At 69.0% G+C, this 57142-nt stretch carries 52 protein-coding genes, 1 tRNA gene and 1 pseudogene (2 of these 54 running past the window's edge); 34 read left to right on the top strand and 20 right to left on the bottom strand.

Going from position 1 to position 57142, the window contains the following annotated elements; translation table 11 throughout:
- Together HBK84_RS01790 and HBK84_RS01800 are read left to right on the top strand one after the other, a co-directional pair.
- Positions 1–266 carry the 3' portion of an acylphosphatase gene (locus HBK84_RS01790; protein WP_167318039.1) on the top strand. The gene continues 73 nt to the left of window position 1, outside the view, so the window shows 266 of its 339 coding nt (coding positions 74–339); its start codon lies beyond the left edge, outside the window; its stop codon occupies positions 264–266.
- Between the two features lie 38 nt (positions 267–304).
- Positions 305–1468, top strand: a complete 1164-nt coding sequence (locus HBK84_RS01800) for a hypothetical protein (protein WP_240919059.1) — start codon at positions 305–307, stop codon at positions 1466–1468.
- A gap of 204 nt (positions 1469–1672) precedes the next feature.
- Here HBK84_RS01800 and purB read toward each other — a convergent pair whose 3' ends face one another.
- Positions 1673–3106 carry an adenylosuccinate lyase gene (purB, locus tag HBK84_RS01805; protein WP_370520570.1) on the bottom strand — a complete coding sequence of 478 codons (1434 nt, stop codon included), beginning with the start codon at positions 3104–3106 and terminating at the stop codon, positions 1673–1675.
- 182 nt (positions 3107–3288) lie between these two features.
- Here purB and HBK84_RS01810 point away from each other — a divergent pair, with 182 nt between their 5' ends.
- The 6 genes from HBK84_RS01810 (at position 3289) to HBK84_RS01835 (ending at position 11002) form a co-directional block, all read left to right on the top strand.
- On the top strand, positions 3289–3708 hold the full coding sequence (locus tag HBK84_RS01810; protein ID WP_167318041.1) for a hypothetical protein: 420 nt from the start codon (positions 3289–3291) through the stop codon (positions 3706–3708).
- Positions 3709–3887: 179 nt separating this feature from the next.
- On the top strand, positions 3888–5921 hold the full coding sequence (locus HBK84_RS01815; RefSeq protein ID WP_167319091.1) for a hypothetical protein: 2034 nt from the start codon (positions 3888–3890) through the stop codon (positions 5919–5921).
- Between the two features lie 44 nt (positions 5922–5965).
- Positions 5966–7126 (top strand): histidinol-phosphate transaminase, encoded by a 1161-nt coding sequence (locus tag HBK84_RS01820; RefSeq protein ID WP_167318042.1) that lies wholly within the window; start codon positions 5966–5968, stop codon positions 7124–7126.
- 94 nt (positions 7127–7220) lie between these two features.
- Positions 7221–8402 carry a thiamine pyrophosphate-dependent enzyme gene (locus HBK84_RS01825; RefSeq protein WP_085106117.1) on the top strand — a complete coding sequence of 394 codons (1182 nt, stop codon included), beginning with the start codon at positions 7221–7223 and terminating at the stop codon, positions 8400–8402.
- Complete coding sequence (locus HBK84_RS01830; RefSeq protein WP_167318043.1) at positions 8399–9373, top strand: alpha-ketoacid dehydrogenase subunit beta; 975 nt, start codon at positions 8399–8401, stop codon at positions 9371–9373. Before HBK84_RS01825 ends, HBK84_RS01830 begins: the two co-directional genes overlap by 4 nt.
- Before the next feature lie 54 nt (positions 9374–9427).
- On the top strand, positions 9428–11002 hold the full coding sequence (locus HBK84_RS01835; RefSeq protein ID WP_167318044.1) for a dihydrolipoamide acetyltransferase family protein: 1575 nt from the start codon (positions 9428–9430) through the stop codon (positions 11000–11002).
- 3 nt (positions 11003–11005) lie between these two features.
- Here HBK84_RS01835 and HBK84_RS01840 read toward each other — a convergent pair whose 3' ends face one another.
- Positions 11006–11671 carry a DNA-3-methyladenine glycosylase I gene (locus HBK84_RS01840; RefSeq protein WP_167318045.1) on the bottom strand — a complete coding sequence of 222 codons (666 nt, stop codon included), beginning with the start codon at positions 11669–11671 and terminating at the stop codon, positions 11006–11008.
- Positions 11672–11891: 220 nt separating this feature from the next.
- Here HBK84_RS01840 and HBK84_RS01845 point away from each other — a divergent pair, with 220 nt between their 5' ends.
- A complete protein-coding gene (locus tag HBK84_RS01845) occupies positions 11892–12530 on the top strand; it encodes a hypothetical protein (RefSeq protein WP_167318046.1) in 639 nt (212 codons plus the stop codon).
- A 58-nt stretch (positions 12531–12588) separates the two neighbouring features.
- On the opposite strand, the gene HBK84_RS01850 is transcribed toward HBK84_RS01845, so the two are convergent.
- The 4 genes from HBK84_RS01850 to HBK84_RS13030 all read right to left on the bottom strand — a co-directional run bounded on the left by HBK84_RS01850 (position 12589) and on the right by HBK84_RS13030 (position 16683).
- The gene (locus tag HBK84_RS01850; RefSeq protein WP_167318047.1) at positions 12589–13614 is read right to left on the bottom strand and encodes a hypothetical protein; all 1026 of its coding nucleotides are present in this window, start codon (positions 13612–13614) and stop codon (positions 12589–12591) included.
- Entirely contained in the window at positions 13611–14918 is a 1308-nt protein-coding gene (locus tag HBK84_RS01855; RefSeq protein WP_240919060.1) for a sensor histidine kinase, read from the bottom strand. Before HBK84_RS01855 ends, HBK84_RS01850 begins: the two co-directional genes overlap by 4 nt.
- A 19-nt stretch (positions 14919–14937) precedes the next feature.
- Complete coding sequence (locus tag HBK84_RS01860; protein ID WP_085106122.1) at positions 14938–15654, bottom strand: response regulator transcription factor; 717 nt, start codon at positions 15652–15654, stop codon at positions 14938–14940.
- Between the two features lie 63 nt (positions 15655–15717).
- Positions 15718–16683 (bottom strand): TIGR04086 family membrane protein, encoded by a 966-nt coding sequence (locus HBK84_RS13030; RefSeq protein ID WP_167318048.1) that lies wholly within the window; start codon positions 16681–16683, stop codon positions 15718–15720.
- A gap of 156 nt (positions 16684–16839) precedes the next feature.
- On the opposite strand from HBK84_RS13030, the gene HBK84_RS01870 reads away from it, so the two are divergent.
- From HBK84_RS01870 to HBK84_RS01895, 6 genes and pseudogenes are all read left to right on the top strand, one after another.
- Positions 16840–18549 carry a long-chain-fatty-acid--CoA ligase gene (locus HBK84_RS01870; protein WP_167318049.1) on the top strand — a complete coding sequence of 570 codons (1710 nt, stop codon included), beginning with the start codon at positions 16840–16842 and terminating at the stop codon, positions 18547–18549.
- Between the two features lie 78 nt (positions 18550–18627).
- The gene (locus HBK84_RS01875) at positions 18628–19029 is read left to right on the top strand and encodes an AMP-binding protein (protein ID WP_035964034.1); all 402 of its coding nucleotides are present in this window, start codon (positions 18628–18630) and stop codon (positions 19027–19029) included.
- A gap of 163 nt (positions 19030–19192) precedes the next feature.
- Complete coding sequence (locus HBK84_RS01880; RefSeq protein WP_035964035.1) at positions 19193–19537, top strand: hypothetical protein; 345 nt, start codon at positions 19193–19195, stop codon at positions 19535–19537.
- Positions 19538–19591: 54 nt separating this feature from the next.
- Positions 19592–19966 (top strand): annotated as a pseudogene (locus tag HBK84_RS01885) (MFS transporter); the annotation flags it as partial.
- 116 nt (positions 19967–20082) lie between these two features.
- Positions 20083–20964: a LysR family transcriptional regulator gene (locus HBK84_RS01890; protein ID WP_144997197.1), complete on the top strand. Its 882-nt coding sequence runs from the start codon at positions 20083–20085 to the stop codon at positions 20962–20964.
- A gap of 31 nt (positions 20965–20995) precedes the next feature.
- Positions 20996–22096 carry a mandelate racemase/muconate lactonizing enzyme family protein gene (locus tag HBK84_RS01895; protein WP_035964038.1) on the top strand — a complete coding sequence of 367 codons (1101 nt, stop codon included), beginning with the start codon at positions 20996–20998 and terminating at the stop codon, positions 22094–22096.
- A 705-nt stretch (positions 22097–22801) separates the two neighbouring features.
- Here HBK84_RS01895 and HBK84_RS13055 read toward each other — a convergent pair.
- Together HBK84_RS13055 and HBK84_RS13060 are read right to left on the bottom strand one after the other, a co-directional pair.
- The gene (locus HBK84_RS13055; RefSeq protein ID WP_305047377.1) at positions 22802–23410 is read right to left on the bottom strand and encodes a Rieske 2Fe-2S domain-containing protein; all 609 of its coding nucleotides are present in this window, start codon (positions 23408–23410) and stop codon (positions 22802–22804) included.
- Entirely contained in the window at positions 23407–23649 is a 243-nt protein-coding gene (locus tag HBK84_RS13060) for a hypothetical protein (RefSeq protein WP_305047378.1), read from the bottom strand. The genes HBK84_RS13055 and HBK84_RS13060 overlap by 4 nt, the downstream gene beginning before the upstream one ends.
- Before the next feature lie 390 nt (positions 23650–24039).
- On the opposite strand from HBK84_RS13060, the gene catA reads away from it, so the two are divergent.
- Positions 24040–24924 (top strand): catechol 1,2-dioxygenase, encoded by an 885-nt coding sequence (catA, locus tag HBK84_RS01905; RefSeq protein ID WP_206398661.1) that lies wholly within the window; start codon positions 24040–24042, stop codon positions 24922–24924.
- Positions 24925–25497: 573 nt separating this feature from the next.
- Here catA and HBK84_RS01910 read toward each other — a convergent pair.
- Together HBK84_RS01910 and HBK84_RS12615 are read right to left on the bottom strand one after the other, a co-directional pair.
- Positions 25498–25983 (bottom strand): MarR family winged helix-turn-helix transcriptional regulator, encoded by a 486-nt coding sequence (locus HBK84_RS01910; RefSeq protein WP_167318052.1) that lies wholly within the window; start codon positions 25981–25983, stop codon positions 25498–25500.
- A 56-nt stretch (positions 25984–26039) separates the two neighbouring features.
- The gene (locus HBK84_RS12615) at positions 26040–26915 is read right to left on the bottom strand and encodes a hypothetical protein (RefSeq protein WP_206069179.1); all 876 of its coding nucleotides are present in this window, start codon (positions 26913–26915) and stop codon (positions 26040–26042) included.
- Between the two features lie 162 nt (positions 26916–27077).
- Between HBK84_RS12615 and HBK84_RS01920 the strand changes: the two genes are divergently transcribed.
- The gene (locus tag HBK84_RS01920) at positions 27078–28175 is read left to right on the top strand and encodes a glutathione S-transferase family protein (protein ID WP_064847409.1); all 1098 of its coding nucleotides are present in this window, start codon (positions 27078–27080) and stop codon (positions 28173–28175) included.
- Positions 28176–28602: 427 nt separating this feature from the next.
- Positions 28603–29448: a CoA ester lyase gene (locus tag HBK84_RS01925; protein ID WP_167318053.1), complete on the top strand. Its 846-nt coding sequence runs from the start codon at positions 28603–28605 to the stop codon at positions 29446–29448.
- Between the two features lie 47 nt (positions 29449–29495).
- On the opposite strand, the gene HBK84_RS01930 is transcribed toward HBK84_RS01925, so the two are convergent.
- Positions 29496–30206 carry an HAD family phosphatase gene (locus HBK84_RS01930; RefSeq protein WP_167318054.1) on the bottom strand — a complete coding sequence of 237 codons (711 nt, stop codon included), beginning with the start codon at positions 30204–30206 and terminating at the stop codon, positions 29496–29498.
- A 118-nt stretch (positions 30207–30324) separates the two neighbouring features.
- Here HBK84_RS01930 and malQ point away from each other — a divergent pair, with 118 nt between their 5' ends.
- The 11 genes from malQ to HBK84_RS01985 all read left to right on the top strand — a co-directional run bounded on the left by malQ (position 30325) and on the right by HBK84_RS01985 (position 42541).
- A complete protein-coding gene (gene malQ / locus HBK84_RS01935; RefSeq protein ID WP_167318055.1) occupies positions 30325–32556 on the top strand; it encodes a 4-alpha-glucanotransferase in 2232 nt (743 codons plus the stop codon).
- 585 nt (positions 32557–33141) lie between these two features.
- Positions 33142–33378 carry a 50S ribosomal protein L28 gene (rpmB, locus tag HBK84_RS01940; protein ID WP_012397434.1) on the top strand — a complete coding sequence of 79 codons (237 nt, stop codon included), beginning with the start codon at positions 33142–33144 and terminating at the stop codon, positions 33376–33378.
- Position 33379: 1 nt separating this feature from the next.
- Complete coding sequence (gene rpmG, locus HBK84_RS01945) at positions 33380–33547, top strand: 50S ribosomal protein L33 (RefSeq protein WP_012397435.1); 168 nt, start codon at positions 33380–33382, stop codon at positions 33545–33547.
- A 3-nt stretch (positions 33548–33550) separates the two neighbouring features.
- Entirely contained in the window at positions 33551–33856 is a 306-nt protein-coding gene (gene rpsN, locus HBK84_RS01950; protein WP_167318056.1) for a 30S ribosomal protein S14, read from the top strand.
- 76 nt (positions 33857–33932) lie between these two features.
- Positions 33933–34217 (top strand): HU family DNA-binding protein, encoded by a 285-nt coding sequence (locus HBK84_RS01955; RefSeq protein WP_064847404.1) that lies wholly within the window; start codon positions 33933–33935, stop codon positions 34215–34217.
- Between the two features lie 179 nt (positions 34218–34396).
- Positions 34397–34990, top strand: a complete 594-nt coding sequence (locus HBK84_RS01960) for a hypothetical protein (protein ID WP_167318057.1) — start codon at positions 34397–34399, stop codon at positions 34988–34990.
- Between the two features lie 107 nt (positions 34991–35097).
- Entirely contained in the window at positions 35098–35784 is a 687-nt protein-coding gene (locus tag HBK84_RS01965; RefSeq protein WP_167318058.1) for a copper resistance CopC family protein, read from the top strand.
- A 412-nt stretch (positions 35785–36196) separates the two neighbouring features.
- Positions 36197–36904: a copper chaperone PCu(A)C gene (locus HBK84_RS01970; protein ID WP_167318059.1), complete on the top strand. Its 708-nt coding sequence runs from the start codon at positions 36197–36199 to the stop codon at positions 36902–36904.
- On the top strand, positions 36894–38165 hold the full coding sequence (locus HBK84_RS01975) for a Dyp-type peroxidase (protein ID WP_167318060.1): 1272 nt from the start codon (positions 36894–36896) through the stop codon (positions 38163–38165). The genes HBK84_RS01970 and HBK84_RS01975 overlap by 11 nt, the downstream gene beginning before the upstream one ends.
- Positions 38166–38220: 55 nt before the next feature.
- The gene (locus tag HBK84_RS01980) at positions 38221–40482 is read left to right on the top strand and encodes a cytochrome c oxidase assembly protein (RefSeq protein ID WP_240919061.1); all 2262 of its coding nucleotides are present in this window, start codon (positions 38221–38223) and stop codon (positions 40480–40482) included.
- A 169-nt stretch (positions 40483–40651) separates the two neighbouring features.
- Positions 40652–42541 carry an NHL domain-containing thioredoxin family protein gene (locus HBK84_RS01985; RefSeq protein ID WP_167319094.1) on the top strand — a complete coding sequence of 630 codons (1890 nt, stop codon included), beginning with the start codon at positions 40652–40654 and terminating at the stop codon, positions 42539–42541.
- Positions 42542–42659: 118 nt separating this feature from the next.
- Here HBK84_RS01985 and HBK84_RS01990 read toward each other — a convergent pair whose 3' ends face one another.
- A complete protein-coding gene (locus HBK84_RS01990; RefSeq protein ID WP_167318061.1) occupies positions 42660–43640 on the bottom strand; it encodes a hypothetical protein in 981 nt (326 codons plus the stop codon).
- A 171-nt stretch (positions 43641–43811) separates the two neighbouring features.
- Between HBK84_RS01990 and HBK84_RS01995 the strand changes: the two genes are divergently transcribed.
- Positions 43812–44462 (top strand): hypothetical protein, encoded by a 651-nt coding sequence (locus HBK84_RS01995; protein ID WP_167318062.1) that lies wholly within the window; start codon positions 43812–43814, stop codon positions 44460–44462.
- 328 nt (positions 44463–44790) lie between these two features.
- Here the strand turns inward: HBK84_RS01995 and HBK84_RS02000 are convergent, their stop codons facing one another.
- From HBK84_RS02000 to HBK84_RS02030, 7 genes are all read right to left on the bottom strand, one after another.
- The gene (locus HBK84_RS02000; RefSeq protein WP_240919062.1) at positions 44791–46113 is read right to left on the bottom strand and encodes a sn-glycerol-3-phosphate ABC transporter ATP-binding protein UgpC; all 1323 of its coding nucleotides are present in this window, start codon (positions 46111–46113) and stop codon (positions 44791–44793) included.
- Positions 46114–46159: 46 nt separating this feature from the next.
- Positions 46160–46996 carry a carbohydrate ABC transporter permease gene (locus tag HBK84_RS02005; protein ID WP_064847496.1) on the bottom strand — a complete coding sequence of 279 codons (837 nt, stop codon included), beginning with the start codon at positions 46994–46996 and terminating at the stop codon, positions 46160–46162.
- Positions 46997–47001: 5 nt separating this feature from the next.
- Positions 47002–47970, bottom strand: coding sequence for a carbohydrate ABC transporter permease (locus tag HBK84_RS02010; protein ID WP_131332297.1), 969 nt, complete (start codon positions 47968–47970; stop codon positions 47002–47004).
- A complete protein-coding gene (locus HBK84_RS02015) occupies positions 47967–49283 on the bottom strand; it encodes an extracellular solute-binding protein (RefSeq protein ID WP_240919063.1) in 1317 nt (438 codons plus the stop codon). The genes HBK84_RS02010 and HBK84_RS02015 overlap by 4 nt, the downstream gene beginning before the upstream one ends.
- 158 nt (positions 49284–49441) lie before the next feature.
- The gene (locus HBK84_RS02020; protein ID WP_167318064.1) at positions 49442–50362 is read right to left on the bottom strand and encodes an AEC family transporter; all 921 of its coding nucleotides are present in this window, start codon (positions 50360–50362) and stop codon (positions 49442–49444) included.
- Between the two features lie 60 nt (positions 50363–50422).
- Positions 50423–50875 (bottom strand): aspartate 1-decarboxylase, encoded by a 453-nt coding sequence (panD, locus tag HBK84_RS02025; RefSeq protein WP_085106147.1) that lies wholly within the window; start codon positions 50873–50875, stop codon positions 50423–50425.
- Between the two features lie 148 nt (positions 50876–51023).
- Positions 51024–51094, bottom strand: a tRNA-Gly gene (locus tag HBK84_RS02030).
- Between the two features lie 125 nt (positions 51095–51219).
- On the opposite strand from HBK84_RS02030, the gene dcd reads away from it, so the two are divergent.
- Positions 51220–51798 (top strand): dCTP deaminase, encoded by a 579-nt coding sequence (dcd, locus tag HBK84_RS02035; protein WP_085106262.1) that lies wholly within the window; start codon positions 51220–51222, stop codon positions 51796–51798.
- Positions 51799–51834: 36 nt separating this feature from the next.
- Here the strand turns inward: dcd and HBK84_RS02040 are convergent, their stop codons facing one another.
- Entirely contained in the window at positions 51835–53202 is a 1368-nt protein-coding gene (locus tag HBK84_RS02040; RefSeq protein WP_167318065.1) for an MFS transporter, read from the bottom strand.
- Between the two features lie 218 nt (positions 53203–53420).
- Here HBK84_RS02040 and HBK84_RS02045 point away from each other — a divergent pair, with 218 nt between their 5' ends.
- The 3 genes in view from HBK84_RS02045 to HBK84_RS02055 are tightly spaced (each overlapping or abutting the next) and all read left to right on the top strand, a layout consistent with a single transcriptional unit that may run on beyond the window.
- Positions 53421–56522, top strand: a complete 3102-nt coding sequence (locus HBK84_RS02045; RefSeq protein ID WP_167318066.1) for a Na+/H+ antiporter subunit A — start codon at positions 53421–53423, stop codon at positions 56520–56522.
- Entirely contained in the window at positions 56519–57049 is a 531-nt protein-coding gene (locus HBK84_RS02050) for a Na(+)/H(+) antiporter subunit C (protein ID WP_085106150.1), read from the top strand. The genes HBK84_RS02045 and HBK84_RS02050 overlap by 4 nt, the downstream gene beginning before the upstream one ends.
- Positions 57039–57142, top strand: the beginning of a protein-coding gene (locus HBK84_RS02055; RefSeq protein ID WP_167318067.1) for a Na+/H+ antiporter subunit D. Its footprint extends 1531 nt past the window's final position; the window shows 104 of its 1635 coding nt (coding positions 1–104); its start codon is at positions 57039–57041; its stop codon lies off the right edge, out of view. Before HBK84_RS02050 ends, HBK84_RS02055 begins: the two co-directional genes overlap by 11 nt.

The raw sequence follows: 57142 nt of genomic DNA on the forward strand, positions 1-57142 counted from the left end.
TCGCGCTCACCGCCGTGGTGCACGGGACCGTGCAGGGCGTGGGGTTCCGCTACTGGTGCTGGCGCCAGGCCGAGAAACTGGGACTCGTGGGAAGTGCCACCAACAACCCGGACGGCACCGTGACCGTCGTGGTCGAGGGTCCGCGCTGGGCCGTGGGTGAGCTGCTGCAGGTGCTCATCTCCCGGGACACCCCCGGTGCGGTGATCACCGTGGACGAGCACTTCGGCCCGCCCACGGGGGCGTTCACCGACTTCAGCACGCACTGACCCGCGGGCGGAGTTCACCTGCCGTTGATCTGCGCTTCGTGGCGCGGCACGCGGACATCGTGAACATGTCCTTCGTGCGCAGTGCGGACGATGTCGCGGATCTGCTGGAACAGCTGTCCGAGCTCGATGCCACGTCCATGGACGTGACCCTGAAGATCGAGACGGTGGGCGGTTTCGAGCAGCTGCCCATGATGTTGCTCGCGGCCATGCGGTGGCAGGACTCCGGGGTGAGCCGCGCGTGGGACGGGGCCGTGGCGGCGTCGTCGGCCGCGCGCATGATATGCGCCGGGGGTCGGGCACACCGAAAGCGCTGCGCGCTGTGGAATAGTAGTGCTGATGTGTTCGGCGGTACCCGCCGAACACCCCCAACCCGTTTCGAGGAGTGGTCGTTGATGGACTTGAACCCCCTGAACAAGGCGTTCGACGAGAACGGCAAACCCAAGCCCGGTGTCAACAAGTTCCTGGACCATGTGCTGCGCATCCAACAGCCGTGGGTGGTCAAGGCGCTCAAGCGGGAGCGTGCGCAGCACCCCAAGGAGACGCCCGCCCAGATCGCCAAGCGCGCCGAGAAGCTCTACCTGCGCTCCGTGACCGTGGGCGGCGGCGCCGTGGGTGCTACCGCGGCGGTCCCCGGGATCGGCACCATCGCGTCCCTCGGGCTGTCCTCCGCCGCCGTGGCGGGTTACCTGGAGGCTACGGCCCTGTACGCGCAGGCCATGGCCGAACTGCACGGGGTGGAGCCCAAGGACGAGCAGCAGAACCGGACCATGATCATGGCGCTCATGCTCGGCGAGGACGGGAGCGCGCTCATGGGCCAGTTGCTGTCCAGCTCGTCCGCGAGCAAGAGCCTCACGAGCAAGTGGGGCCTGATGCTCGGCAAGTCCCCGGACAGCTCCCAGCGCTTCGACGTGGGCCGCTCGATCCGCAACATGTTCGTCAAGCGGTTCCTGGCCCGCCAGTCCGGCGCGGTGCTGGGCCGCGCGCTGCCGTTCGGTCTGGGGGCCGTGGTGGGGGGCGGCGCCAACCTGGCCATGGCCCGCCAGGTCATCAAGGCCTCACGCGAGGCCTTCGGGGATTTCCCGGACGAGTTCCCGCCCAACCTTGCCCTGGGTGAGCGCGCGGAGAAGTTCGAGGACGGTTCCCCCGACGGTGATCGGAAGGAACTGGAGTCCGACGCGAAGGGCCGGAAGAAGCGCAAGTAGGGCGCGCAACCCCGGGAGGGGTCATGCGGTGCCCGGCGGCGCTCGTGAGTTCCGCCGGGCCTCCCGAATACATCTGTGTCCCGGAACAGCACGTGATCACGCGTGGAGCGTGCTGTTCCGGGACACAGGTGTTTGGTGCTGCCTCGGCCCTGCCCGGAGCCGCTCCGGGGGCGGGACCGGGCGGCGTCGGGCCGGGCCGGCGGCTCAGTCCAGGTAACGGTCCACGAGCTGCTCGGCCAGGCCCGTGTACTGCCCGGGGCCCAGCTCGCTCAAGCGCCGGGCGGTGTCCTCGGAGAGGCCGAGGCCCGCGATGAACTCGCGCATCCGGTCGGCGTCCACGCGGTGGCCGCGGGTGAGTTCTTTGAGCCGCTCGTAGGGGTTGTCCATGCCCTCGCGGCCCGCAATGGCCTCGGCGCGCATGGCGGTCTGCACGGCCTCGCCCAGGACCTCCCAGTTCTGGTCCAAGTCCTCGGCGAGCACCTCCTGTGCCACGTCCAGGCGGTCGAGGCCCTTGAGCACGTTGGACACCGCCAGCAACGAGTGACCGAACGCCACCCCGATGTTGCGCTGGGACGAGGAGTCCGTGAGGTCCCGCTGCCACCGCGAGGTTACGAGGGTTGCGGCGAGCGCGTCCAGCAGCGAACACGAGATCTCCGCGTTGGCCTCCGCGTTCTCGAAGCGGATGGGGTTGACCTTGTGCGGCATGGTCGAGGAGCCCGTGGCACCCTCCACCGGGATCTGGTGGAAGTAACCGATCGAGATGTAGGACCACACGTCCGTGCAGAGGTTGTGCAGGATCCGGTTGAACCGGGCCATGTCCGCGTACAGCTCGGCCTGCCAGTCATGGGACTCGATCTGGGTGGTCAGCGGGTTCCACGTGAGCCCCAGGTGGCTCACGAAGGACCGGGAGGTCTCGGGCCAGTCCGTGTCCGGGGCCGCGGCGGTGTGCGCTGCGAACGTCCCGGTGGCGCCGTTGAGCTTGCCCAGGAACTCGGTGTCCGCCACGCGCTGCACCTGGCGGCCCAGGCGGTGCGCGAACACTGCGAGTTCCTTGCCCAGGGTCGTGGGCGTGGCCGGCTGGCCGTGGGTGTGAGACAGCATGGGGGTGGCCTTCGCGTCCCGCGCCATCGTGGCCACCGCCGCGACCAGTTCGCGCGCCGCGGGCAACCACACGTGGTTGATCGCATCGCGGATGCCGAGCGCGTAGGAGAGGTTGTTGATGTCCTCGGACGTGCACGCGAAGTGCACGAGCGGCGTCAGGTGCTCGAGGCCGAGCCCCGGCAGCCTGCGCCCGATGTAGTACTCCACCGCCTTGACGTCGTGCACCGTGACGGCCTCGATCTCAGCCAGTTCCGCGACCGACGCGGCGTCGAAGTCCGCGACGATCGCGCGCAAACCGCTCTTTTGCTCATCCGAGAGGGGTTCCAGACCCGTGAGCGCTCGCTGCTCGCACAGGTGGATGAACCACTCGACCTCCACGTGCACCCGTTCGCGGTTCAGCGCCGCTTCCGAGAGGTAGTCCACCAGCACGGCGGTCTGGGGGCGGTAACGGCCGTCCAGCGGTCCCAGCGCGATGGCGGGTGACTGCTGGCTCAGGGCCACACGTCCGGAGGGGAGGGTCTGCGCGGTGTTCGACATGGCCCTCATTCTTTCACGCGCCGGGGCGCCCCTCCCCGCGGTGAACGTCCTGCACCGCGGTCCTCGGGATGGCCGAGCAGGGCGTGGATACACATGCTTCCGGGGCCGCCCGAGCACAGGATCGCCGTTCCCTAGCCTGGTCGCGTGGCGCCCGCGTGGTGGGGCGCGGGAAGGAACCGGTCATGTCACAACTCGCGAGCCCGGTGTTCCCGGGAACGTCCCCATCGGCGGTCTCGGCGCTGGTCCACGAACGGCTCTGCATCGTGGCACGTCATTACGACGACGCCGCGGAGCACCTCGCGGGGCTCGCCTCCCGGATCGCGTCCCTCGCGGAGACCCACGGTGCGTGGCAGGGCCCGGGTGCCAGGTCCTTCCGGGCCCGCGCCGATCGCCACGAGCAGGAACTGCGAGACGTTTCGCACCGCTGTCGTGAAACTGCTCAGCTCGTGCGGACGGGGGCGGCCGCGCTCGCGGAACGGGTCGCGGCTGTCGAGAGCATCGCCCAGATGGGAGCTCCCATGGCCGCGGCACTGAGCACGGTGCTGGGCGTGGGACTCGCGACGGGTCACGCTGCGAGCGCGTCGTGGGGCGGGTCGCCGTGACCGCGGCGGCGCGGACGGCGCTGGGCTCGAGCACCGGATCTTCGGAGGACGCAGCTGTGCCGGCCGCGGGTGAGGAACAGGCCGGGAGGTCGGCCGTGCCGGTGGCGGGAGGTGGCCCCGCCGCCGTGCCGGTTGCGGAAGATGCGGCCGCCTCGTCTCCGCGGGACACTGCCGTGAGCATGGAACACGGCGTGACCGAGGTCCACGGGCGGGCCGAGGACCTCCAGAGCGAACTGTTCACCCCTGGTTCCGGGGAACGCCCCGCGCCGGACGGCCACGCGGACCCGGAACGGGTCGCAGCCGCCGTCGAGGGCGCGAGAACCAGCATGGAGGTCTCGGGTGGCGTCCCGGGCGGCACCGCGGTCATGGTGGACACGGACGTCATCTCGGGGATCGAGGGCTCGCTCACCGCGGTGGTCGAGACCGTGGGCGGCGTCCTCGCCGGGCTCGTCCCGGTCACCGCCGAACTGCACCTGTGGTCCCTCACGGGGCAGCCGTCCCTGGCGGGTGCGGGGGCGCTCGCCGATCTCGTGAGCCGCGACCTGCTCGCGCAGATCGCCGCACTGGAGGCCTCTGCCGCGCGACTGGTTCTCGCGCGGCAGAACTACGAGACCGTGGAGAGGGCATTGACGTCCCTCCTGGCGGGGCGGGTGTGGGGTTTGCCCCTGTACGGTGTGACCCGCCCTCTGGCCCGGGATGGCGGTCGGACCCTGGAAGACCTGGACGTCGCACTGGCTCGCGCTGGGATCGACTCACCGCACGAGTTCCTCGAGCGGGTCCAGCCGTGGCAGTACGGACTCCTCATCCGGGGAGGTGGTCCGCGCGGGACCGACGCCCTCATCCGCGGGCCTGGCCTGGACGATCTCATGGATGGGCTGCTTCAGTACCCCGTCGTGCCCGGCGGGAGTGCCTCCGGGTCCCACACCGTTCCGGGAGCCGGTGCAGGCACCCCGGGAGCCGGTGCGGACGCACCAGGGCCCGGCGTCGTCGCGGCGAAGCCGGACGGGAGAACCGGCGGTGCGGCGTCGTCGGCGCCGAGGCCCTTAACGCTGGGCCAGCACGCGCGAGCGCTGGCCGTGGGGTGGCTCACCGCGTACGGCAGGTCCGAGAAGACCACTGGGGGCGCGGGCGACCCGTGGCGGGATGCAGCGGGGGAGGAACCCGGGGTGCTCGGGGCCATGCTCGCGCCCGCCTCGGCCGCCGTGCTGTCGGTTTCTCTGGCGGGCATCGCGTGGTACACGCCGTATCGCAAGGGGCGCCGGTTGACCCCGGCAGAGGCCTTCGACCGCGGTGTGCCGGCTGCTCTGCGACCGGTACTCGCCCCGCGCGCGTTACGTGAGGCACGCCGGGAGGTGTTCACCGGGGTGGCCGCCGCGAACGCGGCCCGCCACCACATGACGGGCATGCCCGAGCGACCGCTTCCGGCCGGGGTGCGGCACGCGGGAGCCGTGCCCACCACGATCGCGGGGACCGCCGCGGCGCTCAAGGACGCCAAGAACATCGTCTCGGGCGCGGGCCCGGACGGGGCGCAGGTCGAGAACAGCACGGTCATGGTGCAGAAGGCCACGGACGGGAACGGGAGGACGGCGTACTCCGTGGTGCTGACCGGGACCGAGAAGTGGGAGGACAGTCCCGGCGTGCATGATCTGAAGGGGATCGGGCAGGGCATCACGGCGCAACCGGACGCTGCACTCACCGAGCTGCCCCAGGCGCAGCGCATGGCCGTGCAGGCGCTGCAGGACGCGGGCATCCGCTCCGGGGACACCGTGGTGCTCACGGGCCACAGCCTGGGCGGGATCGACGCCGCTGGGCTGGCTGCCAACCGTGCGTTCCGTGAGCGTTATGACGTCGCCGCGGTCACCACGTTCGGTTCGCCCGTGGGGGACTTCGAGATCCCCGAGGGCACGTCCGTGATGGCGGTGGAACACGTGGACGACGTCGTGCCCACCCTGGACGGCGTGCCCAACCCGGATGCCGACCACCGATCCACGGTGCGCGTGAACACCCCCTATCAGGATGCGCTGACCCTGAAGCAGGGGTTCAGGGGGATCGGGGCGCATGAGATGTACGTGTACACGGTGGGCGCCCAGGGGATCACCGATTCGCGGCACCCGGTCGTGGTGGCCCACGAGCAGCGGCTCGCGGACGCGGTGCCCCATGGGCCCGGGACGCGCACCGAAACGTACGTCTACCAGGGACGGGAGGAACACTGACGCACCGACGAAGTGGGGCGGTCCCTGGCGTTAGCATGGCAGCTATGGAAACTTCCACGCCCGCTTTCGGATCGCAGGGGTTACCGCAGCGGACCACGCGCGTTACGCCGCGGGCGGTACTCGGCAAGCTCCCCGCGTACGCCGCGGGCAAGTCGGCCGCCGAGATCCCCGGTCTCGTGGCCTACAAGTTGGCATCCAACGAGAACCCCTTCGGTCCCGTTCCGGCTGTCCGGGAGGCGCTCGCGTCCTTCGACGCCTACAACCGCTATCCGGATCCCGCCGCGAGCGCCCTGCGTGAGGCCCTGGCGCAGTACCTGGACGTCCCCGCGCAGGACGTCGTGGCCGGTGCGGGCAGCCTGGGCGCACTCAACCAACTGCTCGCGGCCTTCGCCGGTTCCGGGGAGGACGGTCGCCCGGACGAGGTGATCCACGCGTGGCGCTCGTTCGAGGCGTATCCGATCTCGGTGGGTCTGGCCGGCGCGCTCGGCGTGCAGTTGCCCAACCTCCCGGACGGCTCGCACGATCTTGACGCGATGGCCCGCGCCGTCACCGACCGCACGCGGGTCATCCTGCTGTGCACCCCCAACAACCCCACGGGCCCCAGCCTGCGCGACGACGCCGTGCGCGAGTTCCTGAAGCGGGTCCCGTCCCACGTGGTGGTCGTCGTGGACGAGGCGTACTGGGAGTTCCAGCGCGCCGAGGGCCTGGCCGACGGCATCGAGCTCTACCGTGATCACCCCAATGTGGTCTCCCTGCGCACGTTCTCCAAGGCCCACGGTCTGGCCGGGCTGCGGGTGGGTTACACCGTGGCCCAGCAAGAGGTCACGCAGTACCTGCGCCAGAGCGCGCCGGCGTTCAGTGTCACGGAGGTGGCCCAGCTCGCTGCGATCGCGTCCCTCACGAACATCGACCAGGTCGAGGAGCGGGTCCAGCGGGTCGTGGACGAACGGGAGCGCGTGCTGCGCGGACTCGACGACCTGGGGTGGCAGTACCCGCCCACCCAGGCGAACTTCGTGTGGCTGCCCCTCGGGGAGCACGGCGAAGCGTTCTCCCAGCTGTGCGATCAGCACGCCCTGTCCGTGCGGCGTTTCGGTGCGGAAGGGGTGCGCGTGAGTTTTGGGGAGCCCGAGGCGAACACCCGGTTCCTGGAACTGTGCGCCGCGTTCCCGCACCCCAGCACCATGCCCCTGCCTGGGCAGCCCTGAGACCGTTACGAGTACCGAGACCCCCGCGCACGCCCGGATCGCCGTGACGGTGGCGAGACGGCAGGCGAGGACAGCGGAAGGACCGACACCACCCATGGCATCACGCACCCACGCAGGCGCCGTGCCCAGCACGCTCCCGCGTCATCAGATCCTGGACGAACAGGGGGCGATCGCGGACGATGCCCTGTTGTCCCCGTACGTCGCGGACGTCACGGTCGAACAGTTGCAGCACCTCTACCGTTCCATGACCGGGGCGCGGCGCGTGGACGAGGAGGGTACCTCGCTGCAGCGTCAGGGCCAGCTCGTGCTGTGGGTGCCCCTGCGGGGTCAGGAGGCCGCCCAGGTCGGTTCTGTGTGGCCCACGCTGCCCACCGACCGGATCTTCCCGTCCTACCGCGAACACGCCGTGGCCTTAGAACGCGGTGTGGCGCCGTCCGATCTGATGCGGTTGTTTCGCGGCATCACGGCCGGGGGCTGGGACCCGGAGAAACACAACCTGAACCTCTACACCATGGTGCTCGCCTCCCAGGTCCCGCATGCGGTGGGTTACGCCATGGGAACCGCCCTGGACCGCAAGGCCGCCCAGGATGCGGGCACTCCGCCGGAAACCGCCCCGGAGGCCGTCATCGCGTACTTCGGGGACGGTGCGAGCACCGAGGGTGAGATCCACGAGTCCATGGTCTTCGCGGCGTCCTACGACACCCCCGTGCTGTTCTTCATCCAGAACAACCAGTGGGCCATCTCGGTCCCGTTCGCGACCCAGTCCCGCGTGCCCCTGGCCACGCGCGCGGCCGGTTACGGCTTCGAGGGGTTGCGTGTGGACGGCAACGACATCCTGGGCGTCGTCGCGGCCACGCGGTACGCGCTCGAGAAGATCCGCGCGGGAGAGGGGCCCGTGCTGATCGAGGCGGAGACCTACCGCATGGGGGCCCACACCACGGCGGACGATCCCACCAAGTACCGCGAACGGGACGAGGAAGAGCAGTGGGGTCACCTGGATCCCGTGGACCGGCTGCGGGCCCACTTGCGGGACGCCCACGGGGTCGAGGACGAGTTCTTCGAGACCGTGGCGCGCGAGAACGACGAGATCGCGCAGCGCATGCGCGCGGACGTCCTGGCCATGACCCCGCCCCGGTTCGAGGACTCCTTCGCCAAGGCGTACGCCGAGCAGCATTCACTGGTGGACGCCGAACGCGCCGAGTACCTGGACTACCAGGCGGGCTTCGCACCCCAGGACGAGATGGACGACCACGACACCCGAGGAGCCGGCGCGTGACACAGCTGACCGTGGCCAAGGCCATCAATGCCGGGCTCGCACGGGCCATGGAGGAGAACCCCAAGGTCATGCTCATGGGGGAAGACATCGGCTCCCTGGGCGGCGTGTACCGCGTGACCGAGGGGCTAAAGTCCAAGTTCGGTGCGCACCGCGTGCTGGACACACCCCTCGGTGAGGCGGGGATCGTGGGCACCGCGGTGGGCCTCGCCGAACGCGGGTACCGGCCCGTGTGCGAGATCCAATTCGACGGGTTCACGTTCCCGGCGTTCAACCAGATCACGACCCAGCTGGCCAAGATCCACGCCCGCTCGGACGGGCAGCTCACGGTTCCCGTGACGATCCGCATCCCGTACGGAGGTGTGATCGGCTCCGTGGAACACCACTCGGAATCCCCGGAGGCGCTGTTCGCCCACACGGCGGGACTGCGCTTGCTCGCGCCGTCGAACGCGCAGGACGCCTACTGGATGTCGCAGCAGGCCATCGCGTGCGACGACCCCGTCATCATCTTCGAACCCAAGCGCCGGTACTGGCTCAAGGGCGAGGTGGACGAGAAGACTTCCCCGGGGGACCCTTTCAAGGCCTCCGTGATCCGCGAGGGTGAGGAAGCCACGATCGTGGCGTGGGGACCGCTCGTGCCCGTGGCGCTCGCCGCCGCCGAGGCCGCCCGGGAGGACGGGCGCAGCGTGGAGGTCATCGACCTGCGCAGCCTGTCACCCATCGACTTCGACACCGTCACGGCGTCCGTGCGCAAGACGGGTCGCCTGGTGATCGCCCACGAGGCCCCCACGTTCGGTGGTCTGGGCGGGGAGATCGCCGCGCGCGTCACCGAGCGTGCGTTCTACTCGCTCGAGGCTCCCGTGCTGCGCGTGGGCGCCTACCATCTGCCCTATCCTCCCGCAGCCGTGGAGGAGAACTACGTCCCGGATCTGGACCGGGTGCTCGAAGCACTCGACCGGTCCTTCGCCTACTAGAGCATCCACCCCACCGTGATCCGGCGCGGACACGGTGGCCCGGAGGGAGAAGTCATGTCCCAGGTATTCACACTGCCCGACGTGGGTGAGGGTCTGACCGAGGCCGACATCGTGGCCTGGAAGGTGTCCGAGGGGGACACCGTGTCCGTCAACCAGGTGCTCGTGGAGATCGAGACCGCCAAGTCCGTGGTGGAGCTGCCCTCGCCGTTCGAGGGCACGGTCCAGGAGATCCTCGTCGTGGAGGGGGACACCGTGGAGGTGGGCACGCCCATCATCTCCGTGAGCTCCGCCGACGACGCTCCCGCCGGTGCCACTGACCCCGGCTACACGGGTTCCGCCCCGGAGGACGGTCTGGCCGACGCCCCCGCGCCCGACACCGCCGCGTCGACCGGTGAGGACGCGACGTCCGGTTCGGGGCGCAGCATGGACTCCGCCCAGGGCAAGGCCCTCGTGGGCTCGGGGCCCAAGGCGGACCCGGTGCGTCGGCGGCGTCGTACCCGCGTGGGCATGCGCACGGACGCCGAGGCGCCCCAGGGTCTGAGCGCCTCGACCTCCCGCGCCGACGACGCCGCGGGGCCGGCCGACGAGCGCAAGCACGGTTGGGCGGACCGGTTGTCCCGCACGGGACTGGGAAGTGCCGCCGTGGACCTCGCGGAGAAGGCCGGGAAGATCCGGGACCGCGGGGAGTCCTGGTTGAAGTCTCGGGACGAGGGTGCCGAACAGAGGCCCGCCTCGGCGTCGATCCCGCGCCGTCCGAACCTGGCCAAGCCCCCGGTGCGCAAGGCGGCCAAGGAGATGGGCATCGATCTCGCGGACGTGCAGGCCACCGGCGACGGCGGCCAGGTCACCAAACGCGACCTGCTCGCCTACGCGGCACACCTGCGCGAGGTGGAGGACGGCCCGGACACGTTCTGGACCCACACCGGCCAGCCGACCACCGCGCGGGAGGAACGCATCCGCGTCAAGGGCGTGCGCAAGGCCACCGCCCAGAACATGGTCAAGTCCGCCTTCAGCGCGCCCCACGTGTCGATCTTCGTGGAGGTGGACGCCTCACGGACCATGGAGTTCGTCAAGCGGCTCAAGCAGTCCCCGCACTTCGAGGGTGTGAAGGTCACGCCGCTGTTGATCCTGGCCAAGGCCGTGATCTGGGCGGCCGCCCGCAACCCGCAGGTCAACGCCACGTGGACCGACACCGAGATCATCATCAAGCGCTACATGAACCTGGGCATCGCCGCGGCCACGCCCCGGGGTCTGCTGGTTCCCAACATCAAGGACGCGCAGGACCTCAGCCTCCGGGAGCTGGCGATCGCCCTGCACGAGCTGACGCAGACCGCGCGCGCCGGGCGCACCCAGCCGGGGGACATGCAGGGTGGGACGCTGTCCATCACGAACATCGGTGCGCTAGGCATCGACACGGGAACCCCCATCATCAACCCCGGTGAAGCCGCCATCGTGGCCTTCGGGACCATCAAGCAGAAGCCGTGGGTCGTGGACGGGGACGTCATCCCGCGGTGGATCACGACCCTGGGGGGTTCCTTCGATCACCGCGTGGTGGACGGTGACCTCTCCGCGCGGTTCATGGCGGACGTGGCCCGGATCCTCGAGGAACCCGCTCTGCTGCTTGACTGATGCTCAGCCGCCGTCGCCCGGCTCCGTGCGGAAGCACCCGGCGAGGTGGCCCGGTGCCCGGCCGATGCGCTGCAACCATCGGTAGGCGGTGACCGGGCCCACCAGCACGATGCCGTGGGATCGCAGCACCTGGGACAGTCGGCGGGACTCCGTGGAACTGTCCGGGAGTTCCAGCGCGTTGTCCGGCGCCGCTTCCGGGGCGTCACCCGGGAAGGGCACCCCGGCCTCCTCGAGCAGCGCGAGCCACCGGTCCATGTCCCAGTCCCGGCACACCTCCGCGTTGTGGATCACGGCCTCGATCTTGGCGCGGTTGCGGATGAGTTCGGCGTTGACGAGGAGGTCGTCCACGTCGTCCTCGTCGAACAGGGACACGCGGGCGGGTTCGAGATCGGCCATGTGGAGGTACCACGAACCGTGGCGCGCGGACTGCGACCACCGGGCCAGCCCCGAGTCCACGAGTTCCAGGGTGAGCGTGGCGAAGTACTCGTCCGCGCTCGAGGGGGCCGTCCCCCAGTCGTGATCGTGATCCGCGAGCGCCCCGGGTGTGCTCACGGCCCACGGGCAGCGCCGCAACCCGTCCCCGCAGTGCACCACCCGGAAGGCGGTGTGGGGCGTGGAACGTGAGGTGTCCTGGGCATCTGCCGAGGTGGTCTCCGATGAAGTCGTCATGGCAGCACGCTAGGGCGGGTGGTGTCCTGTGATCCGCGCTCGCGGGCCCCCGGGTATCACCGGGGTGTGAACCCGCCCGGCGGGCGCGCTGTGCAGGGCGATTGCCGCGGGGCGGGACCGTCGTGGATGAGGCGAGTACATGGTGGGCGGGGCCGGTCCATGGCGGGGTCCGGCCGGTGCCGGGGGGGGGTGCTACAACTACAGCTTTTCCCAATTCGCGGTGGGTACGGACGCGAACGGGCTGACGGGCACAGCCATCTCGCAGGTGAACGCGCCGTCCGCCACAGTCACCACGAGAGTTGTCCGTGGCGGCAAAGCTGGGGCGGTGAATCCGCGCAGTGTCGGCCCGTCAACCGGGATGTACAGTTCGAAGTTCAACGGCAAGATGGATTACCAAGGCGAGCAGAACGGCTACCCGACGAGCACAGCCCCTTATCCCATCTCGGGGCTCACCCAGGCATCTCCCGGGCTCGTGCTGAACATCGGGTACAACACGACCACCAGGGTGACGTTCGAATTCCCGGTCCCACTGACGTCGGCGAGCATCACCATCCTGGACATCACCCGGTTAAACAGCACCCTGTCGAGTGGCGCATACCAGTACACAGACACCGTGACGATCGATCAACCCTGGGTCATGACGGAGGACTTGACGTCCGCCAACGCGACGAGGGGTGCTGCGGGGGCCACCTTTTTTCGTTCGGCGGAGTACGTGAGTTCACAGACGAAAACGGTACGGAACGTCATGAGCACGAATACGACATCGCGGTTCTCGTCTCTGACCTTCACCTATGCGGCGCCGGTCGCGGGCGGGTGGGAGTTCCTCGCCATTCCCAGCATCAGCTTCTGCGTGGCCTGACCGGGAGACGCAGCGCCGTGGCGTCGTCATGCGGAATGCACGCTCGAGGCATCCGGGCTCAGAAAACGGAAACGGCCCCCGTGCCGTCTGCGATCTCCACGGCCACGGGATCGGCGTCCGGGTCCTGGGAGTCGTGGACGATGAACACCGCGGTGGGGTCACCCGGGGGCAGGGCCCGCACGGTCACGGCGCCGGAGCGGGCGTCCGCGAGGATCGCCGAGAGCTGCTGTGTGGTGGCTTCCAGAACCTCGGGCGACGGAGCACTGCCGCGCTCGTCCAGGATGTCCACGGTGATCCCCCGGGCACGTGCCGCGCGGGTGAGCTCCAGGATGTAGGGCGTCGCGATGGAGCGACCGCGGATGCTGTCCCGCAGTTGGGCCTCGGTGAGGCGGAACTGCTGGACGTCGTAGTCGGTCACCTCGGAGGAATCCTTGGCGATCTGCTCCAGCAGCCCACCGGCCAACCGGCGGACCTCGTCCACCCGCCGGTTGGAGGCGTAGCGCATCCCCTTCTCGGCCTCGTCGCGGCTGCGCGCGGTGGCCAGTAGGCGCTGGGTGTCCTGTCTGCGCCGCATGAAGAAGTCGTACTGCCGCTCGACCATCCACGTCACGAGCACCACGGCGATGCCCACCACGTGATATGCCTCGATGGGCATGATCACCCCGTTGACCACGGGCCACCGGCTCACGGACAACACCGTGACACCGAGCCACACCGCGAAGGCCCAGCCGGGGCGGCGTCGCATCCCCAGGCCGAACAACAGGGCGATAAACCCGAGATGGAACCACGGGGTCTGTCCCGCCTGCAGCGTCACAGGGGTCGCGGCGTAGCCCTGCTGGGCGGCCGCCAGGAACAGGACGGACGTCAACGCGGTGGGGATCAGGGGGAACTGGGAACCGTCCCAGCGGGGTAGCGCGATGATGGACCCGGCCAGCGCGTAGTTCACCACGGACACGGCCAACTGCTCGGGTCGGATGGAATCCTGGAGGTAGCCCACGGTGGCCACGAAGGGTGCGCAGAATGCCGCCAGCAGGATGAAGCGCATGTAGCGGTGGGCGAAGACCGCGCGCGTGGACCCGCTCATGCCGTCACATCCTTGGGCCACACCAGCGTCACACGCGTCCCACGCCCCGGTGCGGTGTCCAGGGACACTCGTCCGCCGATGGACTCAAGGTTCTCCACGATGGACACGCGCACCCCGAGCCGCCGGTTGGGGACGTCGTGGTAGTTGAAGCCCCGGCCGTCGTCACTGATCGTGAACCGCAGGAAGAAGCCCTCGGGATTGGTCCCGCTGGCGGGGCACAGCTCACCCTCCATCGACACGGTCGTGTACTCACTGCCCGAGTGCCGGGCGCTGTTGGACACCGCTTCCGTCACGGCCTGGGTCAAACCGTGCGCCACGTCCGCGGGGACGAACACCCGCGGTTCGCCCACGGGCCGCATGGGCGCCCGCAGGTTGGTGAATCGCACACGTGCGCGCCACGGGGCGAGGGCCTCCATGAGCTCGTCCATGAGCACGTGGACCATCACGGTGTGGTTCGCGGAGGAGCGGTCGGACTCCTCGGCCAGGATGTCCAGGGCCCGTGCGGCGAGCTGGCGCGTGCGCTTGGGTAGGACACCCCGGGTGCGGGACGCGTCCAGCAGGGCGGCCATCACGTTGTCGTGGATCAACCGGTCGATCCGCTCCTGGTCGGCGGTCTCCGAACGGCTGCGCCGCAGCGCGAGCGTCTGCGACAAGGCCTCGGCGTAGGCGATGTCCATGCGCTCGACACCGTGCTTGCCGACGGTGAGGACCACCACGAGCATGAGGCTGAACACCATGCGGGAGAGTCCCGCCGTGAGCCATGACTCCGGGATGGGCTCCGCGGTGATGAGCAGGGCGGAGATCAGGGCGTACACGCCCTCGTTCATGATCATGTACAGGATGGCGGCTGTGGGGCTCCACAGCACCGCCGCCGCTCCCACCGCCAGGATGATGAACCCCGAGATCCAGGGGTTCTGGGGCATGGGCTCACCCGTCCACGCGAGCGGCAGGGCCAGGATGGCCGCGGAGACCACGGCCGTGTAGGCCAGGAACACCCAGGGGCGCACGGAATGACGCAACCCGTAGAACAGGGTGAGGCCGGTGAGCACCGCGAGCGCCAACAGGAAGATCGTGTACCACCCGTGGAGGGAGTGCTGCTGTTGCGCGAAGATGGGCAGCGCCTCGATCAGATGGGTCACGGCGAACACGCCGAAGCCGATCATCGCGAACCAGTGGGCGCGGTAGGTGTTCAGCCCGAGCTCGTCCGGGGCGGTGGTCGCGAAGAAGCGCTTCCACCGCAACCGTGTGTTGACCGTCCGGTAGGAGCGGGCCCGGCCCTCCGGTGGCCTCCCCAGCAAGATCACGGGGTGTCCGGTGGGGGAATCACAGCTTCTTCTCGGCGCTCGTCACGTCGTCCTCGGGGTCCACGAGACCGTCCTCGATCGCGCGGATCCGCAGGTCGATCTTGGTGGGGGCCGGGCGCCCGATCCGCGCGTACTTCTCACGGATCCGGTCGATGTTGGTCTTCACCGCGGACTGCTTGATCCCCATGCGGCGGGCGACCTGCACCTGGGCGAACCCGGAGGCGTACAGGCGCAGGGTCTCGCGTTCGCGCGGGGACAGGGCGGCGCGGGAGAACTCGACGTCCCCGTCGATGGCCGCGGCCAGTTCTTTGGTGATCACGGGTTTGCCGTCCGCAATCGCCCGCGCCTCCTCGATGGCGTGCTCGAGCGGGTCCGATTTGCGCACCAACCCCAGGGCGCCGGCGCGCAGCGCCTCGCGGATCAACCCGGCGTTCTCGCCGATGCTGAAGATCAGCACCTTCATCCCGGCGCTGCGCAACCGTTCCACGTTGCCCGCCGGGCGTGACTTGTCCGCCAGGGACAGGTCCAGCAGGACGACGTCGCACTCGATGCGTTTCGAGCCCTGCGCGGTGAGGGCGGGATTCTCCGGGTCCCGGCCCAACTGGTCCAACAGGGTGGACACGGAATCCGATGATCCCACGAGCTTGACGTCCGCGAGCGATGTCATGGACACCAGACGCACGCCTTCACGGACCACTTCATGATCGTCGACTACGGCGACGAGTGTTGAAGGCATAGAAAGTTCCTCCGTACTCCCCAGTGAGGACCCAGCCCAGGCCCTCGACAGAACGGAAGTCTACTAGCTTATTGCATTCGAAACCGTCCAGGCGTCCACTTTACGGTGGTAGCGCATGCCCCACACCCCGCCCAGGACCGCGCCCGCGAGTCCCAGCAGCACGAGACCCGAGAGCGCGATGAGACCCATTCCCACATCGCTCCCGATCAGCTCCTGCGCGACCCAGCGGGGACCGGCCGCCGTGGCGGCGTCGGCCCACAGCAACACCACGACCGAGGCGACGGCGCGCGCCAGCAGGGACCACAGCCACACGCTCGCGCCCTGGGCGACCCCCGAGAAGCGCGCCATGCGCCCGGCCACGTACCCTCCCGCGATCATCGAGAGCAGTTCCACGACGCCCAGGACGGCGACGGCGATCCACGACTGCGCCGCCCCCGGCGCCTGCCATGCCCGGGCCAGGGTATCGCCCGCTCCCCGGGTCACGTCCAGGCCCAGCTGGGGTCCCAGCAGTCCGGCGAGCGTGAGCAACAGGCCACCCAGTGAGATGGCCGTGAGCAGTCCCAACACCCCGGGGATCAGTTGCATACCGCCGAAGTGCTGGCGCTGCCGCCGCCGCAGTTCCTCCACTGTGGGCCGGGCCGCGGTGGTGGAGCCCTCCGGGCGCACCGCGGGGCGCATGGAGTCCCACGCGGCCTCGGCCGAGATCCGCTCGCTCGGGGGTGTGAGGTGGTCGTCGCCCACGGGGTCCGTGTTGCCGGAGCGCTCGTCCCGCGGGTGCAGGCGTCCGGAGGCGACGCCGGTGCGTCCCGTGCGCGGTGCCGTGTCCCGGGCGGGGGAGCGGACGTCGTCGTACGGGGAGACCGACGGCAGGGCGGCGGTGTCGCCGGCCGCGGCGTCGTCGTGCCGGACCCCGGGACGGGGGAGGGGGCGCGTGGCCTGGGCATCGCCGGCGGGGCTCACCCGGGAGGTCGGCTCGGTCCAGGGTGCGTTGCCGTCATCGAGAGGATCGCGAGCGGTGGAGGGGGACATGGAGGGCCTCGATTCGGCGGGGATTCCGGTGGCGGGTCCCCAGAAGTCTATCGAGACCGGGTCCGTGGGACGGGTCCGGGGCGCCGGGTGCGACGTCGTCGTGGGACGCGGGCGAATGTCCCGCGGCGGGCCGGGCGGGACGGTAGCCTCGCTGACATGGCTGAGACGAATTCCCGAGACTTCCTGGCGACCCGCCCGTGGACGGCGAGCTACGACCCCGGCGTTCCCCGAGACCTGGAGCTGCCCGAGACCTCCCTGGTGCACATGCTCGAGAAATCGGTGGCCCGCCACGGCGCGAAGACGGCGGTCGAGTTCTTCGGCGCGGGAATGACGTACGCGCAGCTCGGTGACCAGGTGCGACGGGTCGCGGAAGGACTGCGGCTGCTGGGCGTGCAGGCCGGGGACCGCGTGGCCATCGTGCTGCCCAACTGCCCCCAGCACATCGTGGCCTTCTACGCCGCCCTGCGGCTCGGGGCCATCGTGGTGGAACACAACCCGCTGTACACGACCCCGGAACTGCGCCACCAGTTCGAGGACCACGGTGCGCGCGTGGTGATCGCGTGGGACAAGGTCGCCGCGAGGATCACCGGGATGCCCAAGGACCTGGCCGTCGAGCACGTCGTGGCCGTGGACATCACCGCGAGCATGCCCACGATGATGCGCGTGGGACTGCGCCTGCCCCTCAAGAAGCTCGCCGAGCAGCGCCGAGAGCTCACCCAGCCGGCCCCGGGGACCATCGCGTGGAAGTCCCTCGTGGACTCCGACCCGATCCGTGAGGACCACCCCCGGCCCGCGGCCACGGACATCGCCCTGCTGCAGTACACGTCCGGGACCACGGGCCTGCCCAAGGGCGCCATGCTGAGCCACCGCAACCTGGAGTCCAACGCCGTGATGGGCCAGCACTGGTTGGACAGCTCGTCCGACGAGGTCGTCTACGGCGTGCTGCCCCTGTTCCACGCCTTCGGGCTGACCCTGGGTGTCACGTTCGCGATGTCCCTGGGCGCTAAGCTCGTCCTGTTCCCCACCGTGCGCGCGGACCTCATCCTGCGGGCCATGAAGAAGAGCATGCCCACGGTGCTGCCGGCCGTCCCGCCCGTGTACCAGAAGGTGCTCGACGCCGCCGCTGAGCAGGGGAAGGATCTCACCGGCATCCGGGTGGCGGTGTCCGGAGCCATGACCTTGCCCGTGCCCCTGGTCGAGACGTGGGAGGACGCCACGGGCGGGGTGCTGATTGAAGGCTACGGCCTCACCGAGTGCTCCCCGTTGGTCGCGTGCAACCCCCTCAACGAGCACCGCCGTTCGGGTTCGATCGGCATCCCCTTCCCCAGCACGGACGTGCGCATGGTGGATCCGGAGACGGGTGAGGACGTTCCCGTGGACGCGGAGGGTGAGCTGCTGGTCAAGGGCCCCCAGGTCACGCAGGGCTACTGGAAGCGCCCCGAGGAGACCGCGAAACTGTTCACGGGGGACGGCTGGCTGCGCACCGGTGACATCGTGACGGTGGACCAGGACGGCTTCCTGCGCGTGGTGGACCGGATCAAGGAAGTGGTGATCACCGGCGGCTTCAACGTGGCCCCCTCCGAGGTGGAGACCGCCCTGAAACTGCACGACAGTGTCGCGGACGCGGCCGTGGTGGGCATCCCCAACGACGACGGCAACGAGACCGTGGTTGCGGCGGTCGTGCTGGAATCCGGGGTCACCCTAGATGAGGACGCCCTGCGCAAGCACTGCTACGACAAGGTCACCCGCTACAAGGTGCCGCGCCGGATCGTGGCCATGGACGACCTGCCCCGCACGATGCTCGGTAAGACCCTGCGGCGAGCGGTCAAGCAGGACATCATCAAGAACAACCTGTTGGACTCCTGACACCTCATCGGCCGGGATCAGCTCGGTCGGAACAACTCCTGCCGAACGGGCGGGCACCACGGGGGCCGGGTGGCCTACATGGGGTTCAACCACCCCGCCCTGCTGGAGACGTTCTTCGCCGCGGGATCGATCGGGGCGGCCGCAGTCCTGGTGAACCCCCGGCTGCGGCAGGCGGAAGTGGAGTACATTCTGGGCGACTGCGGTGCCACCACCGTGGTCTTCGGGCAGGACCAACGCGAGAATGCTGCGGGTCTGGAGGCCGAACTGACCGGCGTGCGCTCCTGGGTGAGTATGGACGGCGGCGGACCCGGGGAGGAGTACGAGCGGTTCCTGGCCTCCGGTTCCGAGGAGCTCGTGGACGAACCGGTGGAGCAGGACGACCTGGCCCTGATCATGTACACGTCCGGGACCACGGGCCGGCCCGAGGGTGCCACGCTCACGCACCGGACAACCTCTTCTACCAGTACGTCAACACCCTGATCGGTCAGGACCCGCGCCAGGACGAGGACCACCTGGCCGTGGCGCCCCTGTTCCACATTGCCGGGCTGACCATGATGACGCTGCCCACATTCATGCTGGGCGGGACCATCATCATCCACCGTCAGTTCCGCACCCCGGACGTGGTGACTCCGGGGGCATCGCCGTGGAGGACGAGGACGGGTACCTCTACGTCAAGGACCGCATGAAGGACATGTACATCTCGGGCGGGGAGAACGTGTACCCCGCCGAGGTGGAGAACGCCCTGCCGGGTCTCGAGGAGATCCAGGAAGCGGCCGTGATCGGTGTGCCGGACGGGCGTTGGGGCGAGACCGGCCGCGCGTTCGTCGTGCTGTTCGAGGACGCCCCCGAGCTGAGCGGGAACGAGATCCTCACCCGGCTGCGCGAGGGGCTGGCTACCTACAAGCTTCGCACCCGGGTGGAGGTCGTGGCCGAACTGCCGCGCACCACGGGCAAGATCCAGAAGAACGTCCTACGCGAACGCGCCTGATCCCGAGGAACCACCATGTCATCAACCACCGCCCCGGGGACCGAGCTGCGGTCCATGGATCGCAGGCCGCAGGACAGGAAAGCGCGCCGCGTGATCCTCTCCAGCTACCTGGGCTCCACCACCGAATACTACGACTTCCTGCTCTCCGCCTCCGCGCTGGTGTTCCCGCACGTGTTCTTCCAGGACCTGGACCCGGTGGCCGGTGTGATCGCCTCCTACGGGACGTTCGCCGCGGGCTACCTCGCGCGGCCCCTGGGCGGTGCGATCTTCGGTCACTTCGGGGACAAACTGGTCCGGAAGAAGATGCTCATCCTGCCCATGTTCGTCATGGGTATCGGCTCCACGCTGATCGGGCTGATCCCGTCCTCCGCGAGCATCGGTTCGTGGGGTGCGATCCTGCTCATCCTGCTGCGCGTATTCCAGGGCATCCCGGCTTCCGCCGGTGTGCACTTCGGCGTCGTCGAATTCTGACAATATCTATTTCTAATCCCTGTGATTATGGATAAACTCCATATCAAGGTGGCGGACGGGGACCGGGGAGAACCATGGAGCTTCGACAACTCAACTACTTCATCGCAGTGGCGGAGGAGCGGCACTTCGGCCGTGCCGCCAAACGCTTGCACATGGCGCAACCGCCGTTGTCGCAACAGATCCGTCAGCTCGAGGAACAGCTCGGCGTCAAACTGCTGGACCGCACGACCCGGCGCGTGGACCTGACCCCGGCCGGACAGGAGCTGCTGGACCGCGGACGCCAGATCATCAACGAGGTGGAGACGCTCAAGGCGGACGTCTACCAGGTGGGCAACGGCGCCACCGGGGTGCTGCGCGTGGGCTTCTCTGGCTCGGCCACCTACAGTGTCATGCCGCGGCTCGTGCGCCACGCCAAGGAGCAGCTGCCCGGAGTCTCCCTCACCCTGCAGGGCGAGATGTTGACGCCAGCCATGGAGGCAGGACTGCGGGACCACACGCTCGACGCCGCGATCCTGCGCCCTCCCGTGGCATCCCAGGACATCGAGTACCGGATCGTGGGCCGGGAGAAGCTCGTGGTGGCCATGCCCAGCGACAGCCCCCTGGCGTCCGGGCGGCCCGTGGCGGCGAACGAACTGCAGGAGCAGAACTTCGTGTCCTACCCGCCGGGATCGGCCGTGCACCGCACCGTGTCCGAGATGTGCCGCCGGGCGGGCTTCCAGCTGCGCATCGCGCAGGTCACCCACGAGACCTCCACCATGCTCTCGTTTGTCGCGGCCAGCAGCGGGATCGCCGTGGTCCCCGAGTCCGTACGGGCGCTGCAGCTCGAGGGCGTGCTCTACGCGGGCCTCGAGGATTCCCCCGTGACCGAGATGGCCGTGGCCTGGCGGCGGGACGACCGCTCGGCCCTGCTGGGCAATTTCCTGAACCTCGTCATGGACGTCACTGACCACGACTGACCCGAGCACCACCCGCTCAAGAAAGGCGACCATGAACATCACCCGCATCGAGGCGATCCCCTACTCGATCCCCTATGTGCACCCCCTGCACTTCGCCTCGGGTTCCGTGACGGAAGCGGACCACGTCCTCGTGCGGGTGCACACGGACGAGGGCATCGTGGGCACCGCGGACACCCCGCCCCGGCCGTACACCTACGGTGAGACCCAGAAGTCCATCGTGGCGGTGATCGAGGACATCTTCTCCCCGCAGCTCAGCGGTCTGGACGCCTTCGCCCGGGAGCGGATGCAGACCGTCATGGACCGCACCTTCCACAACCAGACCGCCAAGGGCGCGGTGGACATCGCCGTGTGGGACGCGATCGGCCAGCTGCTCGGACAACCCGTGTCCACGCTGCTGGGCGGGTACACCGACCACATGAGCGTCTCCCACATGCTGGGGTTCAAGCCCGCGGAACAGCTGCTCGAGATCGCCCTGGAGTTCCGGGAGACCTACGGGATCACCACCTTCAAGCTCAAGACGGGGCGCCACCCCGTCTCGCTCGACGTCGAGGCCGCCCGCGTGCTGCGCGAGGGCCTGGGTCCCGAGGCGCGGATCTACATGGACGCCAACCGCGGGTGGAGCGCCAACGAGGCCTCCGAGGTCCTGCGCCTCACCGCGGACCTCGGCATGGAGTTCCTCGAGGAGCCCGACGACGCTCGGGAAGTCATGGGCCGACGTCGCCTCGTGAGCACCTCGCCCATCCCGATTGCCGCGGACGAGTCCGCCCCGAACCTGGGCACGGCGGCCAAGGAGCTGCTGAGCGGGGGAGCGAACCTGCTCGCGATCAAGACCGCGCGCTCGGGCTTCACCGAGGCCACCAAGATAGTGGGTCTCGCGGAGGGCCTGGGCGTGGACGTCTACGTGGGCAACCAGATCGACACCCAGGTGGGGACCATCGCGTCCGTGACCTTCGGCGCGGCCTTCTCCCACACGTCCAAGCGCGCGGGGGAGCTGTCCAACTTCCTGGACATGGCGGACGACCTGTTGGCCGAGCCCCTGCGGATCGTGGACGGGAAGATCCACGTGCGGGACGTCCCCGGGGTCGGCACCGTGATCGACGAGGACAAGCTCGCCTACTACCGGGCCCGCTGAGGCGGTCCGCCCCCGTCCCTCGCGCGGAGCGGGGTGGGCGGGCCGCATCCTGCGTGCGGTCGTGGGCGGGTGGCGACACCGGGGTCGTCCCGGCTCTCGACTCCCGGCCCAGCAGGGCCCGTCATTCCTGCTTCGGTACAGGGCCGCGAGCTCGCCGCGGGAATAGATGCCGAACTTGGCATAGATCCCGGCCGCGGCTTCCTCGGCGTCGAGTTCGCTCACGGCCTTGTCCATGACCTGCTTCCAGTAGCCGTGCTGGACGGGGTACAGGCCCTCGTCCTCGGTGCGCACGCCGGAGGCCAGGACGTTGGTCACGCCGAGCGCGGTGGCCTGCTCGTCCGGGCCCTTGATCTCGTGGGCCATGCCGCGGCTCATGTCGTTCCACGGCGCGGAGGTGGCCTGGTACGTCTTCTGGCAGGAGCGGAACTCCTCGAGATCGTCCGGGGTGGCCATACCGGTGGCGTTGAAGAAGTCCTCGTACTGGCGGATCCGGTGGGCGCGGGACTTATCCGACTCACCCTTGGAAGCGATGCAGTAGATGGTGACCTCGGTCTTGTCCACGGCGATGGGGCGCACGTGACGGATCTGGGGGGAGAACTGGTCCATGAGGTACACGTTCGGGTACAGGCACAGGTTGCGGGAGATGTTGATCATGAAGTTAGCCATCTCCTCGCCGTACTTCTCCACGAGCTCCTCGCGGCGGTCTCACAGGGGACGGTCCTGGGGGTTGCCCCATTCCTGCCACAGCAGCAGGTGGCCGTGCTCGAACGAGCAGAACCCGCCCTTGGCCTTGCCCCACTTGCCGGCGTCCATGGCCTTGGTGCTGTTGGTCGAGTCACCCGCGGCACGGCGGGAGGTGGTGGCGGCGTAGTTCCAGTGCGTGGCGGTCACGTGGTAACCGTCCGCGTCGTTCTCCATCTGCACCTTCCAGTTGCCGTCGTAGGTGTAGGTGGACGCGCCACGCAGCACCTCGAGGCCCTCCGGGGACTGCTCCACGATGAAGTCGATCATTTTGGTGGCGTCACCCAGGTGCTCCTCGAGGGGTAGGACATCCGGGTTCAGCGATCCGAACAGGAAGCCCTTGTAGTTCTCGAAACGGGCTGCCGTGGTGAGGTCGTGGGAGCCGTCCTTGTTGAAGTTCTCCGGGTAGCCGGCGCCGCGGGAGTCCTTGACCTTGAGCAGCTCACCGGAGTTGCGGAACGTCCAGCCGTGCAACGGGCAGGTGAACGTGGTGCGGTTGTCGGTCTTGCGGCGGCACAGCATGGCACCGCGGTGGGCGCACGCGTTGATCAGGGCGTGCAGTTCACCGTTCATCTCCCGGAGATCACGATGGGCTGACGGCCGATGTACGTGGCGGAGTAGTCGCCCACGTTGGGGATCTGCGAGTCGTGGGCCAGGTACACCCAGTTGCCCTCGAAGATGTGCTTCATCTCGAGCTCGAAGATCTCGGCGTCGGTGAAGATCTCGCGCTTGGCGCGGATGATCCCCTCCGCGCGGTCGTCCTCGACGGCGCCGTCGAGGACTTCGTGCAAACGGCTCAGGGTCTCGGTCATGGCGTAACTCCTTGAACATTGGGCGCCGACGTCAGCCGACGAGGTGGTGCGGGTGCGGGACCGAGGGGCCTGAGGGGCGCGATCCCGCAGGTGAACCAGCAGGTGCGTATCCCTCATGCTGGTGGAGGGTGATCCCACTCACATCAAAGGGAACTTTAGGCTGAACCTGGGGGCATTTGTTCACGTTATAGAATAAGTAACACTCGATTGAATATTTGTTGAATATAGATTCGCCGCATTAATCTGAGACGGACGTCACGGATTGCAGTTTCGTGCCTCACGTTCGCCATCCGGCCAGGGATCCGATCGACGGGTCCGGAGCGCGGAGCGAGGGGCAGCTGCTATCACCCCCGGGCGTCCCCATCTGCTATGAGAACCGTGGAGGTCACCATGACTGACAACCCTTTCGCCGCACACCTCAAGGAGAGCCAGGGCACCGCCGTCGAAGCCGGTACCAAGGCCACCGAGCGTTTCGCCGCTTCCGGCAAGAAGTCCAAGCTCGACGTCCCCAAGGAGCGCGTCTCGCTGCTCGCGGGTGCGCTCATCAAGGCTGCCAATGACATCGTGGAAGAGCACGAGGTCACCTATGAGGAGTACAACGCCCTGAAGGCCTGGCTCATCAAGGTGGGCACGGATGGTGAGTGGCCGCTGTTCCTGGACGTGTGGCTCGAGCACACCGTGGAGGACGTCAACTCCAAGGAGCGCCCGGGCACCGTGGGCACCATCGAGGGCCCCTACTACGTGTCGAACGCCCCCGAACTGCAGACCCCTGCCACGCTCGAGATGCGCGAGGATGAGGAGGGCACCCCGCTGCTGTTCCACGGTGACTTCACCGACACCGACGGCAACCCCATCAAGGACGCCCAGGTGGAGATCTGGCACGCCGACGCCGCCGGGTTCTACTCCCAGTACGCGCCGGACATGCCCGAGTGGCTCTTCCGCGGCACCGTCAAGGCGGACGAGAACGGGCACTTCGAGATCCACACCATGCAGCCCGCTCCGTACCAGATCCCCACGGACGGTGCGTGCGGTCAGCTGATCGCCGCCGCCGGTTGGCACGCGTGGCGCCCCGCGCACATCCACATCAAGGTCTCCGCTCCCGGCTACCAGCTGGTCACCCAGCAGCTCTACTTCCCGGGTGACCCGCACAACGAGGACGACATCGCCTCGGCTGTGAAGCCCGAGCTCATGCTGGACGTGCAGGAGCGCGCAGACGGCTCCGGCAACGAGGTTCAGTACGACTACGTGCTCGCCAAGGAAGGCGAGAGCCGCTGAGTCTTTCGCTCGGTCCCGTTACGACGGCGCACCCCGACCCCGTGTTCGCGCACGGCGGTGGGGTGCTTTCGTTGGCGTGCCCACCGGTGGCATCGGTCAGCGATGCCAGCTGGAGGTGGGTCGCCGGCAGCGGCCAGTTGCACCGGCCAAGGGTGCCGAACCTCGGAGGGAAACAAGCGTGGACTATCACGCCTGACCGGGGGACAATACAAAGCATGTGAATATAACGAAATAAGTCTCCTTGTGATGCAGAGGACCCCCGGATTTCCGGGGGTCCTCGTCGATTCCCGGGATCATCAGTAGCTTTACTTGCGTATCAATGTAGTTGCTGCATAAAATCTTGTTGTCGGCCGAAGTGGCCCGGGCGCATCCCCCCAAATACGCGCCCGGATGATCCCCCGGCTGGCCGGCGTCCCGATCTCCCCCAGATTCGGGATGTCCGACGGGTCCTGCCGATCCCCCAAGTGGCAGGACCCGTCCCCTGTTAACGGGCTTTTTTCGTGGAAACCCGCTGGACGCGTCGGCCGCAGCAAGCCCCGGGGTCCACCGCGAGGACCACGGCTCGAAGGTCCGTCAGGCGAGATCCATGGACCGCAAGCGCGGCAACACCTTGTCCGCGATGCTCACCAGGGCCGTCTGTTCCTCCTCGCTGAGCCGGTCCATGAACGCGGCACGCACCATCTCCAGGTGGGCGGGGGCCGCGCGCGCGATGACCTCGCGCCCGTGCTCGGTGATCCCCACCACGAGTCCGCGGGCATCGGTGGGGCTGGGGGAGCGGCAGATCATGTCCCGCCGTTCCATACGGGAGAGCATGTGGGACAACCGCGAGCGTTCCCAGCCCAGTTCCCGGAGCAATTCACGCGAAGGCAGTTCCCCCGAGTCGCTCTCGGACAGCGGGACGAGGACCTCGTACTCGGATCCGGACAGTGCGCTGTCACGTTGCAGCTGCCGGTCCACCGCGCGCTCCATGCTGCGGGACAGGGTCAGGAAGCAGCGCCACACCCGGTCCTCGGTGTCGCTGAGCCACGGCGTGTGCCGAGTGCCGGTCGTGCTGTCCATGGGTGTTTCCTCGTGGTGCGCCGCGCGGGGCGGGGGCTGGCGGGTGGGCGGGGGTGTCAGTCCCGGGGGTCGTGTCTGATCCAGTCCGAATCGTAATAGTTGCCTTCGTCCCGCCGGTCCCGGTCACGCAGTCGCTCGGCGTAGTCCGTGGGACGAAGGGGCGAATCGTCGTCGTCGGGCCGGGTGAGCCGGGACGTGGCCACGAGGCCGAAACCGAGCCCGGCACCCACGATCATGGTCATCCCACCCACGATGAACGCCAGGATGTAGTCGTCCAGCAGGTCCGCGGGCACGGAGGGCCCGAGCCACGAGGGGACTACGAAGGCCGTGGCGATGCAGCCGAGGCCCAGGAGCAGCAGGGCCGCAGGGATCAGCCACAGCTTGGACCACGCACGGCGCACGGGTTGCGTGGGATCCCGGAAGATCGGCAGCGCCCGGGTCTGCACGAGCGCGTACCCCGCGACCCCGGCCACCGTGAGGACCGCCCCGATGACCCAGCCGAGCCACGCGCCCTGCGCGATCAGACCGAGGCCGACGAGCAGCCCCAGCAGGACCACGGTGAAGGACAGCCCGCGGCCCATGCGCCGCGCCGCACGCGACGACGCCGCGCGGGCCTCCGCTGACGGGGACGCAGCCAGGCGCGGGGTCGCGGCGGACGGGGACCCAGTGGACGGCGCCGCGGTCGGGGAGCCGGGGGAGGCGGCCGAGCCGGGCGCCGTCGTTCCGCCCGAAGCAGACTGGGTGTCCCGGTCAGCGGAACCCTGCGGGCCCCCGGGACCCTGCGCATCCCCGGGACCCGTGGTGCGGATGCCGTAGGTCGGGCGTTCGCGGGGAGCGGGCACGGGTGACCGCGCGCCGCCGCGTGACGGTGCGTCCTGGGAGGGGGAATCGGACGGGTCGTGCTCGTCCCGTGGGTGTGGGGCAGAAGTCATGGGCAAGTTCTCGGGTGAGGGGACAACGGGCTCACGCGGGGTGTTTCGACAGGGCCACTGTAGCCCTCCGCGCGAGTCCTCCGCGCGGTCCAGGGCACCCCGGGGCTACCCCACTCGAGGATTGGTGACGTATCATCAAAATATATTCACGGAAGGTACAGCATGTTGGATTCCACGACCCAGAACATCGAACAGGCCGAGGACGGGCGCTACTCCACCGCCGGGGCCTACGTCCACGAGGGCGAGGAGTACAACCGCGACACCACCTACATCGAGGACCGCATCGTGGCGGACCCGGAGCACGCGGAACTGGCCGAAGGCGCCCGGGCGTGGCCCGTGGAGGCCGGTCGGTACCGGTTGGTGGCCGCGCGGGCGTGCCCGTGGGCCAACCGCACGCTGATCGTGCGCCGCCTGCTGGGCCTGGAGGACGCCATCTCGGTGGGCCTGCCCGGACCCACGCACGATTCCCGTTCGTGGCGTTTCGACCTGGACCCGGATGGGCGCGACCCCGTGCTGGGCACCGAGCGGCTGCAGGAGAACTACTTCAAGCGTTTCCCGGACTACCCCCGGGGGATTACGGTGCCGGCCATCGTGGACATCCCCACGGGCCAAGTGGTGACCAATAACTTCCCGCAGATCACCGAGGACTTCAGTACCGAGTGGAAGCAGTTCCACCGGGAGGGCGCCCCCGATCTGTGGCCCGAGGAGCTCGTGCCCGAGATGCGCGAGGTGATGCACCGCATCTACACCGAGATCAACAACGGTGTGTACCGCTGCGGTTTCGCGGGCTCGCAGGAGGCCTACGAGTCTGCGTACGAGCGGTTGTGGACGGCCATGGACTGGGTCGAGGAACGGCTCTCCGGCCAGCGCTACCTCATGGGCGATCACATCACCGAGGCGGACGTGCGCTTGTTCACCACCCTCGCACGTTTCGACCCGGTGTACGTGAGCCACTTCAAGGCGTCCCGGAACAAGCTCACGGAGATGCCCAACCTGTGGGGTTACGCGCGCGATCTGTTCCAGACCCCGGGCTTCGGTGACACCGTGGACTTCCAGCAGATCAAGGAGCACTACTTCGTCGTGCACCGGGACATCAACCCGTCCGGCATCGTGCCGCTCGGCCCGTCCCTGGAGAACTGGACGAGCCCCCACGGTCGCGAGTCGCTGGGCGGCTCCCCGTTCGCCCCCGGTGCCACGGCATCGGGTCCCGTGCGGGACGACGAGCGAGTGGACCCGGACCACACCCCGCTCGCCTCCTGATCACCTCACGCGGCCCCCGGACGATGCGCAGGACCCGTCCGGGGGCCGCGCGGTGCCGCGTGCGCCCGTGTGGTGTTGAGCGCCCTCACCGGGGGTACGCCATGCCGTACGGAGGTCGCTTCTCATCGCGCGACGCCGGGGTGGTTCGCGCATCCTCGTGGGATCCCCACAAACCCCCGGCGGGGGCTTTTGTGCCCCGGCCCGACGGCGCTCGATGGCCCCTCGTACTAGGGTTGATGTCGCGTGTCGGGTGACTTCACCCGCGCGGCACCGCCGCCGTACCGCACCCGATGGGCGCTCGTCGCGGTCCCGGACGACACCCCGATCCCACGGTTACGAATCGCGCCCTGACGCCGTCGTCCCGCGGGGTGCGACGAGCCGCCCCGAACGCTCCCAGACCGATCCCACCCACTTCCCCAGGAGACCCATGGCCCCGTACCGTAACCAACGCGCCGCTGCACTTCCCGCGCGACTCTCCCGCTCGTGGTTGCTGACGTCCGCGGCGGACACGTCGCTGTTCGCGCCCGCGCTGGCCTCGGAAGCGGACTCCGTGATCCTGGACATCGAGGACGCGGTGCCGGAGGAGGACAAGGACCGCGCCCGTGAGGACATGATGGAGGCCATGCACCAGGGCGTGAGCGCATGGGTGCGGATCAACGACATCACCACCCCGCACTGGGAGAAGGACCTGGCCGCGCTGAATGAGGTCGACAACCTGCGGGGCATCGTGCTCGCCAAGACCGAGCACCCGGACCACATCACCAAGACCGCCATGATGAGCCACGCGGGAATCCCTGTGGTCGCACTGATCGAGTCCGCCGTGGGCCTCATGAACGCGTACGACATCGCGCGCGCCCCGGGCGTGTTCCGGCTCGCGTTCGGTGTGGGCGACTTCCGCCGTGACACCGGTGCCTCGGGGGACCCCATGGCCCTGGCGTTCGCGCGCTCGACCCTGGTCACGGCGTCGCGGGTGGGTGAGCTGCCCGGTCCCATCGACGGCCCCACCAACGGGGTGTCCGGGGCGGAGCTCGAGGCCGCGTGCAAGGTCACGCAGTCCATGGGCATGACGGGCAAGCTGTGCCTGAACCCGGACCAGACGGACGGCATCAATCACGCGTTGGCCCCGAGCGATCAGGAGATCCGCTGGGCCCGTGAGATGATCGAGCAGGCCGAGTCCGGTCACGCCGGTGCGGACGGTTCCTACCTCCCGCGCCTCGCGCGCGCCAAGAAGGTCTCGGAACTCGCGGAGACCTACGGCCTCTGGAACAGCTGATCCGCCGCGGGGTCCGTCCAGCGGGCCCAGCTGCGGACTCCCCGCACCTACAGCGGCAGTCCCCACACCCGCAGCATGTCCCCGACCGCGGGGTCGGCCAGCGACTCCGCCCGGAAGTGGGACGTGATGGGTTCGTCGTGGCCGTGGGGCACTCCCAGCACCCACAGTCCCGCGGCGACCGCGGCTGCGGTGCCCGCGGGGGAGTCCTCGACCGCGAGCGCGTCCGCGGGCTCCACTCCCAGGCGCCGCGCGGCCTCCTCATAGATGTCCGGGGCGGGTTTGCCGCGGGGTACGTCCTGCGCGCTGACCCACGTCACGACAACGTCCGCGAGGCCGATCGCGTGCATCTTCCGATCCAGGATCCCGCGGGTGGAGTTGCTCGCCACGGCTACCGGGACCCGCTGGGCGCATGCCCGCACGGTCTCGATCGCGCCCGGTAACGGTTCCAGGACCTCACCGACCACGTCCTCCTCGGTGCGCACGAGCCGCTCGTACACGGCGTCGAACCCGGGAGCGGGCTCGTCCCGCTGCTCGGCCACGGCTGCCGCGCGCCGCGAGATGTCCCGGGCCACGTCCGCGGCGGACAGCCCCATGAGGGACGTGCCCGCGCGCTCGTCGAGCGTCACACCGAACGATTCGGCGACCTGGGCCTGCACACGCGCCCACGCGCTCTCGGTGTCCATGAGCACGCCGTCGCAGTCGAAGACGACGGCGCGCGGGCGCCAGTGCGGGCCCGGGCCGGGCAGGGTGGTATCCATGCCCCCCAGTCAACCACGTGTCCCCGGCGTGTCCGCGCGGCGCTCCGGGCGTGATCCCGGTGGGCAGCGGCGTCGTCGTCGACCGAGGGGACCCGTCCCCGCTGGCTAGAGTGGGGGCATGGCGGAGAACGCAGGAACTTCAGGGGAAACGACTGTGCAGCGCTTGGCCACCGAGTACGGGGTGGCCACCGAGTACCGGGGCTTCGACGGGGGAGTCGAGACCGTGCCGGAGCGGACGCTGCGCCGTGTCCTCACGGCACTCGGCGCGGACGTCTCGGACGACGACGCCGCGCGGCGCAGTCTGCGCGACCGCGAGCTGGCGCCGTGGCTCGAGCTGCTGCCGCCCGTGGTGATCGCGGAGGAGCAGTGTGAGGCCATCGTGCCCGTGGCCACCACGCAGGGGGACACCGTGCGGGTGCGGTTGTGGCCCGAGGACGATCCGGACGCGGTGCGCGAGCTGCACCCGGCGCCCGACGTGGCTCCCGAGACCCGCGAGGTCGATGACACGGTCCGCGAGCGCGTGCCCTACGAACTGCCCCGAGACCTCCCGCTGGGCTGGTACCGTCTCGAGGCCCGGACGGGCTCGGGGCAGCGCAATAGCATCGACGTGGCGGTGACCCCGCAGCGCCTCAGCACCACGGACCGGCTGCGCGGGCGCCGCCGGTGGGGCTACATGGCCCAGCTGTACTCGGTGATGTCCTCCCGCTCGTGGGGCGTGGGGGACCTCTCGGACCTCGCGTCCCTGGCCGCCATCAGCGGTGTGCAGGGCGCGGACTACGTGCTCATCAACCCCCTGCATGCCGCGGAACCCACGCCTCCCGTGGAGCCCTCCCCGTACCTGCCCTCGAGCCGACGCTTCTTCAACCCGCTGTACCTGCGGATCAGCGACGTCGCGGAGTTCCCGTACCTGCGTCCCGGGGACCGTGAGGTCGTGGCCCAACTCGCCGCGGTGCAACGCAAGGCCGTGCTGGACCCCAGCACGATCGACCGCGATTCCGCCTACGCCGCGAAGCTGAAGAGTCTCGAACTGCTGTTCACCGTGCGCCGTTCGCCCTACCGCCAGCAACAGCTCGAGGCGTTCGTGGCGCATGCCGGGCAACCCCTGCAGGACTTCGCGCTGTGGTGCGCCCTGCGGGAGGAACTCGGGGAGGACTCACCCCTGTGGCGGGACGAGGCAAGTTCCCCGGAGGCGCCGTACGCCCAGGAGGCGCGTACCCGGTTGCGCCACCGGATCAGTTTCCATGTGTGGTTGCAGTGGCTGCTCGACGAGCAGCTCGAGGCCGCGCAGCGTGCCGCGTACCGGGCCGGGATGGACATCGGTGTGGTGCACGATCTCGCGGTGGGGGTGCACAAGCAGGGCGCGGACGCTTGGGCGTTACAGGACGTCCTGGCCCCCGGGGTGAGCGTGGGTGCCCCCGCGGACATGTACAACCAGCTGGGCCAGGACTGGAGTCAGCCGCCGTGGGATCCCCGCAAGCTCGCCGAGGCGGGGTACCGGCCGTGGCGGCAGATGCTCGGCAACATCTTCCGTCACGGCGGGGGTGTGCGGATCGACCACGTGGCGGGACTTTTCCGGTTGTGGTGGATCCCCGATGGCAACCAGGCCTCGGACGGGACCTACGTGTACTACGACCACGAGGCCATGGTGGGCGTCCTGGCCCTCGAGGCCGAGCTCGCCGGCGTGGTGGTCGTGGGTGAGGACCTCGGCACCGTGGAGGACAGTGTGCGCGAGTTCCTGGAGCGCAAGGGCGTGCTGGGAACCTCCATCATGTGGTTCGAGATGGACGGGGACGTTCCCCTGGACCCCTCCCGCTACCGCGAACTGTGCATGGCCTCCGTGAACACCCACGACCTCCCGCCCACGGCGGGCTACCTCGAGGGCGTGCAGCTGCAACTGCGCGAGGACCTGGGACTGCTCGCGCGCTCGCCGGAGGAGGAGCGGGAGGAGGCACGCCGTCAGCTGGACACTTTCTTCACCGCGGTCACGGATGCCGGCTATCTGCCCCGGGATGAGGACCCGGGGGAGCAGGCCAGGATCGAGGCGATCCACCGCTACCTGTGCGACGCGCCGTCCGTGTTGATCAACGTCTCCCTCGTGGACGCGGTCGGGGAGAAGCGGATCCAGAACCAGCCCGGCACGAGCGACGAGTACCCGAATTGGCGGGTCCCGCTCGCGGACTCGGATGGCCGGCCCGTGATGCTCGAATCCCTCCCGGGGTCCGAGCGGGTCAATTCGCTCGTGGACGTGGTCAACGGCGCGCTGGGTACGCATCGCCGGGATCCCAAGGCCAAGGCGCCGGAACAGCCCGAACACCGGGACGTGGCGGACCCGTTCACGGGCGAGTTCTGAGCACTCGCTCCGGCGCGATCCTGTCAGGGGGTTGCCCCGCCGGCGGGATTAGGTAAGAATTGCCTTACCTAATCTCCCGGGTGAGGGGATGGGGCCGAAGAAAACGTGTCGGGGTGGCGGACCGGGTCATGGACGGACCGCCACCCTCGCGTGTTTCCCGTTGTGTTCTTCGGCGGCTTTTCCGGGGGCTCTTCCCGGAGGGATTCTCCCCTGGGTGCGCCGTTCGTGGGGCCCGTCACGGCGGGGCGGACGAGTTGGTCCGTTGCGAGCCAGAGGCTAGGATCGAGGGGCGCGCAATCGCACCGTTTCCGCCTTCGGATTTGCGAGCGAGTCCGTAGAAGCCTAGAATCTAAGGCTGTCGTGTGGTGGAGTCCATCTACCGGCGCCTTGATCTTCACCGTCTTCGTCGTAGCGAGTGCCCTGACCGGTACTGCCGCGGGGTAAACCCATCACGCCCGGCGCGCGAACGGTGGCATTTTCTTGAGGTGGCGGACCACTCTTGGCTATGGCTGCCGGCGGGAAACCGCTCGGCGGCGACCATGCGTGCCGTCATTTCGTCGACATTGGACATTGGAGGAGAACACTATGGCAGCGCACTGCCAGGTGACCGGGGCCCAGCCGGGCTTTGGCCACAGCATCTCGCACTCGCACCGCCGCACCAAGCGTCGGTGGAACCCGAACATCCAGAAGAAGCGTTACTGGGTGCCCTCGTTGCGTCGCAACGTCACGCTCAACCTGAGCGCCAAGGGCATCAAGGTCATCGATGCGCGCGGCATCGACGCCGTGGTCAACGAACTCATCGCACGTGGGGAGAAGATCTGAGATGGCCAAGGACAAGGACGTACGTCCCATCATCAAGCTCAAGTCCACGGCCGGTACCGGGTTCACCTACGTCACCCGTAAGAACCGCCGCAACAACCCCGATCGCCTCGTCATGAAGAAGTACGACCCGGTGGTCCGCAAGCACGTCGATTTCCGCGAGGAGCGCTGAGACATGGCCAAGAAGTCAAAGATCGCCAAGAACGAGCAGCGCAAGGTCGTCGTCGAGCGTTATGCCGCCAAGCGCGCTGAACTGAAGAAGACCCTCGTGGACGAGAACGCGTCCCCCGAGGCTCGCGAGGAGGCCCGCCTGGGTCTGCAGAAGCTCCCCCGTAACGCTTCCCCCGTGCGCGTGCGCAACCGCGACCAGATCGACGGTCGCCCCCGCGGCACCTTCCAGCGCTTCGGGATCTCCCGCGTGCGCTTCCGCGACATGGCTCACCGCGGCGAATTGCCCGGTATCTACAAGTCCAGCTGGTAATTTCTGCACCGGAAGGACCCGACCCCCGGTCGCCCCTTCCCCAGCGAATGCCAACCCAGTCCAGGAGGACAAGCACATGGCTATGAACCGCAGCGAACTCGTTGCAGAGGTTGCCGAGAAGTCCGGTAGCACCCAGGCCGCCGTCAACGGCGTTCTCGACTCCCTGTTCCAGGTTTTCGAGAGCTCCGTTTCCAAGGGCGAGAAGATCACCATCCCCGGCTGGCTCTCCGTGGAGCGCACCGACCGCGCCGCGCGTCAGGGTCGCAACCCGCAGACCGGCGAGGCCATCCAGATCCCGGCTGGACACGGTGTCAAGCTCACTGCGGGCTCCAAGCTGAAGGCTGCTGTTTCCTCCAAGTGAGGTAAGCCCAGCGGGTCCCAGGACCCGGTGCTCGAAGGGACCGTTCACTCACTCCGTGAACGGTCCCTTCCGCATGCGCGCCACCCCACCCCTTCCGCGGGGCCGCCGGGTTCGTGGTTCCCCGCGCGGTGGCGCATAATGGAATCCCATCCTTTCCCCGTGAGTCCCGGAGGTGTTCGGTGTCCCCTCGCGCGCGCCGACTTGCCCGGGGCTGGGTGGCCGCCTTCCTGGCCACCACGCTTGCGGCCGGTTCGCACGCCGCGGTGGACGGGACCTGGCCCTCCCTGCTGATCATCGCGCTGTCCATGTGTCTGGCGGCCCCGCTGTGCATGCTGCTCGCGGGACGGGTGCTCTCACGCTGGAGCGTGGCCGGTAGCGTCCTGCTGAGTCAGGCGTTGCTGCACACCCTGTACGCCCAGTCCGGCGGGATGGCCCACGCGATCGACTACACCCACCACCACGCGGCCTCCACGGCGGATGGTCCCGCCGTGGTGATCTCGGTGTTGCCCGCGGCGCATCACGGGTGCGGCATGCTCGCCGCCCACGCCGTGGCGGCCGTGGCCACCTACGCTCTGCTGCGCCACGGCGAGACCGCGGCGTTCCGCCTCCTGGACGCCGTGTCCCTGCGCGTGCTGCGCATCCTTGTCCTGGCCCTGCGCCCGGTCACCACGGCCGTGCCGCGGCGGACCTCCTGGACCTCGCCGCGCGCACTGGCCGATCAGCTCCTGCTCTCCTCCGTCTGCGGATACCGCGGACCGCCCGCCCTCGCCTAGGCATCGGCGGGGACACCCCTGGATCCGATGTCGCCTCGAGCATCCATCGCATCCATCGGCAGCCCACCTCGCGGCCCCCACGCCCCAGGGCGCAGGAAAGAACACCCATGAACCCTTCGTACTCAACACCACATCAGCCCCAGCCCACTCTGCGGACCCCGGCGCGGACGGGTGACACCGCGACGTCGTCGGCCGCGCCGCACGCCCGCCTTTCGCAACGTTCGGCGACGTCGCTCGCGGCCCTGTTCGCCGCGCTGCTGGCCCTCGCGCTGGTCGTCACCACGGCGGGGCCCGCGAGCGCCCACGACGAACTCGTGCGGACCAACCCGCAGGCCGGCGCGAAGCTCGAGAAGGCCCCCACGGCGCTCGAACTGACGTTCTCCGGGAACATCCAAGACATCGGCAGCGAGGTCCGGGTCACCGACTCCCACGGCACGGACATGACGCGCGGCACGCTGGCCGCGCAGAACACCACGGTGTCCCAGCCGCTGCGCGAGGGCGGGGGCGAGGACGAGACCTACACGGTCACGTGGCGCGTGGTCTCCCAGGACGGGCACCCCATCGAGGGCACGTTCACGTACACCGTGGGCGACGGCGCCGCGACCGCTGCGTCCCCGGCCCCCGTGGCCTCTGCGGACGCCTCCCAGGGCGCGGCCCAGGACGCGAACGGAGCCCAGGAGGACGTGAGCGGCACGGGCATCCCGAGTTGGGTACTGCCCGTGGCCGGTGGCGCCATCGCGCTGGTCCTGCTGCTGATGATCCTGGCCTTCGCCACCCGCCCCAAGCAGCGCTGATTCCCTGATCTGGGCGGCCCGCCCGGATCATCCTTTTCCCGTCAGGCTCCCGCCGCCGCGCTCACGCGTTCCGGCACGCCGCGGATGCGGCTCGACAAGCGCTCGGCGCGCCGCTGATGCGGCCCGTCACTGACTCGGCCCACCGCTGACTCGATACCGGCTCGATGTGATCGACGGACGTGACCGCGCCGCCGCTCGGACGAGCACCGTCCGTATGACACCGGTTGCTCTGGCACCCCCGGTACTCAGGGCGCGGCCCGCGGCCCCGGCATCGAGTGGGCACAGTCCGTCTGTCGAGCGGGCATGGGCCCGGTGTCGAGTAGGCACAGTGCCGCGTCTCTCGACGCCGCGTCCGACGACACGCGCAGCGGACGGGCGAGCCGGAGCACGATTCACTCCTAAGGACTCACATATGAACTACAACCTGAACACCACGTCCGTTCCCGCCCCGCGCCGTGCGCTGGCCGCTGTGGCCGTCTTGGGCCTCGGCCTGGCTACGCTGAGCGGGTGCTCGGCGCAGGGTGGGGAGGCGGCGTCGTCGCCCGCGGGGACGGACTCCGCGACGCACAGCACCGCCGCTGCGCCCCTGGAACTGAGCGACGGCTGGGCCAAGGCGGCCGACTCCGGGATGACCGCCGTGTTCGGCAAGCTCACGAACACCTCCGGGCAGGAGGTCACGTTCACCGGGGCGGGCGCGGACGGCGTCGCGCGCTCGGTCGAGCTGCACGAGACCGTGGCGGACGGCGGCTCCGGCGCCACACAGATGCGGCAGAAGGAGGGTGGCTTCACCCTCGCACCGGGGGAGAGCCTGGACCTGAAGCCGGGCGGCAATCACATCATGCTCATGGGGCTCACGTGCTCGCTCAAGGCCGGTAGTGACCTCACGCTGCAGCTTCGCACCGACAGCGGGACCCGGGACGTCACCGTCCCGGTGCGCGACTTCACGGGCGCGAAGGAGCGGTACGCGCCCGGCGAGGACGAGCACTCGGGCCACGGAGGCGAGCACGGCTCGGGGGCCGGACACTCGTCGTCGTCGGATGCCGCCCACGACCACGGGTCGCACGAGGGCATGAGCACGAGCCCATCCTCGAGCGCACTGCCCACGTGTCATGACCACTGATCGGGGCCCTTCCGCTTCGGGGTGGAGCCGGCGATCGTTGCTCACGGGCGCGGTCGCCGGCGCCGGCGCCACGGGACTCGGGGCGGTTTCCGCTGCGGCCCTCGGCGCCGTGGACCCCCGGCTCGCGGCGGCGGGACAGGACAGCCAACGGCCCGGGCTGCGGACCGAAGCTTTCCACGGCCCACGACAGGCGGGCGTGGCCACGCTGCCGCAGGCGTTCTGCGTGTTCATCGCCCTGGACCTGCACCGGGACGTGGACCGGGACGCACTGCGGCGGTTGCTGCGCGTGCTCACGGACGACGCCGCGGCCCTCACGCAGGGCACCGCCCCCGTCAACGACCAGGAACCCTGGCTCGCCCAGAACCCCTCGCGGCTGACCGTCACGGTGGGTTTCGGACCGCGGGCCATGGCCGTGATCGACGCCGACCGGGCCCCGCAATGGCTCAAGCCCTTGCCCGCTTTCACGATCGACAAACTGCAGGACCGGTGGAATCAGGGGGACCTGTTGCTGCAGCTGTGCTGCGACGACAAGCTGACCCTGGCCCACGCCCAGCGGGTGCTGCTCAAGGACATCCGGTCCTTCGCGACCGTGCGCTGGGTGCAGGACGGGTTCCGCAACACCGTGGGCGCCACCCCGGACGGTCAGACCACGCGCAACCTCTTCGGTCAGGTGGACGGCACCGTGAACCCGTACCCGGGGGAGGCTGATCACGAGAAGGTCGTCTACGGTCAGGGCGGGTTCACCCCGTGGATCGAGAACGGGACATCCGTGGTGATCCGGCGGATCCACATGAACCTGGACACGTGGGACGAGGCCGACACCCCCGCGCGCGAGGACTCGCTGGGGCGCCGGTTGTCGAACGGCGCACCGTTGACGGGCGCCGCCGAGCACGACGAACCGGACTTCGAGGCCAAGGGCCCCCTGGGATTCCCGGTCATCTCGTCCTACAGTCATGTGCGGCGTTCGCGCAGCGACAACCCGGACGAGAAGATCTTCCGCAGGGTGTACAACTACGATCTGGCGGTGAGTGATGCGTCCGGGCACAGCCGCTCCGGGGACGTCCGGGGCGGGGTGTCCAACACGGGGCTGATCTTCGCGTCCTACCAGTCGGATCCCGTGAAACAGTTCGTGCCCATCCAGCGGCGGCTGGCGCAGTTGGACATGCTGAACACGTGGACCGTGCCCATCGGATCCGCCGTGTTCGCTATCCCGCCGGGTTGCGAAGTGGGTGGGTTCATCGGGGACGCGTTGTTCACGTGACCCCCGTGCGCGGAGCAGCACAACGAGAGAATCAACGGGCCGGAGGAACGCCACGATGAGTACCAGCGCACGCACCAGGGACACCGGCCCGCGCCGGGACGGTTCGCGGGGCGACGTCGCTCCCGGCCGTGAGCGCGATAGCGCGCCGGATGCCGGGCGCCCGCTCGGCGCCGGCTCGTCGAAGGGCGCGAGCTCGTCGAACGGTGCGAGTTCACCGAACGGCGGGACCGCTCCCGCGGGAGCGGTGAGTGTGAGCCCGTGGACCATCACGGTCGTGCTCGTCGCGGCCATGATCGGGATGACCGCGGCCCTGGTCTACGGGGGAGCGGCCGCCCCCCGGCAGGTCGCGGACCCGGGAACGCTCGTGCGCTGGGGGCTGCCCGTGGTGGAGACCGTCCACAACATCGCGATAACGGTGGTGATGGGCGGGTTGCTGCTGGCGATCGGCGTGGTGCCCCGTTTCGCAGACCGCTCCCGGAAACGGCCACCGCGCAACAGCAAGGACCAGGCGGGCGAACCGGAACACCCGGTGTTCCGCAGCGTCATGCAGCTCGTCGAGGCCGCGGCCGTGGTGTGGACCGTGGCGGCCGTGGCCGTGCTGATCTTCACGTACTCGGACGTCTCCGGATCCGGTATCGGCACGGGGGGCAACTACACCCAACAGTTGCTGCACTACATCACCGGGATCTCCACGGGCCAGTCCCAATCGGTGATCGTGATGGTGGCCGCCGTGGTCACTACCCTGGTTTTCGGCGTGCGGGCGCTGCTGGGACTGTTCTGCACCCTCGCGCTGTCCTTCGTGGCGATCGTGGCGCTGGCACTCAACGGTCACGCCGCGGGTGGTGTGGACCACATGGGTGCGGTGAACTCCCTGGGGCTGCACCTGCTGGGAGTGTGCCTGTGGGTCGGCGGGCTGCTGGTGCTGATCTGGGTGGGGCCGTTGCTGTCCCGCGAGTTCACGGTCAGCGGCCGCGGGGGCTCCCGCCACACCGAACCCCTGCTCGCGGTCGTACTGCGGCGCTACTCCGTGGTGGCTCTGGGTTGCTACCTGCTGGTGTTGCTCTCCGGGGTCATCAATGCCGCGGTGCGTATCGGAACGTGGGAGCAGCTGACGTCCTCCTACGGGATCCTGGCGCTCACCAAACTCGTGCTGACCCTGTTGTTGGCGCTGGCGGGTTTCGCGCACCGGCAGTGGCTGATCCCCGGGGTCGCGGACGGCTCCCGGTCCCGCGCGGCCACCATGTGGCGCGTGCTCGTAGTAGAAGTGGTGCTCATGGGGCTACTCATGGGCATCGCCACGGCCCTGAGCCGCACCGCCCCGCCCGTCCCGGAGGAGCTTGCACCGGACGCCTCCCCGGCGCGAATCCTCACGTGGTACGAACTGCCCCCGGAGCCCACGTTCGCCCGCTGGTTCACCACGTGGCGCCTGGACTGGTTCTGGGTGGCCGTGGTCGTGTTCATGGCCGTGGTGTACCTGTGGGCCGCGATCAAGGTGTGGCGCCGCGGGGACTCGTGGTCCGTGCTGCGCACCGTGTCCTGGTTCAGCGGGCTGGCTGCACTGCTCTACGCGACGAGCGGCGGGGTGGCGGTCTACGCCCGCGTGCTGTTCTCCGCCCACATGGTCGAGCACATGAGCCTGACCATGATCGTGCCGCTGTTCTTGGTCTCGGGCGCACCCGTCACCGTGGTGCTCAAGGCTCTCGAACCACGAGGGGACGGTACCCGCGGTCCGCGTGAGTGGATCCTGCGTCTCGTGCACTCCACGTGGGGCAGGATCGTGACGCACCCGATCTTCGCGGCCGCGAACTTTGCGTTCTCGATCGTGCTGTTCTACTTCACGGACCTGTTCCGCTTCACGCTGCGCTACCACGTGGGCCACGAGTTCATGATGGTGCACTTCCTGTTCACGGGGTACATGTTCGCGCTCGTGCTGATCGGCATCGACCCCATCCCGCGCCGGCCCAGCTACCCCATGCGTCTCGTGCTGCTGCTCGCGACCATGGCCGCGCACGCGTTCATCGGCATCAGCATCATGAGCCTGACCACGGTGCTGCAGGCCTCGTGGTTCGGCAACATGGGCCGCCCGTGGGGTCCCAGCGCCCTGGACGACCAGCAGCTCGGCGGCATGCTCATGTGGGGGATCGGCGAGTTCCCCACGTTCCTGCTCGCCGTCATCGTGGCCGTGTTGTGGGCCATGGAGGGCGCCAAGGAGAACCGCCGGGTGGACCGGCAGGCCGATCGCACGGACGACGCCGAACTGCGCGCCTACAACGAGATGATGGCCGAGCTCGCGGAGCGGGACGAGCGGCGTCGATGACGTCCGCCGGGACGGGCGCCGGCGAGGCCGGGCGGTGGGCGGACGGGTCCGCGGGGTGTGCGGGAGCGTCACGTAACGCACGGGAAGCTCTGCCCCGCGGATAACGTTGTCCCAGGAAGAAACCCTTGACCCCCGGTGGAAGGACCCAGACACCGTGACCTCCGCACGCATGAACACACCCGTCCGCGCCTCGGAACTTGAGGGCAGAGCCTGGCTGAACACCGGCGGTGAGCGACTGGACCTGCAGGCGTTACGGGGCAAGATCGTGATCCTGGACTTCTGGTCCTTCTGCTGCATCAACTGCCTGCACGTGCTGGACGAGCTGCGCCCCCTCGAGGAGAAGTACGCGGACGTGCTCGTGACCGTGGGCGTGCATTCCCCCAAGTTCGAGCACGAGGCGGACCCGGACGCACTGGCCGCGGCGGTGGACCGCTACGAGATCACCCACCCGGTGCTCGACGACCCCCGGTTGAGCACGTGGGACGCCTACACGGCGCGCGCGTGGCCCACCCTGGTGGTCGTGGACCCCGAGGGGTACATCGTGGCGCACCTCTCGGGTGAGGGCCACGTCCAGGGGCTGGAATCCCTCGTGTCCGAACTCGTGGCCGAGCACGACGCCAGGGGCACCCTGCACCGCGGGGACGGCCCCTACGTCCCGCGCCCGCAGCCCGAGGGGGACCTGCGCTTCCCCGGCAAGGTCGTGGCCCTTCCGGACGGTTCCTTCATGGTCAGCGACACCGGTCACCACCGCCTGGTCCATCTCGAGGAGGACCTCACCACGGTTCGTCGGGCCATCGGTTCCGGCACCAAGGGCTGGGCGGACGGCCCCCGGGACGCCGCGCGGTTCAACGAACCCCAGGGCATCGCGGTGCTCCCCGAACGCGTGCGTGCCGACGTCGGCTACGACCTCGTGGTCGCGGACACTGTCAACCACCGGCTACGCGGCGTGGAACTGGGCACCGGCGCGGTGCGCACTTTGGCGGGCAACGGCGTCCAGCGCCTGCTCGACGACGCCCGCGCGCGCGGCGTGGACCCCAACGAGATCCCGCAGGACGCCTCGGCCACGTCCGTGGCGCTGTCCTCCCCGTGGGACGTGACGTGGTCCGACGCCGCGGGCACCCTGGTGGTCGCGATGGCCGGGACGCACCAACTGTTCTCGTTCGACCCGCGCACCGGGGCGCTCGCCGTGCTGGCCGGGACCGGGGACGAGGGACTGCGCGACGGTTCCGCGTCCGAGAGCTGGTTCGCCCAGCCCTCCGGCCTGGCTCAGGACGCCCACGGGGCCGTGTGGGTCGCGGACTCCGAGTCCTCCGCGCTGCGCCGCGTGCGCTTCGGCGAGGACGGGTCCACATCGGTGGAATCCGCCGTGGGACTCGGACTGTTCGACTTCGGGTTCCGGGACGGGCCGGCCGATCAGGCACGGTTCCAGCACTGCCTGGGGGTGTGCGTGCTCCCGGACGGATCCGTGGCCGTGGCCGACACCTACAACGGTGCGGTGCGCCGGTTCGACCCCGCAACCGGTGAGGTCTCCACGCTGACCCGCGGACTCGCTGAGCCCTCCGACGTCCTGCTCGACACGAGCCACGACGAGCCCGTCCTGGTGGTCGTGGAGACCAATGCCCACCGCCTCGTGCGGGTGGCGGTGCCCAAGCAGGCCCAGACCGTGGACGAGGGTGCGGCCAGCATGCAGCGCAAGCGCACGCCGGTGGCCCCCGGCGAGCTCGAGCTCACGGTGCGGTTCTCGGCCCCCACGGGTCAGAAGCTCGACCCCCGGTGGGGTGATCCCACGCAGCTGAAGGTGTCCTCGTCCCCGGAAGATGCACTCGTGCAAGGTGACGGGACGGCCCAGGGGCTGACCCGCTCCCTGCGGATCGCGGACGGTGTCACGGAGGGGGTCCTGCACATCACGGCCCGCGCGGCGGCGTGCGACGGCTCCCCGGACGGGGAGATCCCGGAGCACGCGGCGTGCCACCTGTACCAGCAGGACTGGGGGATCCCGTTCACGGTGGCCCCGCAGGCCCCGGCGGGACTCACGCTGGACCTGCGCGGAACGGACTGAGCGGGGCCCACGGGCACCACGGCCCACCCTTCTCCCACGCCCCGCCCAATCCGTCGCCCACCACCCGCCCCGGGCGCACATGCACCCGGGGCACACCCGTCAGCGCGGCGCCCGCCCGTCAGCGCGGCGTGAGGGTCACCTCGTCCCCGGTGACCCTCACGTCCGCGCTCAGCAGGAACGGGACCTCATCGGTGACCTGGGATGTGGTGCCGTCATAGAGGTCCACCGCGGTGAACTCGATGCGCGCGATCCCCCGGCTGTCGGACACGTGCCAGCGGCCCGCGGCGGCGTCGTCCAGGGAGACGTAGGGCGTGGGGTAATCCTTGATGCCCCAGGAGACGCGGCCCTGGATGCGCCCGTCGAACTGGTAGGAGAAGGGGCATCCCGCGGGGTAGAGGCTGTCCTGCGCGGCACACTCGTCCAGGTGCTCGTGGATCTGTTTGTCCACCTGGTGAGTGAGGCGTTCGGACGGCTCGGCCTCGAGCTTCATGGTGGTGTTCTCCCGGGCGTCGCTCACGGCCGCCTCCTGCGGCTCGGCACGCACCATGGGGGAGGTGTAGGAGCCCGTGTAGATCCCGGGGTAGAAGACCGCGAACTCACGGGAGGACCCGGGGAGCGCCACGGACGCGCCATTGATGTCCACCGCGGTGGAACCCGGCATGGCCACGTTCATGGTGGGCAGCGTGGAGGGATCGAAGTCCCACACCGTGAAGAACCCCCATTGCGTCTCCGCGGGGTGGAGCGTGAACTCGGAGGACGCCTCATGACCGTTCAGCGTGTAGCTCGCCCGCACCACCGCCCGGTCCCCGGACAATGCGACGGTGCGCACGGATACGTTCTCGAGTCCCTTGCTTGCCTCGGCCAGGGGTTCGCCGTCCAACAGGGCCGCGTTGGAGTTCGGGACCTGGGCGTTGAGCAACCCCAGGGCCTTGCCGCCGTCGCCGGCCTGGAGGGCCTGGAAGTAATCGCGCACGTCCGTCTCGGGCCCGTACGCGTACTTGTTCACGAGCGCAATGGTCACAGCCGCACCTGCGAGCGCCAGCAGAATCAGGACGAACCATGCCCCCACGGCCCTGACGATGCGTTCACTGCGTTCCATGAGTCCCCACGTTAGTGGACGTCCCGGGGAGCGGGCCCCGCGTGTCCCGGCGATGACCCGCCCGCTGCCGGGCCGCTAGGCTGAACCGGGCGGCCCGGGGGCACCGCCCCCGGACGGCGCGATCGCCCACTCCGGTGTGATCCCCGAGGACGGCAGGCACGAGGGCGGCTCATGGCGGAAACCATCCGACAGATCCCGGCGAAGTACGGGGCACCGGAACACGTGTTCCACCCCCGAATGGGGTCGTACGGCCGCCGGCTCGGCGCGGCACTTCCCCCGCTGTTGCTCGTGGTCGTCGCGGTGTTCGTGATCGGGTACCGCCGCCCGGCCGGCCCCGCGATGGGCGTGCTGCTCCTGCTCGCCCTCGTGGGCCTCGTGACGGCCTACGCTTACCTGTGCCCCGCGCTCGTGGTGCTCACCGCGCACCACGTCCTGCTCTCCCGCTGGGTCGGTTTCCGGGCCGTGCCCCGCGAGCGGATCGCCCAGGTGGTCACGGTCCGGACGCTGCTCGCGGCGCGCCCGCGCAGCGGTGGGTCCCGCGGTCGACCCTGCCTCTGGTTCGTCACCCCGGCCGGGCGCTCGGCGCTCTTCCTGGACGGGACGGTCTGGGACGCGCGTACCCTGGACGAGCTGGCCCGGGCGAGCGGCGCCCAGCACGTCAACTTCCAGCGGGCCACGCCGGCGCAACTCACGGAGCACTGGCCCCGGCTCGTCGCATGGCGGGTGCGCTACCCGCGTGTGCGCTACGTCGCGGCGTCGTGCGCGTTGATCGCAGCGGTCGCCCTGTTCGCCTGGTGGGCTTTCACACGGGGCCCCGCCTGATGCACCCGCCCCAGTCGGCAGCAGAGCCGTCCGGGGACGACGGTGCTCGGTTCCCGTGCAGGGGCCAGGCGGGGCCCTGACCCCCGGCTTCGGGTCCCACCGCGGGCCGTGGCGCCTCCAGCGCGGTCCTGGACCACAACGACGCTCGGTTCCTTTCGGGGGTCGGGCGGAGACGTACCCCGCACCCTCCGATTTCCGGCCCGGCCGCGGACCGAAGCGCCCGAGCGGGCCCGGGCGGCTCCGGGTACGACGACGGCCGGTCCCCTTCTCGGGAACCGGCCGTCGTACGGTCGGCGGGCCGCGATATGCCGCGGCCCGTGCCGGACGCTCAGCGAGCAGCGGTGCTGCCGTCCATGTGGTTGCCGGTGACCGCGCCGTCGGACCGTTCGGTGGAACCCGCCGAGCCCACGTGCCGACGCGAACGCTCGATCTCCGCCTTGCGCTCCTCGTTGGCCTCGCGGGTCAGCTCCGCACCGGCCTCCGCGTCACGCGTGAGGTTCTCACCCGTCTCCGGGTTGAACACGTGCATCTTGCGGCTGTCCAGCCAGATCTTTGCCGTGGAGCCACCGCGGATGCGGGAGGACGCGTCCAGGGAGACGACCACCTGGGCGGGCATCTCGTCAGCGTCCAGCTCTTGGGCCAGCTCGTTGAGTTTGTGCTGCACGGCGGCATCCTGCTGGTAGTGGATGTAGCCGTACTGCTGGTTGCCCAGCCACTCGGTGTGCGTGAACTCGGAGTCGAAGACGGTCCCGTGGGGGATTTTCGTCTCGTCCACGAACTTCGCGTCCTCGAAGTGCTCCGGGCGCAGGCCCAGCAGCACGATCTCGGGGGCGTTCGTGAGCTTGCCCTGCACGCGCTCCGGAACCTCGATGTCCCCGATCGGGGTGTGGAACACCGAGCCGTTCACGCGCGCCGGGATGAAGTTCATGGACGGAGCGCCGATGAACCCCGCCACGAACAGGTTGACGGGCTGTTCGTAGAGCTCCCGCGGGGACGCGATCTGCTGGAGCTGACCACGCTTGAGCACGGCCACACGGTCACCGAGGGTCATGGCCTCGGTCTGGTCGTGGGTCACGTACAGCGACGTGATGCCCATGCGGCGCTGCAGCTGCGCGATCTCCGTGCGCATCTGGCCGCGCAGCTTGGCGTCCAGGTTGGACAGGGGTTCGTCGAAGAGGAAAGCGTCCGCGTCACGCACGATCGCGCGCCCCATGGCCACGCGCTGGCGCTGACCGCCGGAGAGGTTCGCCGGCTTGCGCTCGAGGTGTTCGTTGAGGTCCAGGGTGTCCGCCGCCTCGCGCACCTTGCGGTCGATCTCTTCCTCGCTGAACTGCCCCTTGGACAGGCGCAGCGGGAAGGCGATGTTCTCGTACACCGACAGGTGCGGGTACAGCGCGTAGTTCTGGAACACCATTGAGAGGTTGCGATCACGCGGCTGCTTGTCGTTGACGCGCACCCCGTTGATGTTCAGGTCCCCGGAGGTGATGTCCTCGAGGCCCACGACCATGCGCAGGAGCGTGGACTTTCCGCAGCCGGAGGGGCCCACGAGGATCAGGAACTCGCCGTCGGCGACGTCGATGGAGATGTCGTTGACCGCGGGGAAACCGTCGTCGTACTTCTTGACGAGGTGTTCCATGGTGATTGCTGCCATGTCTACTCAGTCCTATCTATGTCTAAGCGTGGATGGTGCGGCGGGCTCAGCCCTTGACCGCGCCCTGGGTCAGGCCGGAGACGATCTGGCGCTGGAACGCCAGAACGAGCAGCACCACAGGGATGGTCACGATGATCGCCGCCGCGGAAATCGCGCCCGCAGGGGCCTCGAACTGCGAGGCGCCGGTGAAGAACGCGAGTGCCGCCGGGACGGGACGCGCCGCGGAGGTCGAGGTCAGGCCGATGCCGTACACGAAGTCGTTCCACGCGATGAAGAACGCGATGATCGCCGTGGTGAAGACACCCGGCAGCGTGAGCGGCACGATCACCTTGCGGAACGCCTGCCACGTGGTGGCGCCGTCCACCTGGGCCGCGCGGTCCAGGTCCCAGGGGATCTGCTGGAAGAACGCCGCCAGGGTCCAGATGGAGATCGGCAGGGTCAGGGACAGGTAGGGGATGATCAGGCCGAGCCACGTGTCGTAGAGCCCCACCTGGCGCCACAGGTTGAACAGCGGCGTGACGATGGAGATCACCGGGAACATCGAGACCATCAGTGCGGTGGTCAGCACGATCTTCTTGCCCGGGAAGTCCAGGCGTGCGATCGCGTAGGCGCACAGTGTCGCGAGCACGACGGCCACGAACGTGGAGATCAGTGAGATGCCGATCGAGTTCCACAGGGCCGGCAGGAACAGGTCCTTGGCATCGCCCACGAAGATCTGCTCGTAGTTGCTCGTGACGAACTTCGTGGGGATGAACTTGCCCGAGTTCAGGTCCGAGGAGGATTTGAAGGACGTCATCAGGATGGACAGGACGGGGAAAAGCGCGTAGACCAGCACCGCGATGCTGATGACGGTCCATCCGATTTTTTGCTTGGTGCTCAACATGGCGGTTACTTCCCCTTCCCAGAGCCACCGGTGAGGTCCACCTTGAAGACCTTGATGGCCACCAGCGCGATCAGCATCACGCAGATGAACAGGATCACCGAGATGGCCGAACCAAGGCCGATTTCCAGACGACCGATGGACGTGCGGTACGCGAGCAGCGAGAGCGTCTCGGTGCCGTACTGGCCCTTGGTCATGATGAAGACGTTGTCGAAGATGCGGAAGGCGTCCAGGGCACGGAACACCACGGCCACCATGATGGCGGCCTTCATGTTCGGCAGGACCACCTTGCTCAGGCGTTGCCATGCCGAGGCGCCGTCCACACGGGCGGCCTCGGTGAGCTCACCGGGGACCTGTGCGAGCCCGGAGAGCAGCAGCAGCGAGATGAACGGGGTGGTCTTCCAGATCTCCGAGGCCATGATCACGAACAGGGACGGGCCCGCGGAGGCAAACCAGTTGAAGTCCGGACCGATCATGGGCAGCCACGAGAGCCAGTTGTTCACGTAGCCGGTGGTGATGTCGAAGGCGTAGAACCACGCGAACGCGGAGACCACCGTGATGATGCCGTAGGGCACCAGGATGGCGGTGCGCAGCAGGCCGCGCGTGGCCTTGATCGCGCTGTGCATCACGAGCGCGAGGGCGAGGCCCAGGACGAGTTCCACGACCACCGTGACCACGGTGATCAGCAGGGTCACGCCTAGGTCCCGCCAGAACACGATATCCGACAGGGCCGTGGAGTAGTTGCCCAGGAACACGAACTCCTTGTCACCGGGTGCGGTGAGCCGGAAGGAGAACAGCGAGTCCCACAACGCCTGGACGATGGGGTACAGCGTGACCAGGAGCATGATCACGAACGCGGGGCCGGCGAGCAGCCACCCCAGTTTCCGCTCCGAACGGGCCCGGTCCGAGAGATGGCCTCTACGGCGGGACTCCTCCGGCGTGGACGCGCGAGCGCGCGAATCGACGGTGCTACTCACAACAGCGCATCTCCTTTCAGGACTTCCTGGATGAATTCGGTGGTCTCACGCGGAGTGTCCTCGGTGACTTCCGCCGGCGGGGTCCAGTTCTGCTGGATGGCCGTGGAGATCTCGTTGTAGTACGGGGTCTGCGCGCGGGGCTTCGCGGCGTCGAGGGACTTCCGGATGGTGTCGGCCATGGGGTACGCCTTTTTGACCTCGGGGTCGTCGAAGGCCTTCATGGAGGACGGCGGGTTGCCGTTGGTCGCGAAGTACTGGGCCTGGTGCTCGGGGGAGACGATGCACTGCACGGCCTCCCACGCGAGGTCCTGGTTCTCGGACTTGGCGCCCACGCCCAGGTTGATGCCGCCCAGCGGCGGGTGCGCCTCGGTGTCCGCGTCGACACGGGGCCACGTGGTCCACTTGATGTCGTCCAGCACCGACTTGTCGAGGGTGCCCTCGTCCACGGAGGCCTTCGTGGCCGAGTAGATGAACGGCCAGTTGACCATGAACGAGCCCTTGTCCCCCTGGAACTGGATCATGGAGGCGTTCTCGTCCTGGGTGGCCAGGCCGGGTCCGCCGAGGCCCTCCTTGCCGATGGTGCCGATGATCTCCGCGGCCTTCTTGCCGGCGTCGGAGTCTAGCGTGATCTTGGCGTCCTGACCGTCCTGGCCGTCCGAGACCACCTGGCCGCCAGCCGACTCCACGAGGCCGTTGACCCACACCGACATGGCCTCACCGCGCACGCCCTGCACGCCCAGGTACTTGTCCTGGGACTTGGCCGCCTTGATGAGCTGGTCCCACGTGACGGGCTCGGACATGTCCAGACCCGCCGCCTTGGCCACCGACTCGCGGTACCACAGCAGCTGCGTGTTGGCCCAGAACGGGATGGCCACGATCTCGCCGTTCCATTTGGCGCCCTCCAGCGGGCCCTCGAGGGTGTCCTTGGTGGTCGCCTCGACGACGTCGTGCGGGGGCTTGGCGAGGAAGCCGGGTTCCGCGAGCTCTGGGACATAGGGCGGGTCCAGGCTCATGATGTCCATGGACGTGTCGCCCGCGGCGAGGCGGCGGGCCAGCTGTTCGCGCTGGGACGCCGCGTCACGAGGGAGCAGCGACGTCTGGATCTTGTACTTGCCGCCGGACGCGTCCGAGCACTGCTGGGCAAGGACGTCCTGGCCGCCGTCATCCGGGTTGATGTACCACGTGAGCGTGGGCGGGCCGGACTCCCCGCCGCTGCACCCCGTGAGCAGCATGGCGGACGCCGCCGCAGCGGCCGCTACGCTGCGGACCGTGCGAGGCTTGCCAGCCCTGCGAGAGTGGTGAGTGGACTTCACAATGGTTCCTCCCCTGATGAGCGCCTGTACTGACGGAATGGGTCCGGCGCTCCCCGTAGGGATACCGGTCATTTCAGCATCTGCTCAGTGTAGGCGTGGCGTGCGTCACGGACCGAGTGTTACCCGCTTTCGGGGATGGTGGCGTGGCGGCCGGTGTGTCAGGAGAGGAAGACCGCGGCCACCGCCATCGTGGCCATGGACACGACCGTGGTGAGCAGGACGGTGTCCCGGCACACCGTGGTGGCCCGGTCGTAGCGCACGGCCGCTACGTAGAGGTTCTGCGCGGTGGGCAGCGCGGCCATGATCACGGCCGCGTACAGGGCGTGCCCGGTGAGCCCGAGCGCCCACGCGAGCAACAGCGCGAGCCCGGGGTGCACGACGACCTTGGCCCCGGTCGCGAGCAGCGTGTCCACCCGGGTGCCGGGGGAAGCCAGGGGGCGGGAGCCCACCAGCGAGAGACCGAAGGCGAGCAGCATCGCGGGAACGGCCGCACCCGCCACGATGCGCACGGGCTCCATCGCGAGGTCGGGCAGGCGGATCCCCGTGGCCGTGGACATGATGCCCAGGGCGGAGCCCATGATGAGCGGGTTCGTCACGATGTTCTTGAGCACCGAGCCGGCCGTGGGGCGCCGCCCGCCAGTGAGGGTGTCCATGATCGTGAGGTACAGCGGCGTGTTGATCGCCAGCTGAAACAGCATCACCGGGGCCACCTGGGACGCGTCCCCCAGGACGAACAAGGCGATGGGGATCCCCAGGTTGGCGGCGTTGACCTGCCCGGCGGCCTGCGCGCCCATCACCACGGTGGCGGCGTCCCGGGAGAACACGAACCGGGAGAGCAGTGCGTACGCGATCATGGTGAGCCACGCGGACGCGGCCGCCACGAGCAGCGGCGCGGAGAAGATGTGGTGGATGTCCGCTTCGGAGATGGTGGTGAACAATAGCGGCGGGGACGCCACGTAGAACGCGAGTTTGGACAGCACCCGCTGGCCGTCCGGGCCGAGCACCCCTGCGCGCCCGATCACGTAACCCAGCCCGATCACGGCCCATACGATGAAGAACCCGGAGACGACTCCGCTCATGAGCTCATCTCCTCGCGTCGGCGGGTCCGCGCGCCCGGGTGCACCGGGAGCGCGGCAGGGTCACAGGCCCGCGACGGCCGCGTCCTCCTGGGCCTGCAGGTGGGCGCGGGCGTGCGGCGGGCGGAGCATGTCCCCCACCACGGCGTCCGCGGGGTCCGAACCGAGCGCCACGATCCTGTTGTGCTCGTCCACGTGTACCACGTGGGGTTCGTAGTTCTGCGCCTCGGCGGTGTCCATGAGACCGTACGCGATCAGGATTACCAGGTCACCCGGGTGCACCAGGTGCGCCGCGGCGCCGTTGATGCCCACGACGCCGCTACCGCGCTCGCCCGCGATCGTGTACGTCTCGAGCCGCGCACCGTTGGTGACGTCCACGATCGCCACGAGCTCGCCGGGCAGGATGTTCGCGGCGTCCAGCAGGTCCTGGTCCACCGTCACGGACCCCACGTAATGCAGGTCCGCCTGGGTCACGGTGGCCCGGTGGATCTTCCCGGTGAACATGGTGCGCAGCATGATCGCTCCTGATGCGATGGGTGGTGTGGTTCGCGGTCCAGACCCGCCGGCCGCCCGCCGTGAGGGCCGGGGCGGTGTTCGGGGCGGGTCCTCGGCGCGAAACGCCCCGGAACCAGATGGGTCCCGGGGCGTTTCACGATTCGTGCGGAGCGGCTGACGGGAATCGAACCCGCGTATCAGGCTTGGGAAGCGTGCGCTCTACCATTGAGCTACAGCCGCATCGTTCGTGCGGGACCGTGTGGTCCACGTTTGAACGCCCACCACTCTACAACACGTTTCGGTGCGTGGTTGTTCCGAGGCGTCGTGACCGGGGAGCGGGCGGGGCCGTGGGCTACCGTGGACACGTGCTCATCTCAGATCGCGACATCCGCCGCCACCTGGATTCCGGGCGCGTGCACCTGGAACCGTACGATCCCGCGATGGTCCAACCCGCGAGCGTGGACGTGCGCCTGGACCGCTGGTTCCGGCTGTTCGACAACCACAAGTACGCGCACATCGACCCCTCCCAGGAGCAGCCCGATCTCACGCGGCTCGTGGAGGTGGCCCCGGACGAGCCGTTCGTGCTGCACCCGGGGGAGTTCGTGCTGGGGGCCACGTACGAGAAGGTCACCCTGCCGGACGACGTCGCGGCGCGCCTCGAGGGCAAGTCCTCCCTGGGGCGGCTGGGCCTGCTCACGCACTCGACCGCCGGGTTCATCGACCCGGGGTTCAGCGGGCACGTGACGCTCGAGCTGTCCAACATGGCCACGCTGCCCATCAAACTGTGGCCAGGTTCCAAGGTGGGGCAGTTGTGCTTCTTCCAGCTCTCCTCCGCGACCGAGCACCCGTACGGCAGCGGCGCCTACGGTAACCGCTATCAGGGCCAGCGGGGCCCCACCGCGTCGCGCAGCCACCTGAACTTCCACCGCACGATCATCGAGTGAGTTCGCGCATCGAGTGAGCCTGCGCGTGGGTGCGGCTCACACGCGGGCCGTGGTGAACCCCTCGGGAGGGCGGGGCGTGAGCAACAACAGCACGAGTCCCGCGGCCACGACCACCAGGATCCCCAGGATGCCCCAGATCTGGGCGCCCATCAGGGTCACGAACACCCCGAACAACCCGGGGGCCATGAAGCTCACCGCGCGGCCCGTGGTGGCGTACAGACCGTAGATCCCCCCGTCACGGCCCGGGGGGATGAGCCGCCCCAGGTACGTGCGCGAGGCCGCCTGTGCGGGTCCCACGAACAGGCACAGTGCCAGCCCGCACACCCAGAACGCGATCTTGCCGTGCCAAAACAGCAGGGCCGTTCCCGCCACGAGCACACCCACGAGGGACGCGGTGATCACCGCGCGCGGGCCCACGGCGTCGTCGAGGGCGCCGCCCACGAACGCGCCCAGCGCCGCGATGAGATTGGCCGCGACCGCGAACATGACGACCTCGGTGAGCGAGAACCCGAAGCTACCCGCGGCCAGGACCCCGCCGAATGTGAAGACCCCGGCCAATCCGTCCCGGTAGACCGCGGAACTGAGCAGGAAGACGACCGTGGCACGCGAAACCCGCCACAGGGCCGCGATGGTGCGGAAGAGCTCGGCGTAAGCGCCCAGGATGCCGCGGTGGCGGGGCTGTGCGGGGACCGCAGCGGCGTCGTTGATGGATGCTCGGAACGGCATACTTCGCGCCTTGAGCAGGAGGGGCAGGCAGAACACGAGGATCCATGCCGCGCTGAACAGTGCCACGGCGCGGTAGTTGAGGGCGTCGTCGGTGGGGATGCCCAGGAACCCGGGTGTGACGAAACCGAACAGGACGAAAGCGAGGGCGAAGATCCCGCCCACGTACCCCGCGCCCCAGCCCCACCCGGAGACCTTACCCATGCGCTGGGGGCCGGCCAGCGCGGGGAGCATGGCGTTGTAACTGACCGTGGCGAACTCCTGGGCCACGCTGCCCACGGCCACGAGCCCCACGCCCAGGAACAGGAAGGCGGGATCGGGTCGGGCGAGGAACGCGAGAGCCGTGCACAGGACGAGCACCACGGTGTTGCCGGTGAGGAACGTGGCGCGGGACCGCGGGGAATCGCTGCGCTGGCCGATCAGCGGCGCCGTCAACGCGATCGCGAAACCCGCGACGGTCATGGCAACGCTCAGCACCGTGGACGTGTACTCGCTCGACCCGAACGCCGGGCTCGTGAGGTACACGGTGAACACGAACGTGAGCATCACGGCGTTGTACGCGGACGTGCCGGTGTCCCACAGGCACCACATGAGCACGCGGGCGCGCGAACTGCCCTCGCCGGGGCGTGGGGCGCGCGGGGGACGTCCAGGGGCCGCCGTGGACGGGTGCTGACCGGTCATGGGCTCACCCTACGGGCCCTGTGCCCTCCCGCCCAGGGTCCGGCGCCCCTGGGCAGTGGGGGCGCCGAGTGAGGGGCCCGTGACGTGCGGCGAAACGGACAGTCACCCTGCTTTGTTATGCTGGGGACCTCGAAACTGACACCCCATTTCCGCCCGGATCCCCGTGGGCCCATTTACAGGTACTCGTGGGTAATCCGTGGCTCGAGAGGTAAGGTCCTATGATCGCGGTGCTGCTTGTCCACGGGCTCGCGGCCCTGTGTGCACCCGCGATCCTCAAGCGCACCGGACGCTCCGGCTTCTACCTCGTGGCCCTCGTCCCACTCGCGAGTCTGATCTGGCTTTTCACCCAGACATCCCGCGCCCACGCGGACGTGGACGGGTGGACCACCACCGTGGAATGGATCCCCCAGCTGGGGATCTCGCTGTCCTTCCGGATGGATTCCCTCGCGTACATGATGTGCCTGCTGGTGCTGGGCGTGGGAGCGCTCGTCCTCGCGTACTGTGCGCGCTACTTCAAGTCGGACGCCCAGGGCATCGGCCCGTTCGCCGCCCAGCTCGTGGCCTTCGCGGGCGCCATGTTCGGTCTGGTCACCGCGGACGACCTCATGGTGCTGTTCGTGTTCTGGGAGATCACCTCGGTGCTCTCCTTCCTGTTGATCTCCTATTCGCGCACCAAGCTCGCCGCGCGTCGAGCGGCCCTGCAGGCGCTCATCATCACCACCGCGGGCGGTCTGGCGATGCTCGTGGGCCTGGTGATGCTCGGCAACGCCGCCGGGACTTTCCGGATCTCCGAGGTCCTGGAGGCGGCCCCCGAGCTCCTGGGCTCCACCACGGTGGACGTGGCGCTCGTGCTGATCCTGGCTGGCGCAGTCTCCAAGTCCGCGCTGTTCCCCACCCACTTCTGGCTGCCCGCCGCCATGGCGGCGCCCACCCCGGTCTCCGCCTACCTGCACGCCGCGGCCATGGTCAAGGCCGGGATCTACCTCGTGGCGCGGCTCGCTCCCGGGTTCGTGGACACCCAGTGGTGGCTGCCCGTCACCCTGACCCTGGGCCTGGGCACCATGATCTTCGGCGGCTGGGTCGCGCTGCGCCAGTTCGACCTCAAGCTGATCCTCGCGTACGGCACGGTGAGCCAGTTGGGCTTCATCACCGCGGTCGTGGCGTTCGGCACCGCGGACACCGCGATGGCCGGCATGGGCATGGTCATCGCGCACGGTCTGTTCAAGGCCACCCTGTTCCTGAGCGTGGGCATCATCGACCACCAGGCCGGGACCCGTGACATCCGCAGGCTCTCCGGTGTGGGTCGGACGGCACCCATGCTGTTCGTGGTGGCCATGATCGGTGCGGCGTCCATGGCCGGGATCCCGCCGCTGCTCGGCTTCGTGACCAAGGAAGCCGTCCTCACTGCGTTCGTGGACCACGCCTCGGACCCGCTCGCCATGATCGCGCTCGTGTGCGTGGTGCTCGGCTCCATCCTCACCTTTGCGTACAGCGCGCGGTTCCTGTGGGGCGGCTTCGCGCGCAAGCCCGCGCAGTTCTCCGATCTCGACGCCGCCGAGGACGGTCAGTCGGTCATCGGCGAGTTCACCCCGGTGCCGTGGGCCTTCCTCGTGGCGCCCGCGGTGCTGGCCCTGCTCACGGTGGTGTTCGGCCTGTGGCCCGCTCCCGTGGAGGCCGGGATCGTGGGCTACCAGGAACAGTTCCCGGACGTCGCCGAATCCCACGTGCACCTGGTGCTGTGGCACGGGTTGACCCCGGCACTGGGACTCTCCGCGCTGATCATCGGTGTGGGCGCTCTGTTGTACGTCGCGCGCCGGCCCGTGGGCTCGTTTCAGGACCGGTTGCCGGAACTGCCCACCGGTGACTTCGTCTACCGCAAGATCATCAACGTGCTGGACATGGTCGCGGTGTGGCTCACCGGCCGGACCCAGCGTGGTTCGCTGATGTTCTACCTGTCCGTGATCCTCGTGACCGCGATCGTGGTGCCGCTCGTGGCCCTGTTCTGGAACGAGACCCCGCCGCTCGCCGGGTTCCGCTACGCGGATTCCCCGGCCCAGCTGGTCACCGGGATCGCCATGATCGTGGCGGCCCTGCTCGTGCTCACCGCGGGCAAGCGGTTCCTGGCCGTCCTGCTGGTCTCGGTCACGGGCTACGGCCTGGCCCTGACCTTCGCGCTCTACGGCGCGCCGGACCTCGCCCTGACCCAGACGCTCGTGGAGACGATCTCCCTCGTGGCGTTCGTCCTGGCCCTGCGTTCCCTGCCCGGCCCGCTGTGGAACCGCCGGCCCACCGGGCACCGCGTGTTCCGCGCGGTCTTCGCCGTGGTGTTCGGACTGTTCATGATGGCGCTCGCGGTGTTTTCCATGTCCTCGCGGTCGGCGGAACGGATCTCCCTGGAACTGCCGCGGATGGCCTACGAGATGGGCGACGGCGCCAACGTGGTCAACGTCCTGCTCGTGGACATCCGTGCGTGGGACACCATGGGCGAGATCACCGTGCTCGCGGTGGCCGCCACGGGCATCGCGTCCCTGATCTTCGTCAAGGGACGCGGGGACCGCTTGCGCAGCGACCGTCACGAGTTGGACACCCAGCAGCTGAAGATCGTGCGTGGCGCGGACTCCGCAGCGCACTTCCCGCACGCGAACACCCGCCAGCTCGAGGTCGCCCGCCGGTTCACCTCCCGCCCGGACGCGGACCCGTTCCTGCTCGCGGGGCGCACGCTCGCCCCGGAGCGGCGCTCGATCATCTTCGAGGTCGTGGCCCGGCTGCTGTTCCACACCTTCATGCTCGTGTCCTTCTACCTGCTCATCGCGGGGCACAACATCCCCGGTGGTGGCTTCGCCGGCGGCCTGATGGCCTCCCTCGCCCTGACCCTGCGCTACCTCGCGGGCGGACGCTACGAGCTCGAACGCGCGACCCCGGTCAACGCGGGCTGGATGCTCGGCGCGGGCCTGGCGATCGCCTCCCTGTACGCGATCGTCCCCGTGTTCTTCGGCGGGGCCGTGATGAAGAGCTACACGTTCGAGTGGGACATGCTCGTCTTCGGTCACGTCAAGTTCGTCACCGCCGTGATCTTCGACATCGGTGTCTACCTGATCGTGGTGGGCCTGGTGCTGGACATCCTGCGCTCCCTGGGCGGGCGGATCGATGAACGGATCGAGCGTTCCGCCGTGGAGTCCCGGAAGAAGCGCGCGGGCCGCGGCGCCCGGATCCGCCTGACCCGTAACGGCCCCGAGGTCACCGCGCACAGGGCGGACGACCCCGACGCACCCGAGGGCTCCTTGGTCTCCGGGGACGAGCCCCAGGAGGCACAGCGATGACCGTGAATCTCACACTCCTGGTAATCATGGGTGTGCTGTTCTCCGTGGGGGTCTACCTCCTGCTGGAACGCTCGCTCACCCGCGTACTGCTGGGCATCATGCTGCTCACCAACGGGGCCAACCTGCTGATCCTGCACACGAGCGGCACACCCGGCATCGCGCCGTTGTACGACGCCGCCCGCGACCCCTCGGAGTACTCGGACCCGCTGCCGCAGGCGCTCGTGCTCACCTCGATCGTGATCTCGCTCGCCACGACCGCCTTCATCCTCAGCATGATCTGGCGTTCGTGGATCCTGGCCCGCCGGGACGAGATCCAGGACGACCTCCAGGACCGCCGCGTGGCGCAGCAGTCCTCGTACGACGCCGAGGACGACGACGCCCTGCCGCAGGACACCTCCGAGTTCAACCACGCGGACGCCCGGTTCGCACCGTCGCGTCACAACGAGGAAGAGGCCGCCGAATCGCCTGGTCACTACAGGGCCGAGAAGTTCTCCGAGGCGCGAGGGAGGAGCCCGCATGACCACTGATCCGGCACAGTTCGCGCCGCTCGCGGTCCTGATCCCGTTCCTCGGCGCCGCCCTGAACTTCATCATCGTCCACCGCAACCGGCTGCAGCGCGG

The organism is Kocuria sp. KD4 (assembly GCF_011769905.1).
Lineage (GTDB): Bacteria > Actinomycetota > Actinomycetes > Actinomycetales > Micrococcaceae > Kocuria > Kocuria marina.

Coding starts and splice junctions, on each gene's coding strand:
- panD (WP_085106147.1), bottom strand. CDS start 50,875: ATGCTGCGCACCATGTTCACCGGGAAGATCCACCGGGCCACCGTGACC.
- HBK84_RS01815 (WP_167319091.1), top strand. CDS start 3,888: ATGGAACACGGCGTGACCGAGGTCCACGGGCGGGCCGAGGACCTCCAG.
- purB (WP_370520570.1), bottom strand. CDS start 3,106: ATGTCGAACACCGCGCAGACCCTCCCCTCCGGACGTGTGGCCCTGAGC.
- HBK84_RS01985 (WP_167319094.1), top strand. CDS start 40,652: ATGAACACACCCGTCCGCGCCTCGGAACTTGAGGGCAGAGCCTGGCTG.
- HBK84_RS01810 (WP_167318041.1), top strand. CDS start 3,289: ATGTCACAACTCGCGAGCCCGGTGTTCCCGGGAACGTCCCCATCGGCG.
- HBK84_RS01925 (WP_167318053.1), top strand. CDS start 28,603: ATGGCCCCGTACCGTAACCAACGCGCCGCTGCACTTCCCGCGCGACTC.
- HBK84_RS01980 (WP_240919061.1), top strand. CDS start 38,221: ATGAGTACCAGCGCACGCACCAGGGACACCGGCCCGCGCCGGGACGGT.
- HBK84_RS12615 (WP_206069179.1), bottom strand. CDS start 26,915: ATGACTTCTGCCCCACACCCACGGGACGAGCACGACCCGTCCGATTCC.
- HBK84_RS01920 (WP_064847409.1), top strand. CDS start 27,078: ATGTTGGATTCCACGACCCAGAACATCGAACAGGCCGAGGACGGGCGC.
- HBK84_RS01910 (WP_167318052.1), bottom strand. CDS start 25,983: ATGGACAGCACGACCGGCACTCGGCACACGCCGTGGCTCAGCGACACC.
- HBK84_RS01875 (WP_035964034.1), top strand. CDS start 18,628: ATGGGGTTCAACCACCCCGCCCTGCTGGAGACGTTCTTCGCCGCGGGA.
- HBK84_RS01930 (WP_167318054.1), bottom strand. CDS start 30,206: ATGGATACCACCCTGCCCGGCCCGGGCCCGCACTGGCGCCCGCGCGCC.
- HBK84_RS01870 (WP_167318049.1), top strand. CDS start 16,840: ATGGCTGAGACGAATTCCCGAGACTTCCTGGCGACCCGCCCGTGGACG.
- HBK84_RS02050 (WP_085106150.1), top strand. CDS start 56,519: ATGACCGTGAATCTCACACTCCTGGTAATCATGGGTGTGCTGTTCTCC.
- HBK84_RS01835 (WP_167318044.1), top strand. CDS start 9,428: ATGTCCCAGGTATTCACACTGCCCGACGTGGGTGAGGGTCTGACCGAG.
- HBK84_RS01850 (WP_167318047.1), bottom strand. CDS start 13,614: ATGAGCGGGTCCACGCGCGCGGTCTTCGCCCACCGCTACATGCGCTTC.
- HBK84_RS01895 (WP_035964038.1), top strand. CDS start 20,996: ATGAACATCACCCGCATCGAGGCGATCCCCTACTCGATCCCCTATGTG.
- HBK84_RS01990 (WP_167318061.1), bottom strand. CDS start 43,640: ATGGAACGCAGTGAACGCATCGTCAGGGCCGTGGGGGCATGGTTCGTC.
- HBK84_RS02005 (WP_064847496.1), bottom strand. CDS start 46,996: ATGTTGAGCACCAAGCAAAAAATCGGATGGACCGTCATCAGCATCGCG.
- HBK84_RS13055 (WP_305047377.1), bottom strand. CDS start 23,410: ATGAACGGTGAACTGCACGCCCTGATCAACGCGTGCGCCCACCGCGGT.
- HBK84_RS01975 (WP_167318060.1), top strand. CDS start 36,894: ATGACCACTGATCGGGGCCCTTCCGCTTCGGGGTGGAGCCGGCGATCG.
- HBK84_RS13060 (WP_305047378.1), bottom strand. CDS start 23,649: ATGACCGAGACCCTGAGCCGTTTGCACGAAGTCCTCGACGGCGCCGTC.
- HBK84_RS01965 (WP_167318058.1), top strand. CDS start 35,098: ATGAACCCTTCGTACTCAACACCACATCAGCCCCAGCCCACTCTGCGG.
- rpsN (WP_167318056.1), top strand. CDS start 33,551: ATGGCCAAGAAGTCAAAGATCGCCAAGAACGAGCAGCGCAAGGTCGTC.
- HBK84_RS01820 (WP_167318042.1), top strand. CDS start 5,966: ATGGAAACTTCCACGCCCGCTTTCGGATCGCAGGGGTTACCGCAGCGG.
- HBK84_RS02020 (WP_167318064.1), bottom strand. CDS start 50,362: ATGAGCGGAGTCGTCTCCGGGTTCTTCATCGTATGGGCCGTGATCGGG.
- HBK84_RS02000 (WP_240919062.1), bottom strand. CDS start 46,113: ATGGCAGCAATCACCATGGAACACCTCGTCAAGAAGTACGACGACGGT.
- HBK84_RS13030 (WP_167318048.1), bottom strand. CDS start 16,683: ATGTCCCCCTCCACCGCTCGCGATCCTCTCGATGACGGCAACGCACCC.
- rpmG (WP_012397435.1), top strand. CDS start 33,380: ATGGCCAAGGACAAGGACGTACGTCCCATCATCAAGCTCAAGTCCACG.
- HBK84_RS01890 (WP_144997197.1), top strand. CDS start 20,083: ATGGAGCTTCGACAACTCAACTACTTCATCGCAGTGGCGGAGGAGCGG.
- malQ (WP_167318055.1), top strand. CDS start 30,325: ATGGCGGAGAACGCAGGAACTTCAGGGGAAACGACTGTGCAGCGCTTG.
- HBK84_RS01955 (WP_064847404.1), top strand. CDS start 33,933: ATGGCTATGAACCGCAGCGAACTCGTTGCAGAGGTTGCCGAGAAGTCC.
- HBK84_RS02045 (WP_167318066.1), top strand. CDS start 53,421: ATGATCGCGGTGCTGCTTGTCCACGGGCTCGCGGCCCTGTGTGCACCC.
- catA (WP_206398661.1), top strand. CDS start 24,040: ATGACTGACAACCCTTTCGCCGCACACCTCAAGGAGAGCCAGGGCACC.
- HBK84_RS01840 (WP_167318045.1), bottom strand. CDS start 11,671: ATGACGACTTCATCGGAGACCACCTCGGCAGATGCCCAGGACACCTCA.
- HBK84_RS01995 (WP_167318062.1), top strand. CDS start 43,812: ATGGCGGAAACCATCCGACAGATCCCGGCGAAGTACGGGGCACCGGAA.
- HBK84_RS01860 (WP_085106122.1), bottom strand. CDS start 15,654: ATGCCTTCAACACTCGTCGCCGTAGTCGACGATCATGAAGTGGTCCGT.
- HBK84_RS01825 (WP_085106117.1), top strand. CDS start 7,221: ATGGCATCACGCACCCACGCAGGCGCCGTGCCCAGCACGCTCCCGCGT.
- HBK84_RS01970 (WP_167318059.1), top strand. CDS start 36,197: ATGAACTACAACCTGAACACCACGTCCGTTCCCGCCCCGCGCCGTGCG.
- rpmB (WP_012397434.1), top strand. CDS start 33,142: ATGGCAGCGCACTGCCAGGTGACCGGGGCCCAGCCGGGCTTTGGCCAC.
- HBK84_RS02040 (WP_167318065.1), bottom strand. CDS start 53,202: ATGACCGGTCAGCACCCGTCCACGGCGGCCCCTGGACGTCCCCCGCGC.